Below are 45,611 nucleotides of genomic sequence, written 5' to 3'. Positions count from 1 at the left end.
CAGGTGCAAAGACGCACCCTACCGTCTTGGCACCTGCGTGCCAACGCCATATCAAAGGTGTACGCACGAGTAAAAGGAGCTGCGCGATCATGGGTAAAACGGTTCTTACCTTCGGCGAGATCATGATGAGACTCTCACCCAAAGACCACCTGCGTATTGAGCAGGCAACCGAGTTTGACGTCCGCTACGGCGGCGCCGAGGCCAACACTGCGCTTTCCCTGGCCTACCAGGGCGACAAGGCCGCTTACGTCTCCGTTGTCCCGGCCAACCGTCTGGGCGAGTGCGCCCTGCGTTCGCTGAAGGCCTACGGCGTCGACACCACGCGCGTCGTGCGTCAGGGCGACCGTCTTGGCTCCTATGTGTTTGAGGTCGGCGCCTCGCAGCGCGGTAACGGTTGCGTCTACGACCGCAAGTACTCTGCCATCAACATGGCCAAGCGCGACGTCTTTAACTGGGACGAGATCCTCAAGGGCATCGATGTCTTCTATTTCTCCGGCGTGACCCCCGCCGTCTCCGATGAGATGGCCGCCGCCTGCAAGGATGCGCTCGCCGCCTGCCGCGCCAAGAGCATCACCACCGTGTGTGACGTGAACTATCGCGGCAAGATGTGGTCGCCCGAGAAGTCGCAGGCCACCATGAGGGAACTCCTGCCGCTCGTCGACATCTGCATCGCCAACGACGAGGATGCGCCTGCTGGCCTCGGTATGACCTGCGTCTCTGGCTCCCTTGCCCACGGCATCGAGGAGCGCGACACCTACGTCGAGATGGCCCGTCAGATTTGCGCCGAGTACGGCTGCAAGAAGGTCGCTTCGGTCGTCCGCAACATCTCCTGCGTCGAGCGCTCCATCTGGATGGGCATGCTCTATGACGCCGAGAGCGGCGAGCACTGGTTCTCCCCTGCTCACGATGTGCACGTGCTTGAGGGTGTTGCCGCCGGCGACGCTTTCAACGCCGGCCTCGTCCATGCCCTCATCAACGACTTTGACCCGCAGGACGCTGTCAACTATGCGATTGCAGCCTCGATCCTCAAGCTCACCATCAAGGGCGATTCCAACTTGGTGACCGCAGGCGAGATCGCATCCGTGGCATCCGCCGCCGACGGTGGCACCCGCGTCGCGCGCTAGTCCGTCTCCATTCCGCGGGCCGCAGCTTTCCAATCCCATACCCCTGCGGCCCGCTCCCCGATTCCTCCGGCCGGGCAAAACCACCAGTCCCATTCCGGTTTTGTCTGGCATTCCCTACATGACTGGTCGAGCAGCCGGTTTTGGAATTGCTTGAACCCCAAGCAGTGCCTCCGATAACCAATCCAAAATCGGCTCCTGACCAGCACATTTGGTAATCACGCGCCCATGCGCGCCACGCATCGAAAGGAACATCATGTTCGATCAGTTCTACACCACGCTTGAGTCCCTGGGCATCGTGCCGGTCGTTGTGCTCGACAAGGTCGAGGACGCCGCCCCGCTCGCCCACGCTCTTATGGCAGCTGGCATGAAGTCCGCCGAGGTCACCTTCCGCACCGCCTGCGCCGCCGAGTGCATCGCCGCTATGGCCGAGGCCGAGCCCGAGATGTGCGTTGGCGCCGGCACTGTCCTGACCGTCGAGCAGGTTGAGCAGGCCCGCGCCGCCGGTGCCAAGTTCATCGTCTCCCCGGGTTACAACGAGGACGTCGTGAAGCATTGCATCGACATCGAGCTGCCCGTCCTTCCCGGCACCGTGACCCCCTCCGAGGTCACCGCAGCCGAGAACCTGGGCCTCAAGGTCACCAAGTTCTTCCCCGCGTCCCAGTATGGCGGCCTGAACACCATCAAGGCCCTCGCCGCTCCGTTTGTCGGTCACCGCTTTATGCCTACCGGCGGCGTGAGCACCGCCAACGTCGAGGAGTACCTGAGCTCCTCCGCCATCATCGCCTGCGGTGGCACCTGGATGGTCAAGCCGGCCCTGTTTGCCGACGGCGACTTCTCCAAGGTCGAGCAGATCGCCCGCGAGGCCATGGACGTCGTCAAGAAGGTCCGCGGCTAGGTTTAGCTCTCTATCGTGAAAGGGGGCGTGCCCTAGACCTCGCCCCCTTTCTTTTAAAGCGGCTCGGAAGCGCGCCGTTTCCGTCACGAACAAGAACCAAAACCGTCTTGTATGCTGATAGAACGTGACGGAAGCGACACGCCCCCGAGCCGCTTTGTATAATCGGCTGGCAGTCGCGCCCAGCCGAGCCACATCGACGAAAGCCGAGCCATCAAAACAGCTGCGGCGCCGTCTGGAGGAATGGACCTTTGCTTCCGGTCTTTCCCTCCAAGCGGCACCGCAGCGTTTTCGTGCCCCGATGTGCCCCGGCACTTGCGGTGGAATACGGACTGCCTACACCATCAGAGCCGCAAAACAATTCCTATTTCACTGCAACTAATGAGGGGGGGGCGAGTTAGATGGCCGTATCTTTGGACAGCTCAAAGTAGTCGGGATGCAAGGCGATAACCGGACCCTGCTCCTCGGGCATCAGATGCAAGTGCGTCTCTGCCAGATAGCTCGCCGTATCGGTGTCGCCTTCCTTAATGGCCTCCAAAATCCGACGGTGCTGACGACGAATCGGCTCCCAATCAAGGTCCTGAGATACCGCGCGCAGCCAGTTATACCGCTCAAAATGCGTATTGACGCTCTTCATCCAATCCCACAACATATGACGGCCGGCAATCTCAAAACACGTCTCATGGAACAGGTTATCCAGATCAAAGAAACGACGCGTCTCGCTATGGTCGAGCGACTCGGACTCGGTAAGAATCTGCTCGAGCCGATGCTTTTGCTCGGGCGTGGCGGCCGAACAGCATTTAATAAGCACGCTTCTCTCGAGTTTCTCGCGCAAGAAACAGGCGTTCTCGGCACGCTCCATGCTGATTTTTGAGACATAGGTGCCGCTTTTGGGACGCGTTTCCACCAGCTCCTGCTCACGCAGGCGCACAAAGGATTCGCGAATGGGCGTGCGCCCGATTCCCGTCTCCTTTTCCAGACCAATCGCCGAAAGGCGCGTGCCGGGCTTGAACTCGGCATAGATGATCTTAGAGCGCAATGCGTTGTATGCCTGGTCTTGCAGGCTCTGATAATGCTGGTGTTGTTCCATAAAGCCCTCGGATGAAGCCTCGGTTAATCGAATACCACCATGCAATACTATCGCATCCCCCGCCCCCTCATAAGTTACGGTGGAATAGTTCCTGTTCAAAGCCTTCAGCAGCAAAAACAGGAACTATTCCACCGCAACTTATGAGGGGGACGGGTACGACATGCCGTTGGTATAAAAAGCAAAGGCCCGCGGACAGTTTGATAGGCAACTGTCCGCGGGCTTGCGGTGAGACACGCTTGTCTTATGCGTTTCTCGCCTAGATAAACAGGCTCAGGATCAGAACCATGATGAGGCCGACAACGGAGTTGACGAGCTCCAACAGGCCCCATGTCTTATAGGTATCCTTCATCGACAGGCCAAACGACTGCTGGAACAGCAGGTAGCCGCCGTCATACATAGGCGTGATGGTATTGGATGCGCAGGCGCAGACCAGTACTGCAAGCACCGGGTTGATGCCAAACTGCGTAACCATAGGTGCCACGACGCCGGCAGCGGTGATGGCCGAGACGGTACCCTGGCCGGTGAGCAGGCGCAGGACCACCGTGATCACCCAAGCCAAAATCAGCGGCGACACCGGCATGAGGCTCACCATGTCGGCAAGCGTCGCGCCAACGCCAGAAGTAATGATGACCTGCTTCATGATGCCGCCGGCACCGATAACGAGCAGCACGTTCGCGACGCCCTTGATAGCATCGGACATAGAGCTAGAAATCTCTCCGCCATCCATGCCGCGCGTATAACCATACGCAACCATGGCAAGAATCATCGTGATGAGCATAGTGATATCTGCGCTACCGATGCAGCTGGCAAGATCGTATGCAAAGCAACCCTCGCCCACCGTGTTCTTGATAATCGAAGCCCCAATCATGATGATTGCCGGGAACAGCGGCACCAGAATGGAAAGCCAGAACGGCGGAAGCTCGTCCGCGGGCCTGCGCTCCGCCGGCTTCATAACATTGCCAAGCGGCATGTCATCGAGACCGGGGATGAAATGGCACAGCAAAAGACCAGAGCAGATAAGTGTCGGAATCGTGACGATCAGACCAAAGATGTAGACCGGCGGAACCTCGGCACCAAAGGCACTCACCAGCGCCATAGGACCAGGCTGCGGCGGAAAAAGAGAATGGCCCATCGTGGTACCAGAAACAGCCGGGATAATCAGGCGCATATAGGGGATGTCGGCCTCTTTGGCGATGCTGATAACGAGCGGCGTAACGATAAGGAACGCCACCTCGTAGAACATGCTCATACCAAAGATAACGCCGATGATCAGAAGCGCAACAGGCAGCAGCTTAATACCGAGCTTGTCAACGATAGTGTCGGCAATCTGCTGCGAGGCACCCGAATCGGTCATCAGTTTTCCGATGGCTGCGCCAAAGATAATGATCAGCGCAAGCGACTTAAGCGTTCCGCCCAGTCCATCTTCCATGGTGGTGACAAGGTCGCCCACAGAGATGCCGTCGGCAAGGGCGATAAAAATGGCGGAAAGAATAAGCGCAATGATGCTGTTGATTTTAAACTTAACGATCATGGCGACCAGCAGGACTACGCCCACCAGCACCCAAAGGAGTGAAACAACTCCCGCATTCATAGATAAGCTCCTTTTTAACTGGCAATGAAGCCAAGTGCTTCTATTCGAAATAGCCGCTTTTACTCGCTTACAGGTTGGCGACAATTGCCTGGGCGATCTCGTCGTACTGAGCCGACTCGAGCGTGACGCGACCGGGGTTCATGGCAAACACGTCGCCAAACTCAAACGGGTCGTCCTTGTACTTGGGGACGATATGCACGTGCAGGTGATGCATGGTGTCGCCGTAGGCACCAAAGTTAATCTTGTCGGGATTGAACGCCTTGTGCAGCGCTGCCGCGACGTGGCGGACATCGGCCATAAAGGCGGCGGCGTCTTCCTCGGACATGCAGGAGATGTCATCGACGTGCTGCTTGGAGGCCACGATTACGCGGCCCTTATGACTCTGCTCCTTAAACAAGATGAGCTTGCTGGCAGGCAGGTCAAGCATGGGGATGCCAAAGGCATCGACGAGCGTGTTGTCGGTCCCGCACATGCAGTACGAGCAATCGGTATGCTGTTCCATGGTGATCCTTTCAATCTGGACAATGATGAATGCCGCTTTTGCGGCAGGTGTAACCCCTCGTTTACACCACCAGATAATGGACAGATACAACGCATGCGTAGTCGATACGAAATCGGTTTCGTATCGACTACCGCCATGATACAGCCAACGAGTTGTTACGATTAGGTGAACGTTCACTTTTTATTGTTTTTCTCTTTGCAAATAGAATCCCGTGCGTATACTAAGGCTCAAACGAAACCGATTTCGTCAAGCGTGAGCAATAGGATGCTAAGACGCACCCTACCATCTTGGCATCCTATTGCCCACGCAATGTCATTTGCTTTCCTCCCGTCTCGCTGGCCCTTCAGTCCCATTCCGGCACAGCGAGACACTTCCTAGACAACTGACCGTGGGGCCGGCTTTTCTGCTTTAACAGTAGTGCCTCCGATAACCCTCTTTTGCCGGTCCGGGTCAGTTTTTTCACACAACCGAAAGGACGGGTAGCAACATGCGACCGCTCATCATCATGAATGGCGAGAAGATCGATTGGTTCCATATCGTCATCGGGATGCTGATGTATCTGGTGGGCGTTGCAGTACTGGCACTCGGTATGAGTCTCCAGACGGCATCCGGCCTGGGCGTCGTCGCGCTCACGTGCTTTGCCACAACCCTATCCATGCTCAAGGGCAAGACGCTCGGCTTTTGGATCACCGCGGCCTACGTCGCCTACATCGTGGCGCAATTAGCCATCTTGCGAAGCGAGTTCCAGCCGCGCATCCTGCTCGAGCTGTGCTTCTCAACGCTCATCGGCGGCTTCACCGACTTCTTCACGGCGGTCAACCCGCTGCATCCCGCAGTACTCCCCATACAGGTTGAGACCATGCTGCTCTCCCTCGCTGTCACTGCATTTGGCGTAAGTCTCGTCGTCAACATGGGCGTTGTCCCCAACGCGCCCGACGGCCTGGTGCAGGTCATTGCCGAAAAGATTAAACGCCGCTTTGGCGACGTAAAAGTCGTGTTCGACTGCTCGCATGTCGCCGTGTCTCTCGTTCTGTCGCTCGCGCTCATGCACAACCTGGGCGGCTTTGGCGTGACCACCGCCATCTCGGCGCTGTTCTTGGGCCATGTCATCAACATCGCTAATAAGCTGTTCGCTCAGCGCTTTGTGCGCGCGGCATTCAGGAAATAGCACCACCGTAAGAACCCGCAAACAGCGCTATACGTTGCTATATCTCACTATACTTTGCTATATCTTGCTATACTTTGCTATATCTTGCTATACTTTGCTATATCTTGCTATATCTTGAGCAAAGGTGGCTCACATGCAAACAAACCCTTTTAAGCCCACAGCAGGTAAAACACCTCCCACGATTATCGGCCGCGAAGATGTACTTGAAGAATTCAGTGAAGGCCTCACCAACGGGCCTGGTGCCCCTGGGCGCCTAATGCGCATAGCCGGCGTCCGTGGAACGGGCAAGACGGTCCTCCTTGACGAGTGCTCACGTTTGGCGCAAAGCCGTGGCTGGACGGTCATAAAAGAGGTCGCAACCGAGGGACTTTGCCAGCGCATTCTCGAACAGCTGCAGCCCAAATTCCAGGCCAAACACGCCAGATTTGAGCCCACCGTAGCTGGCATATCCATCGGCAGCATAGATATTGAGCGAATCGGCCCATCGCTACGCGACGCCATGAGACAGACAATATCCAAGAATGAAAATGGCCTGCTCATCACTCTCGACGAGGTTCAAGACGCAGAGCTCGATGAGGTCCGAACGCTCTCCATTGCGATTCAGCAGGTTATCGGCGAAGACCTTGATATCGCCTTTGTTTTTGCGGGGCTGCCTTCGATGATTGAAAGCATCATCAACGGAAAGACACTTACGTTTTTGCGCCGTGCCCTCCCCTTTGACCTGAAGGCTGTGGCAGTAACCGAAGTGTCGTACTCCCTCGAGGAAACCATTGAAGCGTCTGGCATGGAGTTGCAGCCAGGCATTGCCGGCCAACTTGCCGAGGCAACGCAAGGTTATCCTTTCATGATCCAACTCGTTGGATACTACGCATGGCAGTTGGCAAGACGCGCACATACACCGATTATTGGAGAAGAAGAAGCCGAGCGCGGCATTGCAACGGCACGCGAACGCTTCTGTGCCATGGTGATTGAGCCCGCGCTACAGCGCATTCCGCCCACGTGCATCGCTTATCTGCTGAGCATGGCATCTTTGGGGCAGACGAGCTCGACCAGCATGGTTGCCGATGCCCTAAACAAAACGCCTCAACAGGTGAGTTCCGTCCGCAGCCGCCTGTTAAGAGAATCGATTATCGAGGCTCCCTCGTACGGCAAGGTCTCATTTGCCATCCCCTACATGCGCGACTACCTCTACGAGCACAAAGCCGAACTGGAAGTTGAACTGTAGAAACGGCAACTGCCCTGCAAGACGAAAACCGTTTTCGTACGGATTTAAAGCAGACGTAAACGATTTTCGTCTTGATTTGCGTACGGAATTAAGACGTAAATTGCGCTTTCGTACGCTTATTACCAGACGCAAATTGTTTTCGTCCGGCCATGCGTCCCCAATCTAGACGAAAAGAGCCCCGAGCTCGTATTGAACTGCATCCCAATTCTTGGACGGGCGCCGATGCCCTGATCTCTGCCATGTCGAGGTGCGAGATCAAATCCTTGGCGCGCTCGCCGGAGTGGTATGCCTTGTTCGGCGCCACCTTCCTGTAGAGCTTCTTGAGCTTCGTCTTCCCCTTGTTGCCCGGCGGCATCTCCGTCTCAGGTGGCAGCCCTAGGAAGGACAGGACGCCGGGCAGGTCGCACAGCATCACGTCCTCGATGTCGGCCTTGGCCGCCAGGTCGACGACTCTCTGCGCTGTCGGCGAGATGTTCGGGGTGCTGCTACCGCCCGCTGGTTCGGAAGCTGGCGGGCAGTAGCGGGCAGTAGCGGCAGTAGCGGTGTGGCTCGATAGGCCCGAATATCCGTAAGGAAGGTGCTCGCTCTCATATGTGCTGATATGCCTCGCCTCGCGAACCTTGGGATGCTTCCTGAGGTAATCCCTCAATTCGAGCCACTCTTTATGCTCATAACGCTTCGAAATCGTTTCCCCGTCGACAGTTTCCTTCACATAATGGTATGTTCGAACGCCTTCGAACTTGCCGAACCCGTTCTCGACGCTGATGTTTCTGAACCAGCGCGAAAACCCATTCAGGTCCATGAAGTTGACTTGGGGATGCCTGTCTTTCGTTCGTTCGAATGAGTGGACGAGCGGAGTGCCTTTGACTTGTTCCAGGCCGAAGGCTTCCATTTCGCGGGCCTGCTCCTTTTTCCAGAATTCGAGATACGACGTCAGCGTCTCGCTTATCGAGATCCTCCGCACGCTTTTCTTGCTTTTGGGCGAGCGAACGCTTCGATCGGCCGCGAACTGCTGCTCAATGAGGATGCTTCTGTTCTCGACGGAGACATCGAACCACGTCATCCCGAGGGCTTCTGCCCTTCTCATGTCGGTGTCGAGCATGAGCATCACGCATGTGATGTGCGCGTCCGGTTCTCGATTGAGTAGGATGTCGAGTAGGCGAGCGGCGTGATGGTTCCTTCGCGGTTGTCGTGGAACTTTTTTGCGTACGAGCCGACGGTGTCCCTCGATTTTTGGACGTAGGTGCCGCTGTTGAGTTCTGCCTTGTAGGCTTCGAGTGCGGCGTCGACCTCTCGGCTTTTGGTGGTATGTATGGTCTGCCACGGCGAATAGCGGTATTTGCCCGTGACCGGATCCTTGCCGAGGCTGTGACGGTAGCGCCACGTGTATTTGTCGCGGCGTTGCTTCGTTCCTTTGCCTATGACGAGAGGTCGGTCGTTCATCGTGTTCCTTGCCTGAAGTGCCTGAGAATCGCGCTCGGTTGCGCGGAATGGCGCAAAGGGCTGGGGCGGGTGGGCATTACCCTTGGTGGAGGGCCCTGCGTGGGGTCACACCCCAAGGGTAATGCTCCGCCTGACCGCTTTCAAGCTCGTTGTGGGTCGAATTTGGGTCGAATAATTCCGCGTACTTTTCTTTCGTAAATCTATGAAAACATCAAATGACCTGGAGTTATATTGACTTCAATTTGGGTCGAAATGTCTGAATGAAACAACGTCGTAGCGACCTCATAACCCGAAGGTCGGTGGTTCAAATCCGCCCCCCGCGACCATGAAACTTCAGGTCGGAAGCATAAAAGCTCCCGACCTTTTTCTTTGTCTAGGGGTTTCGGCATCTCTCGTTCTTTGGGTACCTCGAGGCGGGCAATCAGATAGATGCTTACGAGTATCATAGGGTCTTTTTACGTCGCGGTCGTGTCTCGTACTGGTGCGCCGCTCTTTGTGGGACGTGTCACTTTGCCATAGGTTGTCCGGCGGCGGGGCGCAGGTCGTTCCCCGTGGCGTCGCTCCTTTCGACGCTACGCTGCCTGGCTACTCGTTCCACTGGTGCTTTTTCATGTCGACGCAGCCGTTGTCTCGGAAGGCGACTCCTTCCTCCGTCAGTAGTGCTCGCTGGTCGGGGAAGTTTGGCGCGAGGCGTCCCGCGTGGTTGACGACGCGGTGGCAGGGATAATCGCCGTAGCGATCCGCCTCGCTCAGCACCGCTCCGACCAGGCGAGAGTTTTTCTCCCTGCCGATGAGGCGCGCTATCTGACCGTACGAGGCGACGCATCCCGCCGGAATCTCTGCCACGACGGAGAGAATCTCATAAACCAAATCTTCGTCCAGGACTTTTCCCATCGTATCGCTCCCGTGTTCGCTTTTGCCTTCGGGGGCGCGGCGCCGATCACCCGTGCTGCGATTTTCGCAGCTCCTCTTACCGAAGCATCGAGGGAAAGCGCGTGCGTGTCAAGGTTGTCTGGTCCAGTTGTTGGCTCGATGCCTCGAGATGTTCGCCTCAAGTGCGACCTGCCCCTATTGGAAAAGGATGCCGAAGATGTATTTGGTGATGGCGGAGCGGCGGATGACCCCCACGAGTTTGCCCTCGTCATCAACCACAGGAAGCTTCTTGAACTTCTTCTTCGCCAGCAGCGCGGCGACGCGGGCGATGCTCTGCTCGGGACGGGCACACACTACCTGGCGCGTCGCGAAATCCATGACGCAGCGATCCTTCAGGTCTTCGATGCGCTGCTCAAGGCTCTGATCGTCGAAGTACAGCATGGACGCGTCGCCGCCCGTGAAGATGGTGTGAGCGCGATGCTGCGCGATGGCTCCCATGACATCGCCGTCGGAGATGAACCCGACCACCTGGTTGCGCTCATCGATTACGGGCATGCTGCTCACCTCGTTTTCGGCGAGCATGCGCACCACGTCGGAAATCGTGCAATCCTGCGTGCAGGTGAACGGCTCTTCAATCATGATGCTCGAAACGGGCGTCCCCTCGAGCTCGAGCGGGATGCGCTCGGACAGAATCTCGGACATCGCTTATGCCTCCTTCGTTTTCGGTGCGGTTTTCTTGGTGCGCACGCTGAATATGGCGCAGATAAGGGAAACGAGGCCGATTGCCGCGCACACCTTGTAAGCGACGCCCGCGCCCACGGCGGTGGCTACTTGGGTGCTCGCATCGACGCCGGCCGACGCGGTGACGCTTGTCATGACCGTGATGATGAGCGCCGTGCACAAACCGCCGGCGACCTGGCGGCCGGTGTTCGCGATGGCGTTGCCGTGGGCGATCATGTCATTTTTCAAGGCATTGACACCCCATGTGTTTACCGGCATGTTCGCGAGCGACTGGCCGGCGGACTGCAGCATGCAGAACAGCGCAACCACCAAGATGGGCGTGTTTACCGTCGAAAGCGAGAGCAGGAACAGGGCGCCGGTCATGAGGGCCAGGCCGACGATCGAGATGGCACGCGGACCGAACTTGTCGAACACCACGCCGGAGATAGGGCTGATGATGATGCCCACCGCCGCGGCGGGAAGCATGGCCATGCCGGTTTCGAAGGCCGAAGCGCCAAGCGAGGTTTGCAGCAGCAACGGCAACAGCGTGTTGGTGACCAGGCATGCGGCGTTGATGAGCGTGACGATGATGGCGGCCACGCGGAACTCGCGCGTCTTGAGCGTGCCCAGTTGAAGCAGCGGGTCCTCGATTTTGCCCTGGCGTACGACGAACAGCACCAAGCACACGACACCCGCGACGATCGAGCCGAGCACCACGGGGTTGCCCCAACCCATCGACGAGGCGCTCGAGAACCCGTAGAGAAGTCCGCCGAAGGCGATGGTGGAGAGGACGACCGAGGGCAGGTCGAGCTTGGGGTTCTTCAGCTCGCCCACGTTTTTCAGCATGAACACGCCCAGCACCAGCACGAGAATTGCGAGGGGGACGATGGCGCCGATCATGGTGCGCCAGCCGTACGTGTCGATCACCGCGCCGCCTACGACGGGGCCGACCGCGGGACCCGCCGACATGACGATGCCCGCCATGCCCATAGCCGTTCCTCGTTTCTCGACGGGGAACACCAGCATGGGAACCACCGAGACAAGCGGCATGAGCACGCCTGAGCCCGCCGCTTGCAACACGCGACCGATGATGAGGAACAGGAAATCAGGGGCTGCGGCGCACAGCAGCGTGCCCAGCGCGAACACCAGCGTCGCCCCGAAGAATAGCGCGCGGGTGCTGAACTTGTCGATAAGGAACGCCGAAACGGGGACCATGATGCCGCTCACCAGCGGGTATATGGACATGATCCACTGGGCAGTCGAGGCATCGATGGCGAAATCGGACATGATGACCGGCAGCGCAGGCGACATCACCGTTTGGTTCAGTAGCGCCAAGAAGGCACCCAGGACGACGACCGCGACGATGCGGATCTGGGTACCGGTAATGCGCCCATTGGCGGGCGCGACCGTACAATTATCAGACATAAGCTTCCTTCGTATCTATTCGATTCTTCGCCGAAGGCGCGCCGGCCCACGGGCGAAATAACATGCACGTGCTATGCGTGCATCAGATACGACAGGAAGAAAGCGGCTGCTCAGAGCGCACTTGGGGAACAACAGGAGAGGCCCCGTATACCAGGGGCCGCCGAATTGCGATGTATGCTTTGGTCAAATCCTTCATAGCGGGGAGGTATACTAGCAGCCGTCTTCGCCCCTTTCAAGGGATGTAACCCAGACGTTGATTTTCTTCACCGAGGCGCCATCGTTGACGGGTGGCGTGCTTCTCTATCGCCACACCGCGGGGCGAGGGAACGCCGCGGCGAGCTTGTACATCGGCTATGTGTGCAGCTGCGAGCGTGTCGCCGGCGCGCGCTGGGCGCCAGTCCGATCCGGCCGACTCTTGCCGACGGTCGGTCGCCGTCCTCCTCCATCTCCGCCTGCTCTGTTTTTGCTCGGCTCCCTTGTCGTATCATGGACGGACGAGAATTGAGCGAAGGCGAGCTCGAAAGCGTGGCGCGCGCCGTCGGCGGGATCGACGCTGTGATCGATCCAAAGGCGAAAGATGCCGACACGGTTGCGCTCGTACAGTATCTTGCTGCCGACCAGAAGTTCGAAAAGGTGCTCGATAACCAGCAGATTCTTCGTGAGCCCATCGTTCGCAACGGCCGCCAGGCAACCGTTGGCTACGAGCCTGACGTGTGGAAGGGCTGGGAATAAAGTGAAGCGCCCACGCCCGTGGTTTTATCCACGGACGCGGGCGCTTGCGTAAGACGTCTCTTGTCGTTTGAGTGGAGCGCCCCGGCGGCGCTGAACAACGCGCCCCGGTGACGTGGCATATGAACTCGGGGCTCTTTGTGCCGCACATCTATGAGAGGAGAAATTCGATGCGTACGTGCGCTACTCCATGTAGCCACCCTGAATGGCGGAAACTGCATGCTCGGTAAAGAACTTGAGCGTGCCGGAGGTGTAACGATTAGCCTTGGGCTTCCAAGCGGCTCGGCGCTCGGCCAGGACGGCGTCGACCTCGGCCGGCTCCATCTCCTTGCCGGCGATGCCCACGATGGACAGCGAGCGCTCGGGGATGTTGATTCGGATCAGGTCGCCTTCCTCGATCAGGGCAATCGGGCCGCCCACGGCAGCCTCGGGCGAAACATGACCGATAGCCGGGCCCTTGGAGGCGCCGGAGAAGCGGCCGTCAGTGATCAGGGCAATGCTTGCGCCCAGCTCGGGGTCGCTGGCGATAGCCTCGGTGGTGTAGAACATCTCGGGCATGCCGGAGCCCTTGGGGCCCTCATAACGAATGATGACGGCATCGCCGGGCTTGATCTCGTGCGTCAGGACGGCGTGGATAGCGTCCTCCTCACAATCGAACGGGCGAGCCTTAAGCGTGGCCCGGAACATCTCGCGCGGAATAACCGTGTGTTTGACGACGGCACCCTCGGGGGCAAGGTTGCCGTGGAGGATGGCGATAGAGCCGTCGGTACCAAAAGCCTGGTCAAACGGGCGAATAATGTCTTCGCGCTTGAGGTTCCACTTCTCCAAGTAGCGGCCGCACTTCTCGTAGTAGCCGTTGTTCTTAAGGTCCTCGAGGTTTTCGCCGAGGGTCTTGCCGGTGACGGTCATAACGTCGAGGTGAAGCATCGACTTGATCTCCTCCATGATGCGCGGCACGCCACCCGCATAGTAGAAGAACTGCGCCGGCCACTCACCTGCGGGGCGAACGTTGAGCAGGTAGTGGGCGCCACGGTGCAGGCGATCGAAGTCGTCGGCGGACATCTCGATGCCAAACTCGCGGGCAATCGCGGGGATATGCAGCAGCGAGTTGGTGGAGCCCGAAATGGCACCGTGGACCATAATGAGGTTCTCGAAGGACTCCTTGGTCACGATGTCGCGCGGGCACAGGTTGTGTTCGGAGAGCCACACGGACTGACGGCCGGCCTCGCGCGCAAACTCACGCAGATCGGAGCTGGTTGCGGGCAGCAGGGCCGTGCCGGGGAGCATAAGGCCCAGGGCCTCGGCGGTAACCTGCATGGTCGACGCGGTGCCCATAAACGAGCAGGCACCGCAGCTGGGGCATGCGTTGTGCTTGGCAAACTCAAGCTCCTCGCGGGAGATCTCGCCGCGCTCGTAGCGGGCAGAAATCGCGCCGAGCTGTTCCAGGGTCAACAAATCGGGACCGGCATCCATGACACCGCCGGTAACGACGATGGAGGGGATGTTGATGCGGCCCATGTCCATGAGGTTCGCAGGCAGGCCCTTATCGCAGCTGGCGACAAAGACACCGGCGTCGAACGGGGTGGCCTTGGCATGGATCTCGATCATGTTGGCGATCATGTCGCGGCTGGGCAGCGAGTAGTTGATGCCGTCGTGGCCCTGTGCCTCGCCATCGCAGATATCGGTGCAGAAGTAACGGGCACCGTGACCGCCAGCCTCGGCAACGCCAGCACGAACCTCCTCGACCAGCTCAAACAGGCCAGCAGAACCCGGGTGCGAGTCGCCAAACGTCGACTCGATAATGACCTGTGGCTTGTCCAGATCCTCGATCGTCCAGCCGGAGCCCAGACGCAGCGGGTCCATCTCGGGGCTGATGGTGCGAAACTTGCCGGAACGCGGCTGCAGTTTGGCAACCAGGTCGGCGGCCTCCTGCTGAATCTGTGCTTTGGTCTTCTCGTCCATGATGTTCTCCTCTTTTGGTTTGAACGGTTGTACCAATCGTTGGTTAATGAATCAGGTGTAAATGGGTACCGAGCGATGCACTCGGCGGAAGATGCTTAGCTACGCGAACTAGGCGAAGAACGAAATCACCAGGGCGCAGGCAAGACCCGAAAGGCCGATGAGCGTCTCCATAACGGTCCAGGACTTGAGGGTTGTCTTCTCGTCAATCTCCAGGAACGAGGAGCACATCCAAAAACCGGCATCGTTGACGTGCGAGAGGGCCGTGGCACCGCCGCAGATAGCACGCATGGCGGCCGAGCACGCAACCAACGACCAGGTCGTCTGTATCAAAGAGCTCTGCGACGAATCCGAGCGCCTGGCCGAGGCCGGTGAGGATTACTCCGCCGCCGACACCGCGTTCCACAATGCCATTGCCGAGAGCTCCGGAAACCTCGTCGTTCCCCGCCTGATGGGCGTGTTCAAGGCATCCGTCCCCCTCTTTATCGACGTGACCGGCAAAAAGCTCGTCGAGGAAACTATCCGCATGCACCGCGATGTGGCCGACGCCATCGCCTCGCGCAATCCCACCGCCGCGCACGACGCGATGTATCTGCACCTGGTGTATAACCGCAACATGATTGCGGAGGGAGCAGAAGCAAAAGGCATTTAGGGCCCGACAATAATCTTTCTTTGGCAAAACGCAGGCGGCGGCTGCCCAACACACAGGGCAGCCGCCGCTTTTTGCAATCGATTGGTGCAAAGGGGTTGACTAGAGCTCGCAGGCAACCTTATAGCCATCGCCGATGGCATCGCGGATGTTGCCACACTTCTGGGCATCGCCCAGCACGTGGACAGCAATGCCAGCTGCAACCAGGTCGTCGGCCAGCTTGGTATTGGGACGATAGCCCATGGCAAGCACCAGCGTATCGGCATCGGCGATGGTGTGGACCTCTCCGTCCTTCTCGTAGCTGATGGCATCCTCGGTAATCTCGGTCACCTTGGCCTCGGTCAGCACGTGGACGCCCTTTGAGAGCATGCGCGTGATGAGCACCGCGCGACCGGCGCCGCCCTCGTTGGCGGCGAGCGTCTTGGTCATCTCGATGACGGTGACATCGCGATTGGCCGGCGAGAGGTCGTTGACCAGCGGGGCCAGGTAATCGGCCGTCTCGCAGCCGACGGTGCCGCCGCCCACAATAACGATCTTCTTGCCCGGGAAAGCCTTGCCGCCCAGCAGGTCGTCGGCCGTCATAACCTGCTTAAAGCCCTGCATGAAGGCCGGGGCGATGGGCTCGGCGCCATAAGCCAGGACAACCTCGTAACCCGCGTAGTCACGCTGAATGTCCTCGGCAGTAAGCTCGGTGCCAAATACGCACTTCACGCCGGCCTCGGCCAGGCGACGGTACTGATACTTGATCACGCGGGTGAGTTCCTGCTTTGCCGGCGGAACGGCCGCGATACGCATCTCGCCGCCCGGCTCATCCTGCTTATCCACGAGCACCACGTTGTGGCCGCGCTTGGCGGCAATGTAGGCTGCCTCCATGCCCGCAGGACCAGCACCCACAACCAGTACGTTCTTGGCCTCGGCGGCAGGCTCGTAACCGGCCTCGTCGCGCTCAACATCGGGGTTGACGGTGCAGGAGATGCGCTTGCCAAACATAATGCCGTTCAGGCAGCGCAGGCAGCCAATGCAGGGGCGGATGTCGTCGGCGTTGCCGGCAGCGGCCTTGTTGCAGAACTCGGCATCGCACAGATTGGCGCGGCCCATCATGCAGATGTCGGCGGCACCGTCCTCGATCAGTTCCTCGGCAATCCATGCCTCGTTAATGCGGCCGACCGTGGCGACGGGAATGTTGACGTGCTTTTTGATCTCGCGCGAGCAAGCGGCGTGCGAGGCCTGCTGCGTGCCGGCGGCGGGAATCGCGGAGCCGCGCTTGATGGTGGTACCGCCCGACACATGAATCATGTCGACGCCGGCCTTCTCCAGGCGACGCGAGACGTAGATCATGTCGTTGAGGGTCAGGCCGCCATCGGTGTACTCATCGCCCGAGATGCGGACGTCAATGATAAAGTCCTTGCCGCAGCGCTCGCGAATCTCGGCGATGACCTCGAGCAGGAAGCGCATGCGGGCGTCGAGCGAGCCACCGTACTCATCGGTACGCTTGTTGTAGAGCGGAGTCAAAAAGCCGCCGAGCATACCATGGGCGTGCGCCGCATGGACCTCGACGCCGTCGACGCCAGCCTTCTGCATACGCACGGCAGCGTCGCCAAACTGATGCGTGAGCTCGTGAATCTCGTCGACCGTGATGGGGCGCGGTGCCTCGCGGGCATAGGACGGGCCCACAAAGGACGGAGCGATCAAGCGCGGCGTGCCCGGAATGTTAAAGGCCATGTAGGCGGGGTGGAAGAGCTGCGGCATGATCTTGCAGCCATACTCGTGGACGGCCGCGGCGAGCTTTTCCCAGCCAGGGATAAACGTGTCGTCGTAGCAGCACATGTCACCCGGCAGATAGGTATAGGTGGGCTCGACCGTCACGACCTCGGTGATGATGAGGCCCACGCCGCCCTTGGCACGGGCACGGTAATGATCGACCAAGTCGTCGGTCACATATCCGTGATCGGCCAGGTTGGTAGATACCGGCGGCATAAAGACGCGGTTCTTAACCTCGGTCGTACCGACCTTGATCGGGCTAAAGAGCATCGGATAGGCGGAGGACTCCATACAGGCTTCCTTTCGTTTGAGCCGCTCGGCGGCAGTTGCTAACGTACCTATCGTATCAGTATCCGCCGCATTCGCACTCGCTCGCACTCCCCACCTTCAATCCCGACCCTCACAAAAAGTTGCGGTGGAATACGGAGTAGATGAGGCCTTTGACAGCCAAAACAGTCCGTATTTCACCGCAACTGATGGGTGGGATGGGTTAGAGGCCCAGGTAGGATGTCATGCCTTCGACGGCGAGTTTGGCACCAGCTACGGCGTGGACCACGGTGAGCGGGCCGTTGACCACGTCGCCGGCGGCAAAGACGCCAGGCACGGTGGTCATGCCATGCTCGTCGACCGAAAGCAGGCCGCGATGGTCGGTCTCCAGACCGCCCGTTGTAAGCACGAGCTTGTCCTTGGGCACCTGAGACGCCGCAATCACAACCGTGTCGGCGGACACGTGGTCGAGCTCTTCCTCGTAGCCCACCACATTGTTGTCCTCGTCAAAGATAGCCGTCTCGAAGACCGGACCGTTATCGTCGATGGCACAGATCGCCTTGCCGCACACAATCTCGGCACCATCGAGCTCGGTCAGCTCGACCTCGTCGTCGATGGCCGAGATATGGCGCGAGCGGGCACACACGGTGACCTTGCGAGCACCCGAGCGCAGGGCCGTGCGGGCAACATCCATGGCCACATTGCCGGCACCGATAACCGCCACGTTCTGCCCGATTGCCACGCTCGTGGGATCGACCAGATAATCGATACCAAACAGCACGTTGCCGCGCGACTCGCCGGGAATACCCAACTTGCGAGCTCGCCAGGTACCGGTACCAACAAAGACCGCATCGTAGCCGTCGCGCAGCAGGTCGTCGATATGCAGCGCGCCGCCGATGGTGGTCGACGGACGCACGCGCACGCCGAGCGAGCACATCACGTGGCGGTACTTTTGCACGAGCGAGCGCGGCAGACGGAACTCGGGGATACCGTACTCCAGCACACCGCCAATCTCGGGGCGCTGCTCAAATACCGTGACGGCACAGCCCAGCTGGGCCATCTTAATGGCCACGGTAATACCAGCGGGACCGGAACCGACCACGGCAATCTGTTTACCGCACGACGGTGCGGGCGTCCACTCCTTACGATCCAAATACGCTGTCGAGATATAGTTCTCGATGCTCGAGAAATGCACGGGTGTGCCCTTGCGGCCCTGGATGCAAGCACCCTCGCACTGGCCCGAATGGTTGCACACCATGGAGCAGACCGCGCTCATGGGATTGTTCTGGAACAGCAGCTCGCCCGCCTCTTGCAGACGGCGCTGCTTAAAGAGGTCGATAACCTGCGGAATGGGCGTCTGCACCGGACAGCCCTTTATTTGACAGAACGCCTTTTTGCAGCCCAGACAGCGATTTGCTTACTCAACGATGTGGATAGCCACGCAATTCCCCTCTATCGACCTGGACGAAATCGGCTTCTTAAACCAATTTGCCCGAATTTATAACCATAGATACGTCAACAGTGCGGAAAAGGGCACCGAAAAGCATCTCACAAACGCGCAGTAGCAACCCTTCCCTCGCACGGAGCCACTGTGCAGCCCCGTCATCGAGATCAAAAGATTCGCCACCCCTACGAATGGCGAATCTCTCTACAGGCAGACGCCGTCTTTCCAGATACTGATCTCGTGGCAACCGCGGCGCTCGGCACTCGTTAGCTTACCGCTCGCTGTATCCAGTACCAGCTGATATAGGTCTCCGGCGGCCTCATCGAGCGTGCACTCGCCCGTAGCCACCACGCCGGCGTTAAAGTCCATCCAGTTGGCCTTGTGGTCGCACAGACGCTGATTGGTGAACACCTTGAGGGTGGGCGCCGGTGCACCAAACGGCGTGCCGCGTCCAGTCGAGAACAGAATCACGTGGCAGCCAGCAGCCGTCAACGCCGTGGTGGATACCATGTCGTTGCCCGGGCCGCACAGCATGTTCAGGCCATGCTTGGTGACCTGACCGGCATACGGCAGCACGTCGACGATGGGTGCAGAGCCACCCTTTTGCACGCAGCCGCAACTCTTGTCCTCAAGCGTGGTGATGCCACCGTCCTTGTTACCGGGACTCGGGTTCTCGTAGACCACCTCGCCATGGCTAATAAAGTAATCCTTAAAACCGTTAAGCATGTCAGAGGCGGCGTCAAAGACCTGCTCGTTCTCGCAGCGATCGAGCAGGATGCTCTCCGCGCCAAACATCTCGGGCACCTCGGTAAGCACCGACGTGCCGCCACGGGCGACGACCATATCGCTCACGCGACCGATCGTGGGGTTGGCGGTAATGCCCGAAAGACCGTCAGAGCCGCCGCACTTAAGACCAATAACCAGCTCGGAGGCCGGAATGGGCTCACGCTTGGCCTGCTTGGCCAAGTCAGCCAGCTCGGACAGAATCTTGTGGCCCTCGATCTGCTCGTCGGCTACATCCTGGCAGGTGAGAAAACGAACGCGCTCGTGATCGAAGTCACCGAGCTCGTCGAGCACCTGCTGATGCGTGCAGTTCTCGCAACCGAGCGACAAGAACAGCACGCCCGCGGCGTTTGCGTGACGCGACAGCGCCACCAGCAGACGACGGGTCTGGGCATGGTCGGCGCCGGTCTGTGAGCAACCGAACGGATGCGGGAAGTAATAGACGCCCTCCAACGAGCCCTCGACCAGGTCCTGAGCCTGCTCGCACATGGCACGAGCGACTTCGTTGACGCAACCGACGGTGGGAATGATCCAAAGCTCATTGCGCGTGGCGGCACGACCGTCGGCACGGCGGAAGCCCATAAAGGTCTCGGCCTCGACCGGCTCAACGACCGAATGTGTCGGATTGTAGGTGTACTCGACCTCACCCGAGAGGTTGGTCTTCACGTTGTGCGTGTGCAGCCACTGGCCGGGCTGAATGTCCTTCGTCACGTGACCGATGGGAAGACCGTACTTGACGACATCCTCACCGGCTGCAATGGCGCGCACGGCCATCTTGTGGCCCTGCGGGATATCCTCCGCGGCAACGACCTCGCCCACGCCGGGAACCTCGACGGCAGCACCCTTGGCGAGCGGCGACAGCGCAACGATGACGTTGTCGGCCGGATTGATCTGGATAGTGTTCATTACAAAGAGTCCTAACCCTACAGGTTGAGCAGAAGTCGAGTGACGCCCGCCAGTTACCCGGCGGGCGTACAGAAGGATTTAGGCCTGAGCGTTCGCGAACGCCTGCTTGACGCCCTCGGAGCGCACGACGGCGAGAGCGTTGACGACAAACTCCTCCAGGCCGGCGATCTGCGTAAGATCCTCGCCCCACATTTGCTCGTTGGAGAGCACATCGTGCACCAGCTCGGCGTCGTCGGCGCCGGCGTGAGCAGCGTAGAAGTCGAGCACAAAGGCGTCGTCCTGAGCGGTGTACTCGGTGCCGTCGGAGCGACGCAGGTGCAGGCCGTCGCCCTCGCGGGACACGAGCTCCTGCGTGTAGAAGGAGATGAGCGTGGCCAGGCTCGTCGCCAGGCACTTGGGCAGGTTGCCGGTCTCGGCAGCGTAGTCCTTGAGCGTAGGCAGGTCGCGGGCACGCCACTTAGCCGTGGAGTTGAGGCAGATGGAGAGCAGCGCGTGGTCGATAAACGGGTTGTCGAAGCGGTTCTCAACAGCGGCAGCAAAGGCCTTGCAGTCCTCGACATCCAGGTCGGCGGCAAGCGTCGGAATGACCTCGTCGTAGAGCATGGTGTTCATGAAGCCACGAACAGTCTCGTCGTGCATGCAGTCGCGCACGATATCAAAGCCGGCAACCCAGGAACCCGGAACAAAGGCGGTGTGGGCGCCGTTGAGGATGCGGACCTTGCGCTTCTTGTACGGGGTGACGTCGGGGGTCACAAAGACACCCGGCAGACCGGCCTTCACGAAGGGCAGACGCTCCTTGAGCGACTCGTCACCCTGGATGCCCCACATCTGGAAGGGCTCGCGCACGGCCAAGAACGGATCCTCATAGCCCAAGCGCTCGGCCACGGCAGCGGCCTCCTTGGGATCGCGGATGCGACCCGGAACGATGGTGTCGACGAGCGTGGTGCAGACGGTGCAGTCGTTGGCCATCCACTGCGAAAACTCGTCCTCCCAGCCCCAGTCGCTCACGTACTGGTTCATAATGCGCAGCAGCTCCTCGCCGTTATGGTCGATGAGCTCGCAGGCGAGCACGATGACGCCCGGCTTGCCGGCAGCCCAGCGGGCATGGAGCACCTGGGCAAGCTTGGCAGGGAAGCTCGCGGGGGGCATGTCGTCGGCCTTGCAGGACGGATCGTAGGCGATACCGGCCTCGGTGGTGTTGGAGACGATAATCTCCAGGTCGTCGGAAACGGCGACCTCCATCATGGCACGGTAGTCAGCCTCGCGATACGGATTGAGGCAACGGCTGCAGGCGCTGATCACGCGGGAATCGTCAACCGTGTCACCGTTCTCCTTGCCGCGCACCAGTACGGTGTACAGGCCATCCTGGGCATTGATACCATCGGCGAAATCGAAGGCGCCGCTGATGGGCTGCACCATGACGACCTTGCCGTTCCAACCGGTGGCCTCGTTGCCCATATCGAAGAAACGATCGACGAAGGCGCGCAGGAAATTGCCCTCGCCAAACTGCAGGACCTTCTCGGGGGCGTCCTTGGGCAGCACGTAGCCCTCGTAGCCGATCTTCTCGAGCGTCTCGTAGCTGATGTTATTCATAGAGGTTTTCCTCTCAACTCAAGTCCCGGTACGGCATCGCCGCACCGGGTTGCATTCATGATTTTTCAAGCAGCGGGGCTATTTATCGATCGTCTCGATAGTGCTCTCGCCGATCTTGCCGCGCTCCCAGCGACCATTCGACAGGTCGTTGGAAATGGAATTGAACTTCTTCTCGGTAATGTCGTAGAGAGCGAAGATGATCAAGGCTGCCACCAGAAGGGCGCAAGCGGGATAAATCGTCAGAGCGCCCTTGATGCCAAGCAGCGTGGCGGCCGTCTGGGGCTTATTTGCCACATATCCGGTAAGGGCAAGGATGCCGCCAGAAATGATCGCAGCAAGGGATTGCGCAAGCTTACGAGAAAAGTTGAACGCGGCGTAGGTCGTACCCTCCTTGCGGATTCCCGTGTGCCATTCACCGTAATCGATAACATCGGAAACCAGGTTCCAGGTGATACCGTTGGGGATGGCAAGCGCGACGTAGCCGATGGTGACGAAGATGATGAACGTCACGGTATTGGTCGGCAGGATGAAGTTGAGGCCGTTTGCCACAGCGCCGACGATAAAACAGGCGACGCACGTGCGCTTCTTGCCAAAATGCTTGACGAGCGTCGGGATGGCGAGAATGGCGACAACCGACGTTCCGATCATGATGCCGTTGACAATGGGCTGCAACGCGATGTTACCCAGGTTGTACTGGCAGAAATACACCATCATGGTGTTGTTGGTATTCATGGCCGAGATGGTAAACAGCGTAAGCAGGATAACTGCTCCCAGGTTCTTGTTGGTGAAAACGACCTTGAAATACGTGCTGAATGCGCTCGACTTCTTGCCGGCCTTTCCCGCAGCCTTCTCCTCGGCCTGTCGATCGATACGGATATGCTCGCGCGTTCCCAAAAAGCAGATGGCGAATCCGGCGATGCCACACAGTCCCATGACGACAGCTGCAATCGTATAGCCGTGCGGATTGCCGTCGAGCGTGTCGCCACCCGCAAAGAACAGGACCAATGGGATGAACGCTACGCCCGTGATGAGCTGTGCGCAAAGCGAACCGGCCTGGCGCGTTGACGCCATGTGCGCGCGGTCATCGACGTCACGCGTCATTACCGTGGCCAGAGATCCGTACGGCACGTTGGTGAAGCTGTATACGACGCCCCAGATCATGTAAGTTATCAGCGCATAGGCAATTTTACCTGCCATGGGAATATCGGGCGCAGTGAAGGTCACCACGGTTAGAACGGCAAGGATCACGGCCGAAACCATCATGACCGGACGAAACCGACCGTGCTTGCCAATCTTCTTTCTACCGTCGACGAATGCACCGGCAATCGGGTCCATGAACGCATCGAAAATCTTGGTGACGGCGAAAATCAGGCTCACTACGCCCGGCGAAATCAGACAGATGTCAGTGTAGAACTTGGTCAGATAGGCTTGACCAAGATCGAACATGAATCCATTGCCCAAATCGCCAAAGCCATAGCAGATTTTCTCACGCCAGCTCAGCTTGATATCCTGCGAGCTCTGCATAGATCTCGAATCCGCCTGAGCAGACACGATCTGCTCGTTTTTCTGTTGCCCTGTTCCCATATGGTCCCTCCCCTTTGCAACCGATTTCACCAATCGGAGCACATACAGATCTATGCCTCGACGGTGCCCAGATCGAAGCCAAAATAGCGAACGGAATTGTTGTAGCTGATATCGCGCACGATGGTGCCCAGCAGCTCCATGTCGGCCGGATACTTGCCCTGCTCAACCCACTCGCCGATCACGCTGCACAGCACGCGACGGAAATACTCGTGGCGCGGATAGGACAGGAAGGAGCGAGAGTCGGTGAGCATGCCGACAAAGTTGCCCAGGACGCCCTCGTTGGCCAGAGCCGTGAGCTGCTCGCGCATACCGACCTCGTTGTCGTTGAACCACCAGGCGGAACCGTTCTGGATCTTACCGGCAGTCGGAGCCTCCTGGAAACAGCCCATCACGGTATCGATCATGGTGTTGTCGATGGGGTTCAGGCTGTACAGAATGGTCTTGGGCAAGCCGCAGGTCTCCTGGATGGAGTTGAGGAATTCGGCGAGCTGGTCGGACGGCGTGTAGTTGGAGATGCAATCGTAGCCGGTGTCGGGACCGAGCTTGGCGAACATAGCGCGGTTGTTGTCACGCTTGCAGCCAAAGTGCAGCTGCATGGCCCAGCCAAGGCGGACATACTCGCCGGCGACAAACTGCATAAAGGCGGTCTTGTACTTGAGGACCTCTTCCTCGGTAAGCGGCTCGGCAGCCAGACCCTTGGCAAAGATGGCCTCGATCTCATCGTCGGTAGCCGGGACGTACATAACGTAATCGAGTGCGTGGTCGGAGGCGCGGCAGCCCAGCTCGTGAGCAACGTCGTAGCGCTTGGAGATGGCAGACTTCATGCCCTCAAAGTCGCTGACCTCAACGCCGGCAACCTCGGAAAGGTGCTTGCAGTAGTCGGCAAACTCCTGGCCGCGCTCGATGCGCAGAGCGGCGTCGGGACGCATGGCGGGAACGACCTGAACGTCAAAACTGTCATCGGCGGCAATCTTCTTGTGCCACTCAAAGCTGTCGGCGGGGTCGTCGGTAGTGCAGATCATGCGAACGTTGGACTGCTTGATCAGGTTGCGGCAGGTAAAGCTAGCCTCAGCGAGCTTGGCGTTGGCAAGGTCCCAGACCTCCTGGGCGGTCTTGCCGTTGAGGACGCCCTCGTAGCCAAAGTAGCGCTTAAGCTCCAGGTGACTCCACTCAAAGACGGGGTTGCCAACGCAGCGACCCAGGGTCTCGGCCCACTTTTGGAACTTCTCGCGAGCAGGGGCGTCGCCAGTGATAAAACGCTCGTCGACGCCGTTGGCACGCATCAGGCGCCACTTGTAGTGGTCGCCGCCCAGCCAAACCTCGGTGATGTTCTCGAAACGCTTGTCCTCCCAAATCTCCTTGGGAGAAATGTGGCAGTGATAGTCGACGATGGGCATGCCCTCGGCAAAGTTGTGGAACAGCTCCTCGCCGGTCTTAGTGCTCAGCAGGAAATCCTGATCGTCCATAAAGTTTTTCATCAAACAGCCCCTTTGCTGGCAACGCGGGCGCACGGCGCGCTCGTTATCCTTTAGGTGAACGTTCACTATACTAATCCATTGCACCTCAAAAGGTGAACGTTCACCTAACCACCACGGGGTGAACGGTAGATTTTGCCCGTTCAACGGTTGCTGGAGATGTGACTTGCATGTATTGCGGACTGTTTGGCGTCCCCGAACACCGAACTTGAGCGCTTTTGCTCAGGTGGGTCATGTCCCGACGTACATTTTTGGGAGTATTCAGCATTGGAGCGCGCCGTGCGCCATCCTCAGCGTCCTATTTGGAACGCAGATAGCGCCCGATCGGCATAAAAAGTGCCCCCGATGGCAAATTACGCCATCGGGGGCACTTAAAACAGTCGTTCTGCACCTCATTCAGGGCATGCCAATGCTGAATACTCCCAAAAATGCACGTCGCAAGAGGGGGTACCTGCTCAATCGGCTAAATACCCGCAAGTTCGCAGTAGCGGTCGACATTGCTGGCAAATACCATCTCGACGGCGCCCTTCTGGACGGGCTCCGTCGGGGTCCTTCCCCACAGCAAATAATCGCCCAGTGTCTTGGCGCCGCGATACGCCAGGCTCGTCGGGTCCTTATAGACAATATTGGTAAAGATACCGCGGCGCAAGGCCAGGGCGCTTTCGGGAAACAGGTCGTTGCCGATCACCATGACCTGACCGGCCTTGCCGGCCGAGACGAGCGCGTCGGCAACCACTTCGGAACCAACGGCAAAAACGCTACAGATAAGTTCAGGGGCGTCCGGCGCACTCAAGCGCTTTTCGAGCTCATGCTCGAGTTGTTTGACTTGCGCATGGGCACCTGCAAGATCCTCAACCTGCCATGGAATATCACGTTCGCGCAGGTAATTGTGGAAGGCGCGGGCGGTTAGATAGTGCGAATCGGTATATGGGTCGCCTGTCAAAAGGAGCACGCGGGCGTCGGCCCCAGAAGCATGGACCAGGTTTGCCGCCTGCTCGGCCATAAGGCTGCCTGCCGTCGAATAATCGGCCAAGCTCGCACCCAAACGATTCAAATGCGGACGGTCGCCGTCGACAAGCTCAATCGTCACGCCCGCCTCGGCGATCTGCCCCAAAAGCTCAGTCGCACGATCGTCGCCCGGCGCATAGGCGAGCAAGCCATCAATCTTCTCGCCCACCTGCAGACGCTCGTCGATTTGCTCGAGTGCATCAGCGTAGCCGCCCACGCCAAATTCAACGCGCTCAACCGTAATGCCCCGGTCGATGACCTCCTGTTCAAAGCGATTGCAGCCTTCCCACAGGTAACGGAAAAAGTACGCTCCCTCGCGCGATGCGCGGGGCAGGCAAAACACCAGATTGATATCCTTGCGGCGCAGGCTTGAGGCACTTGTGTTGCGGTGATAGCCCATGGCCTCGGCCTTAGCGTTCACCTTGGCGCGCACGGATTCGCTCACGCCGGCCTTTCCCGTCAGAGCCTTGTGCACGGTATTGATGGAAACGCCAAGCTCGGCGGCTATGTCCTTCATGGTTACGCGAGCGCTCATGCGGTTACTCCGTTATAGATAAGTTGCCAATTAATAGTCCAGTTAACGATACCCCAAAAATACTCTTCGACTCGCCGTGCTCTCCCTCAAATGCACAAAGCGCCCCGCGAACGGATGCCCGCGGAGCGCTTGGATGTCCGGACCTTATTTGATACCGCGACCCAAGTCTTCGGCGATTTTGTCCACGCCCTTAAGTGCGGCGCACGTCTTTTTGTTGGAGCAATGCCCGGTGCAAACGCCGCCCTGAGCGCAGTCGGCGCAGGTGCCCTTGCGGTAGATGCGCACGCACACGGCGACAAACGCAACGCCGATAACAGCCAGTACAACAATATCGATAGGTGCCATAGCAAGCCTCCTCTAGTTAACCACCACTTACTTTACCCCATTCTCCACCTACCAAAAAGGGACAGGTTTATTTTGGTCGGTTTTATCTGCGGAAACGCCACATCTCCCCCACCAAAAAACCCGGGGTCGCTGGGACACCCGGGCTCGTGGAAAGGGGTTAATCCTTATTCGGACTTAAGCGGAAACTGCGGCGGAAGCAGCGTTGGTCTCGTCCTCGTCGGTCCATGCATGCTTGGGCATGGGACGGAAGATCTGGAAGAGCATCGCAACCAGCAGCACGATGGCCACAACCGTCCAGATACCAAACTGTCCCAACACAAGCAGGTTGTAGAACTGGTTGATGAACAGGCCGATCACCCAAGCGAAGATGCACTCGTAACCGATGGCAATCGCGAACCACTTGCCGGAATCCATCTGGTTGCGGATGGCACCCATGGCAGCAAAGCACGGAGCGCACAGCAGGTTGAACGCGCCAAAGGCGACGCAAGCGCCCATGGTGGGGAACATGCCGGCAAACGCGGTCCACAGGCTCGGGTCGGTCTCGCCCGCGTCGGCAACGGACAGCAGCGAGCCGGCGGTGGCGACGACGTTCTCCTTGGCGACAAGGCCCGAGACGGACAGCGCTGTTGCCTGCCAGGTGCTAAAGCCAAGCGGGGCGAAGATCCAGGAGATCAGGTTACCGAGCATGGCCAGCACGGAGTAGTCCATGAACTCCTCGGAGATGCCGTCCATCGCGGGCAGGTAGCCAAAGGAACCGTTGTAGCTACCAAAGTTGGACAGGAACCAAACCACGACAGTGGACGCGAAGATGACCGTACCGGCCTTCTTGATAAAGGCCCAGCAGCGCTCCCACACGTGCAGCGCCCAAGAGCGGATCGCCGGGAAGTGGTAGGCAGGAAGCTCCATAACAAACGGCGTCGGGCGGCCGGCGAAGAGCTTGGTCTTCTTGAGCATGAGGCCCGAAGCGATGACGGCAAAGACGCCCAGGAAGTAGAACAGCGGACTGATCCACGCGGCGGTGGTGGAAGAATCGCCGATGATGGAACCCATGAGCAGGGCGATGATCGGCAGCTTGGCACCACAGGGGATGAACGTGGTGGTCATGACCGTCATGCGGCGGTCCTTCTCGTTCTCGATGGTCTTGGTAGCCATGACGCCGGGAACGCCGCAGCCCGAGGTCACGAGCATGGGGATAAAGGACTTACCGGACAGGCCAAAGCGGCGGAACACGCGGTCCATGATGAAGGCGACGCGGGCCATGTAGCCGCAGTCCTCCAGGAAGGACAGCATCACGAACAGCAAGAACATCTGCGGGACAAAGCCCATGATGGCGCCGATGCCGGCCACGATACCGTCGCAGACCAGCGAATCGACAAGACCGCCGTCCTCGGTGCCACCCGCCACAAGCGCGTCGTGGACCATGGTGGTAATACCCGGAACATACGGGCCATACTGCGCCGGGTCGACCGAGTCAGCGTCGTCACCCGCGGCCTCGACAGCCTCATCGTAGGCGTCGCGGCCCTGGCCGAGCACATACCAACCGTCGGTACCAAAGAGCTGGTCGTTGGTGAAGTCGGTCACCGTGCCGCCCAGGGTGGAAACGGCGATGTAGTACACGCAGAACATGATGACGACAAAGATCGGCAAGCCCAGGATACGGTTGGTAACCACACGGTCGATCTTCTCGGAGGTGCTCATCTTGGCCGGGGCCTTGGTGAGGCACTCATCGATGATGTGCGCGATGACGCCATAGCGCTCACCGGTGATGATGGACTCGGCATCGTCGTCGCAGTCCTGCTCGCACTGGGCGACCAGCTCCTCCACGCGAGCGGCCTTCTCCTTGGTGAGGTTGATGAGCTTGCAGGCGTCTGCATCACGCTCGAACAGCTTGACGGCGTAATAGCGACGCTTGTTAGCGGGAACGCTCGCCGGCAGGTTGTTCTCGATGTGGTCCAGAACGTCCTCGATGGAGGAGTCGAACTTGTGCTCCGGCACCTCGCCCTTGGAAGCAGCGGACTTCTTAACCTGCTCGAACAGCTCCTTGATGCCCTTGTTCTTAAGGGCCGAGATCATCATGACCGGGCAGCCGAGCTTCTTGGAGAGCTTGTCCGTGTCGATCTTGTCGCCGTTCTTCTCGACCAAGTCGGCCATGTTGAGGGCAACGACCACGGGCAGGCCGGTCTCGATAACCTGAAGCGCCAGGTACAGGTTACGCTCGAGGTTGGTGGCATCGACAACTTGGACGACAACATCGGGCTCGCCGCTCATGAGGTAATCGCGCGAGCATTGCTCCTCGGGGCTGTAGGGGGAAAGCGAGTAGATGCCGGGGAGGTCCGTGATGGTAACGTTCTTGTCGCTTAGGAGCTTGGCCTCCTTTTTCTCAACCGTGACGCCGGGCCAGTTGCCAACGTAGCCGTTGGCGCCGGTGATCAGGTTGAAAAGCGTGGTCTTGCCGCAGTTGGGGTTACCCGCCAGCGCGACATGGATCTGAGAATCCGCCATTCAATCCTTCTTCCTTGTGTGCCTGCGCTGCTTTCTCCGCGCAGGCTGGATAATGTGCTTCAAAGATGCTGCATTAAGTTAGAAATACCTAACTTTATCTGCAGAAATATACGCCGCGAGCCCTTACTGGACCTCGACGACGGCCGCCTCCTCCTTGCGGATGGAAAGCTCGTAGCCGCGCACGTTGATCTCGACCGGATCACCGAGCGGTGCAACCTTCACGACCTTGAACGAAGTGCCCTTGATGAGCCCCAGGTCCATAAGGTGGCGGCGAAGCGCACCCTCACCGTGAAGCTTGACGATGGTGGAGCTCTCGCCCACCTTAACGTCACCCAACGTCTTCATCCTCTTGTCCCCCTTTCGGTTTTTATGAAATGCTGCAGACTAACCGACGGTCATGATGTGCATGGCAACCTTGGAATCGATACCAAAGCGTGCGCCCAGCACAGTGACGATGATATTGGCGCCACTCGAGCTCACCACGTGGATTTCGCTGCCCTCGACAAAGCCGAGGTCCTTGAGGTGGTGCTTCATATCCTCATTGCCCTTTACACGAGACACGCGCACGGTTTCGCCCGCTTTTACCATCGAAAGCGGCATTGCCGGCATCTGCGGTCCGCAAGACATGAGTGGCTCCTAACGTCAGTTCGTCCTCAACATCGACGCGGTAAAAGTTAACCACGCCTATGTTCGCTTTAGTAAACTAACACGTGGTTAACTTTTTGGAAAGGGTCCCCATTCAGATTTCGAAAAAGTTTCCTATACGAAACAAAAGGGCACGGCAAAGGACCATCCTTTACCACGCCCTATCATGCTTAGAGTGAGAGATTTCTGATCGACGTAACGCAGGAAGCCTCGTCTACGCCCGAAACGCGGAAGATGATGTCCTCGCCGCACTCGCCGTAGAGAGCCATGAGTCCCATGACATCGCGGCCATTCGTGTGGCGATCGCCGATACTGACTGACACGTCGCAACGATGCTTGGCAATGATGTCATAGAGCAGCGCAACCGGGCGGGCATGTAATCCCAACGGATCTTTAATCGTCTTTGTAAACTCGACCATGTCCCCTCCCACGACATCGTACATTCGGCTGGCAAACCCAGCCATGTGGTAGTAATTGTAGCGTTAGATGCTTGTCGAGGACCCTTTCGGACACCCCGTGGACAAAAAGTGGCAAATATGAGTACTGTCACAAATTTAGTAGCAGCAGAATTGAGAGCAAATTGGCCGATTTGGCCGATTTTAATGTTTTGGAAGCCATCGAATCGCGTCTATAGGGGGTTAGATAAATTGATTTTGAGCCCATTTTCGCTCAGAACAGGCCGAAAAATATGACACCTCTTTTGCAACAGTACTCATATTTGGCATTTTTTGCCCACAGGGTCCAAAACCATGCTCCAAAACACAAAAGGAGGGGCCTCGTAAGGCCCCTCCTTAGGAAAGGGAATCGATTTATTCCACAGCCGTAGATTAATCCTAGCCGCTACTCCATCATGTCGAGGACGGAGGGGCGAAGCTCGTTCTCAGCAGCCTCGGGATCGGTTTCGCGCAGGCGGTTGATGTAGCGGTTGTACCACATCACGGCAAGGCCCAGGAAGACAACCACGCCGCCGACGTTGTAGACCAGCGTCAGCCACAGCGGCTGATCGAGCGGAATGGTGCCGCAGATAAGCACGAAGCAGAAGACCACAAGCAGGAATGCGGCAATGACCAGGCCAAAGGTGCGCGAACCCATGCGGAAGCCACGGGGAGCAGCGTCGAAGTTCTTGCGCAACATAAAGTAGGCAAGCAGGATCAGCAGCGGCGGGAGCAGAGCGGTGGCAGCCGTCATGTTGGTGACGATCATGAGCAGGTCGTCGAGGTTACCGGAGCCCAGGGCCGGGATGATCAGGATGGGGACGACGATGGCGAACTGCAGCCAGGCAGCGCGGGCGGGAATGCCGTGCTCGTTGAGCTCGACGATCTTGCTACCAAAGACACCCTTGGGGATCTCGGTGAAGAAAACCTTGATGGGAGCAGAGGTCCACATCATGAGGGAGCCCAGCGTGGCGGCGAGAAGGATCAAGCCGATGACGCGCGTAGACACTTCCATGGGAATGCCAAAGTGGGCAAAGACAGCGCCGAACACGTCGAAGATGCCGGTGGAGATGGCAACGCCGCCCTCGGGGATGAACAGGTTAACCAGCAGCGAAGCGCCTGCATACAGAAGGCCGATGGTCAGACCGGCGATAACGACGGTGCGCACGAAGGCCTTGACGCCACCCTTAAGGTCGTTAAGGAACACGCCGACAGACTCAGCGCCGCCAACGCCCTGGATGATCCAGGCAAGCGTACCGAAGAAGCCCCACGCAGTTGCGAAGTTGCTCATGTCGGGAGCCATGTTAGCGGGAGTAGGAGCCGTAGCGAACTCAACGCCGCCAAAGGCAGCAGCCAGGGACAGCAGGATGAACACGGCGGTCAGGCCGAGAGCCGCGGTCGAACCGAAGGAGGAAATGGAGCCGATCCACTTAGCGCCCTTGGTCGAAACCCACGTGGCGATAGCAAAGACAACGATCTCGATAATGGTGATCCACAGCTGCGAAAGCTCGGCGTTGGCACCAAAGAACACGTAGCTCGCGTAGATGATGACGTTGGGCAGGACGGACGCAAAGAAGAACAGGTTAACGAACCAGTAGCTAAATGCCGTCAGGAACGCCCAGCGACCACCCATCGAGGTCTTAACCCATGCGTACACGCCCGACTCGGAGTCCTTGTTAAGGCCGACGAACTCGGCGGTAACCAGGGTATAGGGGACAAAGTACAAAAGCGTGGCGAAGAAGAACGACGGCGCGGCTGCTAAGCCGATGGCCGCGTTGTTGTTGATGATGTTCTTGATACCGAACACGGCGGCGACCGTCATGCCCAGCAGAGCGAACGAACCAATCGTTCCTCGTTTTTCAGAGCTCATAAGCCCTCCCAATCATCTATTAAATGTCATCTAAACCCGTCCGAGCTGCAAGTGCAAACACGGACGGCGCACCTGCTAAGGGGAATGGGGAAAAGGGAGTCAACAAAGCCATCCCCCTTAACGGCGCGAAGCAAACGTCCAGGCGGACGAATACTACTTGTTGGGGAAGGAATAACCTTCGACCGTCACGTGCAGTACCACGACGCGGGGATCCGCGGCATCGGCCACGACACGGTAGGCCTCGTCAATTTCGACGACGGCAACGCCGCCGGCGGGAATCGTCACGGTCTCCCCCGCCCCCTCAAAGCGCTCGCGATCATCGATATCGCTGTAAGCGCGGGTGCAGGTGAGGCCTGCCTTGGGGGCAACCTCGACGGTCAGGTCGCCGTCGAGCGGAGCGAGCACGGCATGGTAGCGACGGTGACCGACCAGATCGGCGGTTGCGGCCTCGCGGGCATAGACCCACCAGTACACCAACGAGTCGCCGATGGAGTAAGCCACGTCGTGCTGTAGGTCGGCAACGCCATCGAGCGCCTGGCCGGTGCGCATCCACTTCTTGACGGACTTCATCTGAGCGTCGAAATCGGCGCGCGAGTTAAAGACATGCATGGCTTATGCCTCCTTAATGGGTGCCAGCGCCTGAGCCAGATCGGCAGACGTCAGCGGTCGCAGGGACACCTCAAAGCTGAAGCTCTCAAAACGGGTGCGATAGGAATCGAGCACCTCGGAACCCCAAGAGTTCGAGCCAAGGCCGAGCAACTGGTCGTTGATGTTGACCGTGACCGTATCGCCCTTGACAAGGTCGTAGACGTGCTTGGCGTTATCGATGGCCTCGCAGCTATAGGGCCATGCCGAGAACGAGAACGGGTTGGAAGCGGCGTCGCTCGGACGCGTCACGACCAGACCGTCACCGTGGCTAGAGCGCAGGGCAACCCAGCGGGTACCCTCGCGGTTGGCACAGTCCTGAGGCATAACGTAGGGCGTGAACATGTCGTCGACCGTAGTGCGGTAATGACCGACCGGGTTGGCACGCAGCGAGTCCGGATAGTTCTCGCCCGGGCCGTGGCCATACCACTCGACGGCACGATCGCAACCGGGAACCTCAAAGGAGATGCCGATGCGCGGGATAATGTCCGAATAGTCGCCGTAGGGCTCGCCGGAAACCTTGAGGTCGACGCGACCGCTCGGAAGCACGGTGTAGACAAGCTCGACGCGCATGCCGAACGCGCGGACGGGAGGAGCAATACGTTGGCTCACGGTAACGACGACCGCATTGCCGTCCTGCTTCCAAAAAACCTTGCGGGTGGACGTCTGCATTACATCAATGAAGTTGTCCTTCCACAGGGAGTCGTACTCCTGGGCGTGGTTGTCGACGAGCGGATGCCAAAAACCAACCTGGGGACCAGAGGCCATGACGTCACGGCCGGATGCCTTCCACTCGCTCACGGTGCCGTTTACCTTGCTGAAGGTCAGCTCGCCGTTGAGGGAGTGAATGCGAATCTCCTGCTCGGTCTCCTCGACCGTAAGCTCAGGACGAGTGGGAGCCGCAATGGCCGGCGCCGGATGGTTTGCGATGGCAAACTGGTTTGCGCCCAGTTGGAACATCGGCTCGCACCAGACGTGAGCGGCCATGGTGTAGGCGCGCACAGTCAGCAGGGTCTCGCCTACCGCGGCCTCGTGAATCACCAGCGGAAGCTGGACGGACTCACCGGGGGCAACCGCACCGGGCATGAGCGTCTTGCGGCAGACCACGTCGCCGTCCACCAGAGTCTCCGCCGACAGGCAAACATCCTCGAGGGTGGTAAACCAGCGCTTGTTGGTGACAGTCAGCTCGCCCGCCTCGGCGTCATAAGCCATGCGAACCGGGCAGATGACCTGGCCGTACTCGGTAAGGCCCGGGCTCGGCTGCTGCCAGGGGAACACCATGCCATCGATGCAGAAGTTGCTGTTGTTGGGGTAATCGCCGTTGTCGCCGCCATACATGTCGTAGGCAATGCCGTCCTCGGTCACAGCAGCCAGACCGTGGTCGCACCATTCCCAGATAAACTGGCCTTGGATGCAATCCCAGCGATCGAAGACCTCCTGATACTCGGACAGGCCTCCGGGGCCGTTGCCCATGGAGTGACCGTACTCGCAGTTGATGCGCGGCTTGGGGAACGGATGCTCACCAAAGTCGTTCATCTGCGACACACGGGAGTACATCGTGGAAATGACGTCGACGGTATCGGCGTTGCGGTCCTCCTCGTAGTGGACCGGACGACCATCGAGCTCGTGAGCCTTGGCGTACATCGCGCGGATGTTGCAGCCATAGCCGCTCTCGTTGCCCAGCGACCACATGATGATGCACGCGTGGTTGCGCTCCTGCATCACCAGGCGCTCAATACGGTCGACGTAGGCCGGCTCCCATGCCGGGTCGTCGGTAACCAGGGCGATGTTGCCGATATTCTCGAAGCCGTGGCTCTCCATATCGGTCTCGGCGACCAGCATGATGCCATACTCATCACACAGCTCGTAGAAGCGCGGGTCATTGGCATAGTGAGAGGTGCGCACTGCGTTGATGTTGTGCTGCTTCATGAGCTCCAGGTCGCGGCGCATGCGATCGAGGCCCACGGCGCGGCCCTTGTGATCGTCGTGATCGTGGCGGTTGACGCCATGCATCTTAAAGTAAGTGCCGTTGAGGTAGATATGATTGCCCTCGACCGTCACCTCGGCAAGACCCTGGCGATGCGGGACGTACTCGCTGACCTGGTCACCGTCGTAGACCTCAAACGTAAGGTCATAGAGGAAGGGATCCTCGGGATTCCAGAAGTGGGCATCGGTCACGCTGCACTCGGCATGGCCGTCGACGCACTCGCCCGTAGCCACCACGTTCTCGCCATCGCTGAGCGTATACACAACGCGGGTAGCGCCCTCGGCCACCGTATCGAGCGTGATCAGAGCGGCATCGCCCTCGCGGTGCGTGCGGAACCTAAAGTCGACCAGGTGCGCGGCGGGACGCTGCATAAGGTACACATCGCGGAAGATGCCCGATGCCCACCACATGTCCTGGTCCTCGATATAGCTGCCATCGCTGTACTGCAGAACCTTGACCGCAAACAGGTTGTCGCCCTCGACAAGCGCGTCGGTCACGTCGAACTCGGCAGACAGGCGCGAACCCTTGGTCATGCCGATAAACTGACCGTTGACGTACAGCTCGCCATAGCTCTCGATGCCGTCAAAGCGAATGATCTCGCGAGCGCCGGCAGGCACGGCGGGAAGGTTGACGATGCGCTGGTACACGCCCGTGGGATCGTCAGAGGGAACGAACGGCTGATCCACCGGGAACGGGAAGCCCTCGTCGGTGTAGGCAAGGTTGCCATAGCCGTCTACCTGCCACAGGTGCGGAACCTCCACGTGATCCCACTCGGGCTCGTACGTGGAGAGCTCCTCGTTGGAGACGGCAGCGGGGCCCTCAAAGAGGCGGAACTGCCACGAGCCGGACAGCTGGACAAACCCGCGCGACAGCTCGCGGCTGTACGTTGCAGCGAGATCGGCGGTCTCGTAACCCATAAAGTACGCATGGGGTGCCAGGCGGTTCCTGTGGGTGAGCGCTTGGTTTTCCCAATCGTTAATGGCGTCCATGGTGATGCTCCTTCGTCATCGTAGTGATTCTTGTGCAACCGGTTGTCCTTATCTTACGGGCGATGCAAAAAACTGTGCAACCGGTTGTCCGCTGAACGGTCGATTTGGCCGGGTTAACGGTGCAACCGGTTGTACAACCGCGACACTTATGTCACCCTGAGTATCGAAACTCAGCGCAAAACAGCATTCCAGGCAGCAGACAACGGCCGCGCCCATCTATACCCCGCCCTTGTAAGCCATGTTCAACAACAGCTTGAATGTGAAATGCCACCAGTGGCCGGATATCATGAACGCTGTTCAGGCGCACTATAGTAAGCTGTATCCGCACTAGCCCGTATCAGTGACAACATCGACCGCATTTTCCAGGAGACGCCATGACACAACCAGTTCGCACCGCACCTACGCTTGCCGAGGTTGCCGCAGCTGCCGGCGTGTCGCGCTCCACGGCATCGCGCGCCCTCAACGATTCGCCCCGCATTAGCGAGGAAACCAAAAAGCGCGTCCGCGCGGCGGCCAAGGAAGTCAATTTTGTCCCCAACGCTCGTGGCCGAGCGCTCGCTGTCGGGCGCACGGAAATCATCGCCGTGCTCGTGACCGAGCCTCTGAGTGAACTCTTCAGCGACCCCACCTATAGCGAGTTTTTGAGCGGCATTACCGAGGAACTGTCGGAGTCGTCCTATCTGCCCGTTATCTTGCAGGCGTCTTCTACGCATGAGCGCAACCGCGCACGCGAGCACTTTGAGCGCCGCTCGTTCGACGCCGTGATCGACGTCTCTCCCTACAAAGGCAGCGAGCTGCTCGAGGTGCTGCGCGAGCTGGGCGTACCCACCGTGTTGTGTGGCCAGCTCGAGGGCCACCCCTATCGCGATGTGTTCTCGACGGTCTACTCTGACGACGAAGAGGGCGGACATTTTGCGGCACTCGCCATGAAGGATCGCGGGCGCAAAGATATCGTCGCCGTGTTGGGACCGCAAGACAACCCCGCTGTTGTCGACCGCCTGCGCGGCTACCGTGCCGTCTTGGGCGAAGACCTCCCAGACGCAAACGTTATCTATACCGGCTGGAACAGCGGAGACGGCTATCAGGCCATGCACCAGATCCTCGCGCGCGAGATTGCTTTCGATGGCGTGCTCTGCGGATCGGACCGTATCGCAGCTGGCGTCATCACCGCACTCAACGAGGCAGGCCTATCCGTTCCTGCGGACGTTTCTGTCGTCGGCTTCGACGATCACGAGATTGCGGCGCGCTGCGTCCCCGCGCTCACGACCGTCCGCCAGCCCCTGCGCGAAGAAGGACACATGGCCGCCAACATTGCGCTCGACATGATCAAGGGTGCCGAGCCCACCACCTCCGTGATGCACATGCAGCTGATCCAGAGAGACTCGCTATAAGAAACTGGGGGCAGGCTTTCCGCCAGACAGTTGTTGCGGAAAGCCTGCCCCATTATTTTGCCGAATTCTGGGTCGCGCTTTCCCAGAGGACCCCCTTTGGGAAAGCGCGACCCCTTCTGGACGCAGATTCCGAGTTGTAGTTTCCCGGCGCACGACGGCAAGCCTCCAAACCATGACGTCACGACATAAAAAACGAGGGAAGGCACGCGTCCTTCCCTCGTTACGGGCAATATGTAGCCGCTTGCCTACATCAGGCGCAGGCTGACGTCCTTGAGCTGGGCGCCGCTAACGGCACTCGGGGCGCCCGACATGAGGTCGGAGCCGCTGGCCGTCTTGGGGAACGCCATGACGTCACGGATGGAGTCGGAACCGGTGAGCAGCATGCACACGCGGTCCAGGCCCAGAGCGAAACCGCCCATCGGGGGCGCACCAAACTTGAGTGCCTCCATGAGGAAGCCGAACTGAGACTCGGCACGCTCCTCGGTAAAGCCCAGGAGCTTGAGCATGGACATCTGCATCTCGGCGTTGTGGATACGCATACCGCCGCCGCCGGCCTCAAAGCCGTCCATGACAAAGTCGTAGGTGCAAGAACCGGCTGCCAACGGATCGGCCTCGATCTTGGCGATGTCGGTCTCGGTCGGCAGGGTGAAGGGCTGGTGCTCGGCAGCGTAAGCCTTGCGGTCCTCATCCCAGTGGAACAGCGGGAAGTTGACGACCCACAGGAAGTCGTGGCCCTCGCGCTTGATCTCGAGCGCGCTGGCCATGTGAGAACGCATGCCGCCCAGGATCTCGTCAGAGAGCAGACGCGGGCCGGCGGCAAACATCACAAGGTCGCCGGGCTCGACGTCCATGCGCTCGCGCAGGGCTGCCATCTCCTCGTCCGAGAAGAACTTGACGATGGGGCTGTTGATAGAGCCGTCCTCGCGGAAGGCGATCCAAGCCAGGCCCTTGGCGCCAAACGTGGAAGCCACGCCGGCGAGCTTATCGATCTTGGCACGTGCCCAGGCACCGGCGCCCTTGGCGTTAATGGCCTTGACGGCAGAGCCCTCCTCGTTTGCGGCAGTCGCAAAGACCTTGAACTTGGAGTTGGCAAAGATGTCGGTCAGGTCGACCAGGTGCATGCCATAGCGGGTATCGGGCTTGTCGGAGCCATAGGTGTCCATGGCCTCCCAGTAGTCCATGCGACGCAGCGGCGTGGGCATCTCGACGCCCATGCGGCCGAAGGCGTCGGCCAGGACCTCCTCGAGCGCGCTCATGACGTCATTCTGGTCCACGAAGGACATCTCGATATCGACCTGGGTGAACTCGGGCTGACGGTCGGCACGCAGGTCCTCGTCGCGGAAGCACTTGGCAACCTGGTAGTAGCGCTCGACGCCACCGACCATGAGCAGCTGCTTCAGGAGCTGCGGGGACTGCGGCAGGGCGTAGAAGTTGCCCGGCTGAATACGGCTGGGGACGATGAAGTCACGGGCGCCCTCGGGCGTGGACTTAAACAGGGAGGGCGTCTCGACCTCCATGAACTCACGGTTGTGCAGCGCCTCGCGAATGGCAAAGGTGAAGTCGGAGCGCAGCTTGAGGTTGGCCATCATCTCGGGACGGCGGAGATCCAGATAGCGATAGCGCAGACGGGTGTCCTCGCTGGTCTCGATGCCGTCCTCGATCTGGAACGGCGGGGTGACGGACGTGTTGAGCACCTCGGCGTGGTCGGTCAGGACCTCGATCTCGCCGGTCGCGAGCTTGGTGTTGGTGGTCTCCTCGCCACGGGAGCGCACGACGCCGTGGATCTTGATGGGCCACTCGGGACGCATGGTCTCGGCGATCTTAAAGGCGTCGCCGTCGGAGTGCTCGGGGTCGAAGGTGAGCTGCGTGATGCCCTCGCGGTCGCGAAGGTCGCAGAAAATAAGGCCGCCGTGGTCACGGCGACGGCTCACCCAACCGGTGAGGGTGACCTCTTCGCCCACGTTCTCGCGGCGAAGCTCGCCGCAGGTACGGGTGTGCATGGAATGCTCGTCGATGGGACGGGTCTGGCTCATACCAGTGATCCTCCTTTATGGATCTGTGCCGCCCCGTGTCGTTCCGGGCGGCGTCGTACAGATTTGCCCAGCCTGCGTAAACCGCGCAGCCAGACATGGCGTTCTATCTTATCGCACCTGTGTCGATGTGCCGCGGAAAAGTAACTCTTGCCCAAAGACTTGACGGAGACGAAACAATTGACGCACCGCGGCCGTCGCCAAGGCGCGCCACGTGCGACAATGTGCCCCAATACAACTGCACTCGGAAAGGCCCGCCATGACTGCACGCCTCATCGTTATGGATATCGACTCCACACTCATCAACCAGGAGGTCATCGACCTGTTGGGCGAGGAGGCCGGCGTAGGCGAGCAAGTTGCGCAAATCACCGAGCGCGCTATGCGCGGCGAGCTGGACTTTAAGCAAGCGCTCGAGAAGCGCGTGGGGCTGCTCGCCGGCCTGGACGAGAGCGTGTTCGAGCGCACGTTTGAGCGCGTGACGTTTACCCCCGGCGCGCTGGAGCTTGTGCGCTCGGCGCACAGCAAGGGCTGGAGGGTCGGCGTGGTAAGCGGCGGCTTCCACGAGGTCGCTGACAAGATCGTGGCTGCCGCGGGTATCGACTTTTGCCTCGCTAACCGCCTGGAGGTCGTGGACGGCAAGCTCACCGGTAAGTTGGCTGCCGACATTGTGACCAAGGAGTCCAAGCTCATCCAGCTGCTGGACTGGGCAGTTGAGTGCGGTGTCGACATGACCCATACCGTGGCAATCGGCGACGGCGCCAACGACATCCCCATGATCCAGGCCGCGGGCACTGGCATCGCGTTTTGCGCCAAGCCCAAGACGCGCGAGGCAGCCCCGTTTGCCATCGACGAGCGCAACCTGATGCTCGCCATGGACATCATCCTGCGCGACTAGCCGATCTGTCTAACAATTGAATCAGTCTGTCCTATAGTTTCCGAACAATTTTGTCTTAGTGTTCGGAAAAACACCCTTTGAGTGCTAGACTTTGCGCCGTCGAAGGGAACATATATGGATAAGCGAGATCTAGAGCAGCTACTGAGCGATGTTGCCGGCGGATCAGTCACCCCTGCCGACGCCCTCACACGCATCCAGACGGCTCCGACCGCCGATTTAGGCTTTGCGCAGCTCGATCTTTCGCGCGGAGTGCGCCAGGGAGCCGGCGAGGTTGTCTACGGTGCCGGTAAAACCGCCGAGCAAATTGCCGCCATTATCGAAGCGCTGCGCGATGCCGGCCAGGAGCGCATCCTGGTCACGCGCCTGGATGCCGAAAAGGCAGCCCGCACCTCGGAGCTCCTCGGCAACGGCATCGACCTGGGATATGTCCCGGACGCGCAGCTCGCCCTCGTGGGCGGCAAGCCCCCCCCTACCGGCAACGGACGCATCGTCGTCGCCTGCGCCGGCACGAGCGACCTGCCCGTCGCCGAGGAAGCCGCGTTGACGGCCGAGTTCTATGGCAACGAGGTCGACCGCCTCTACGACGTAGGCGTCGCCGGCCTGCACCGCCTACTCGCGCATGCCGAGGAACTTGCCCAGGCACAGGTGGTCATCGCCATCGCCGGCATGGAGGGCGCGTTGGCGAGCGTTATCGGCGGCCTGGTGAGCTGTCCGGTCATCGCCGTTCCCACCAGCGTGGGCTACGGCGCAAGTTTTGGTGGCGTAGCCGCACTGCTCGCCATGCTCAACTCCTGTGCCAGCGGCGTATCGGTCGTCAATATCGACAACGGCTTTGGCGCCGCTTACCAGGCAAGTCTTATCAATCATCTGAGCGCCGGCACACCCCGCGCCCGCTAAGGAGCATTCCATGTCCAATCATCAGCACACGCTTATCATCGACGGCACCTCGGGCATCAGCGGCGACATGACCGTCGCGGCCCTGCTCGACCTGGGCGCCAGCGAGGAACATCTGCGCGAGCAGCTCGCCACGCTGCCGGTCGATGGCTTTACGATCGCCGTCACGCGTGCAAACAAGCATGGCATCGACGCCTGTGATTTTGACGTCCAGCTTGCAGAGGAGCTCGAGAACCACGATCACGATATGGCCTGGCTCTACGGCAACGAAACAGCTGCCGAGCACACGCACGAGCACGAGCACGAGCACGAGCACCACCATCATGACCATGGCGAGCACGAGCACTGCCATGAGCACGTGTACGCGCACGACCACGACCACGACCACGACCACGACCACGACCACGAGGGTCACCATCACGCCCACCACCATCACCACCGTTCTTTGACGGACGTCACCGACATCATCGACGGCTCGCAGCTAAGCGATGGCGCCAAGCGTCGCGCCCTCGCCATCTTTACCGCACTCGCTGCTGCCGAGGCCAAGGCTCACGGCAAAACGCCCGAGACCGTCATGTTTCACGAGGTGGGCGCCGTCGACTCCATCGTCGACGTCTGTTCTGTCGCCATCTGCCTCGACGACCTGGGTATTGAGGACATCGTGGTCGAGTCGCTCTCCGAGGGCCACGGAACCATCCGTTGTGCCCACGGCCTCATGCCTATCCCCGTCCCCGCTGTCGTCAACCTGTGCCAGGCGGGCAATATCGCCCTCACGCCTGCACCGGTCGCCGGCGAGCTCGTGACGCCCACGGGCGCCGCCATCGTCACCGCGCTGCGCACGTCCGAGCACCTGCCGGCACGCTACCGCATCGAAGCCGTCGGCTACGGCGCCGGTAAGCGCCCCTACGAGGGTTGCTCCGGCACGCTCCGCTGCCTGCTCGTTCACGCGGACGCATAGCCATGGATGCCCGCAAAGAAAAAAGCCGCGCTGCCATCGTTGCGGCGTTCTCCGAGCTGCTACGCGAAGAGGACTACGGCAAGATCACCGTCGGCGACATCATCGCTCGTGCCCATGTTGGTCGAGCCACGTTCTACGGCCTCTTTAAGAGCAAAGACGACCTACTGTCCGAGCTCGTGAGCGACATCTGCACCCACGCCCTCGACGACGATGGCACACCGCTCGACGACCCATTCGTGCAGGTCGAGCATATCCTCAACAATCTATGGGAACGTCGCCAGGGCGTCCGAGCGCTGGTAGCCGGCGCCGGCTCACGCGTCTTCGCCGACTGTCTCCGCAAGACCATCATGACGCGCGCAGCCGAAACCGTCCCCGCCGACCCAAACGGCCCCGCCGCCACTATGGACCGAAGCTTCCTACTACATCACATAGCCTCAAGCTTCGTAGCCACCGTCCAATGGTGGGCCTGGCACAACTTCCAAGCAGATAAAGCCGACGTAGCCAAAGACTACCTCTCGGCCATAAAGCCCCTCTTCAACTAAGTAAACCCCTCATCTCAAAGTTCCACCCCAACCCAAAGCACAATCCATCCCAAAGTGTCGACAGCAGCCCAACGCCCCTACCAGCAACAAGCCCCTCCCATCCAAATTCAGATATATATTGGGTTGCTTGTACGAACGCAACAAAGATCCCGCAGCTGTCCGCATGGGGTAACTTCCCAGCGCATTCCGCAGGACGCAAAAAGGCTCGCCGCACGAAGTGCGCAGCGAGCCTTTTTGCATGTCCGAGGACGCGCTGGGAAGTTACCCCATGCGGCCAGCGGACAACTATGTAGCCTCAGACTAGAACATGCCCAAGAAACCATGCACAAACAGCGCGGCCAGAGCGGCACCGACAAACGGAGCGATGCCAGGAACAAGCAGGCCATACTTCCAGTTGTTGTCGGCCTTGTTCTTGATCGGCAGCACCTGATAGGCCATGCGAGGACCAAGGTCACGAGCCTGGTTCATGGCGAAGCCAGTAATGCCGCCCATGCCCATGCCAACAGCCCAAACGATCAGACCGACGCAGATAGCGAGCATCAAAACGTTCTCGCCGGCACGGCTAGCAGCAGCAAGGATGGCACTGATGAACACGAAGGTGCAGATAGCCTCGCAGAAGAAGTTGCGAGCATAGTTCGTGCCCTCGGTGGTGGGGTTGGTCGAGAAGATATTGCGCTGGGCAATGGGATCGACGACACCATCGGAAGCCTTGAACTCATCGGCATACATAAGCCACGCGATCACGGCACCCGCAAAGCCGCCGAGCATATCGGCAATCATGAAGGGGATGCAGCTGCTCCACGGCACCAGGCCCACGATGCACTGGGCAAGCACCATGGCGGGGTTCATGCACACGGCGCCGCCAAAGATAAACAGGGCGACCGAGATGCCAAAAGACCAGGTGGTGATTGCAAACATGTGGCCGGAGCCCTGATACTTGGTGCCCTTAAGCACGGTATCGCAGTGCACGCCCACGCCAAAGATGATCATGAGGGCCGTTGCGCCGAATTCGCAGAGGAGTTTGGTAAGCATAAAACCTTATCTTTCTTGTCGGTTATAAACGATTCGTTTAGGCCGCGTACTAGTGCTGAGCGACGACAACGCCCAGGCCATCGGGAATGACGGCCACCTTGGCATCGGCACCCTTCATCTCAAAGGCGAGCTTGAGCGCCTCATCGAGGGTGTTGACCGGCGTCATGTGCATATCCTTGATCATCTGGTGATCGCACAGGTCGGTGACCATGATCACAGGGTGATGCGCCAGGATGCGGGCAAAGATCTGGCTCGTCCACTGGTCGGGCAGGGTCTCGTCCTTAGGACGGTCGATGCAGGCACGCTCAAACTCCGCCGGATCGTTGTCGGCGATGTTGTGATAGAAGCCCTCGCCACCGTGGCCGTCGGCACAACCGGCGACGTCGATGATCACGCCGCCCTCGGGAAGCGTGGCCTCGGCAGAGCACATGCCCTTCACGGCCTGATAGATGTTCTGGTCGAGCGGGTAGCCGCCGTTGGTGGTGATGGCGATCTCGCACTCGACGGGCTCAACGCCGGCAAGGCTCTTCACGAACTCGCAGCCAGCCTCGTGTGCCTTATGGATGTCGCCTGCAAAGGAGCCGATAACCTCATGCTTGCCGTTGAGCACCACGTTGAGCACAAAGGCAAGGTGAGCCATCTCGGCAGCGGCAAACATGTCCTCGCTCACGTGGTTGTGGCACAGGTTGCCGGCACGCGAATGGGAATCGTTCACAAACTGACCGTTGTGGTTGTACATGATGGTCTTGTAGCTGGCGATACCAGGCAGGACGGACTTGCGGCTACCAGAGAAACCGGCAAAGAAGTGCGGCTCAATAAAGCCCTCGGCAAGCAGCAGATCGCAATCGGCAGCAATCTTGTTGATGATGCACTCGCCACCAGAAGGCAGGGTGCCGATCTTTTTCATCATGCTGTCGTCAGTCGCGACGTGCATAACGATTTCCTCGTTGGCAACAATCTCCTCGCCGTACTTGTTGACGAGTTCCTCGTGCGTCGACGGACGATGCATACCCGTAGCAACCAGAATGCGAACGCGAGCCTCAGGCGCAGCGGAGTGGATGTGATGCAGCAGAATAGGCATCGTCACACGCGAGGGAACGGGGCGCGTATGGTCGGAGCTAATGATGACAATATCCTTTTTGCCAGCACAAAGCTCCTCGAGCGAAGGCGAGCCATAAGGGTTGGCAAGCGACTCCTCCACCAGTTCTTCCTGCGATTTCGTGGTCTTAAACTCGTTTTGATGACCTTCCATCACACCCGCGAAGTTCTTATCCTCGAGCTCCAGATGCAACGTCTTGTGGTCAAACGGCAGTTCACATTCAAACAATGACGAGCGCCCTCTTCCTTTCAACTGACACACTAGATTAACCGTTGGAAGGATACGCCGCTCACCGAAAAACACCACCGTCCACCGACTCGTTAACACAACGTTCATATTTGACCCACAACAAAACAGCCGTGCTCCAAAACGGGACCGCGGCCGCTACAGTCATAAGGCGAGAAGCGCCAAATGCGCCACCGGGATAGACCCCATCCAAAACGCGCGAAGCGCGCCAGCTTTTCCCAGCCAGTAATCCGCCGAAGACCGAACATCGCAGGGCCCGCCATTAGTTTACTTTTAGGCACATTCCGCACTGATATTTTCTGTATTGAAGACGTCGATGGTGCACCCGTATACCATTGACGTCGACACCATCAGATGCGGA

The 45,611-nt window shown here is 59.4% G+C and carries 39 protein-coding genes; 11 read left to right on the top strand and 28 right to left on the bottom strand.

Features of this window, described 5'->3' with window-relative positions:
• The first annotated feature begins 89 nt into the window (after positions 1-89).
• Complete coding sequence (locus tag AB5767_RS05075) at positions 90-1,124, top strand: sugar kinase (protein ID WP_368132266.1); 1,035 nt, start codon at positions 90-92, stop codon at positions 1,122-1,124.
• A gap of 253 nt (positions 1,125-1,377) precedes the next feature.
• Complete coding sequence (eda, locus tag AB5767_RS05070) at positions 1,378-2,019, top strand: bifunctional 4-hydroxy-2-oxoglutarate aldolase/2-dehydro-3-deoxy-phosphogluconate aldolase (RefSeq protein WP_006234738.1); 642 nt, start codon at positions 1,378-1,380, stop codon at positions 2,017-2,019.
• 394 nt (positions 2,020-2,413) lie between these two features.
• Here the strand turns inward: eda and AB5767_RS05065 are convergent, their stop codons facing one another.
• The 3 genes from AB5767_RS05065 to AB5767_RS05055 form a co-directional block, all read right to left on the bottom strand.
• The gene (locus AB5767_RS05065; RefSeq protein ID WP_349091161.1) at positions 2,414-3,106 is read right to left on the bottom strand and encodes a GntR family transcriptional regulator; all 693 of its coding nucleotides are present in this window, start codon (positions 3,104-3,106) and stop codon (positions 2,414-2,416) included.
• A gap of 256 nt (positions 3,107-3,362) precedes the next feature.
• Complete coding sequence (locus AB5767_RS05060; protein ID WP_161115492.1) at positions 3,363-4,697, bottom strand: gluconate:H+ symporter; 1,335 nt, start codon at positions 4,695-4,697, stop codon at positions 3,363-3,365.
• Positions 4,698-4,764: 67 nt separating this feature from the next.
• Entirely contained in the window at positions 4,765-5,199 is a 435-nt protein-coding gene (locus AB5767_RS05055; RefSeq protein WP_196031456.1) for an HIT family protein, read from the bottom strand.
• A 487-nt stretch (positions 5,200-5,686) separates the two neighbouring features.
• Between AB5767_RS05055 and AB5767_RS05050 the strand changes: the two genes are divergently transcribed.
• The gene (locus AB5767_RS05050; RefSeq protein ID WP_349091159.1) at positions 5,687-6,367 is read left to right on the top strand and encodes a YczE/YyaS/YitT family protein; all 681 of its coding nucleotides are present in this window, start codon (positions 5,687-5,689) and stop codon (positions 6,365-6,367) included.
• Positions 6,368-6,500: 133 nt separating this feature from the next.
• Positions 6,501-7,592, top strand: coding sequence for an ATP-binding protein (locus AB5767_RS05045; RefSeq protein ID WP_349091157.1), 1,092 nt, complete (start codon positions 6,501-6,503; stop codon positions 7,590-7,592).
• 88 nt (positions 7,593-7,680) lie between these two features.
• Here the strand turns inward: AB5767_RS05045 and AB5767_RS05040 are convergent, their stop codons facing one another.
• The 5 genes from AB5767_RS05040 to AB5767_RS05020 all read right to left on the bottom strand — a co-directional run bounded on the left by AB5767_RS05040 (position 7,681) and on the right by AB5767_RS05020 (position 12,053).
• Positions 7,681-8,694 (bottom strand): hypothetical protein, encoded by a 1,014-nt coding sequence (locus AB5767_RS05040; RefSeq protein ID WP_368132414.1) that lies wholly within the window; start codon positions 8,692-8,694, stop codon positions 7,681-7,683.
• A gap of 5 nt (positions 8,695-8,699) precedes the next feature.
• Complete coding sequence (locus tag AB5767_RS05035; protein WP_006234743.1) at positions 8,700-9,035, bottom strand: hypothetical protein; 336 nt, start codon at positions 9,033-9,035, stop codon at positions 8,700-8,702.
• Positions 9,036-9,620: 585 nt separating this feature from the next.
• Positions 9,621-9,929: an MGMT family protein gene (locus AB5767_RS05030; protein ID WP_006234744.1), complete on the bottom strand. Its 309-nt coding sequence runs from the start codon at positions 9,927-9,929 to the stop codon at positions 9,621-9,623.
• Positions 9,930-10,103: 174 nt separating this feature from the next.
• Complete coding sequence (locus tag AB5767_RS05025; protein WP_006234745.1) at positions 10,104-10,610, bottom strand: CBS domain-containing protein; 507 nt, start codon at positions 10,608-10,610, stop codon at positions 10,104-10,106.
• 3 nt (positions 10,611-10,613) lie between these two features.
• Positions 10,614-12,053 carry an MDR family MFS transporter gene (locus AB5767_RS05020; RefSeq protein ID WP_368132415.1) on the bottom strand — a complete coding sequence of 480 codons (1,440 nt, stop codon included), beginning with the start codon at positions 12,051-12,053 and terminating at the stop codon, positions 10,614-10,616.
• 501 nt (positions 12,054-12,554) lie between these two features.
• Between AB5767_RS05020 and AB5767_RS05015 the strand changes: the two genes are divergently transcribed.
• On the top strand, positions 12,555-12,785 hold the full coding sequence (locus AB5767_RS05015) for an arsenate reductase family protein (protein WP_230320329.1): 231 nt from the start codon (positions 12,555-12,557) through the stop codon (positions 12,783-12,785).
• 180 nt (positions 12,786-12,965) lie between these two features.
• Here the strand turns inward: AB5767_RS05015 and ilvD are convergent, their stop codons facing one another.
• Together ilvD and AB5767_RS05005 are read right to left on the bottom strand one after the other, a co-directional pair.
• Positions 12,966-14,744, bottom strand: coding sequence for a dihydroxy-acid dehydratase (ilvD, locus tag AB5767_RS05010; RefSeq protein WP_368132416.1), 1,779 nt, complete (start codon positions 14,742-14,744; stop codon positions 12,966-12,968).
• Between the two features lie 108 nt (positions 14,745-14,852).
• Complete coding sequence (locus AB5767_RS05005) at positions 14,853-15,032, bottom strand: GntT/GntP/DsdX family permease (RefSeq protein ID WP_205217223.1); 180 nt, start codon at positions 15,030-15,032, stop codon at positions 14,853-14,855.
• On the opposite strand from AB5767_RS05005, the gene AB5767_RS05000 reads away from it, so the two are divergent.
• The gene (locus AB5767_RS05000) at positions 15,031-15,393 is read left to right on the top strand and encodes a FadR/GntR family transcriptional regulator (protein ID WP_349099914.1); all 363 of its coding nucleotides are present in this window, start codon (positions 15,031-15,033) and stop codon (positions 15,391-15,393) included. The two genes, AB5767_RS05005 and AB5767_RS05000, sit on opposite strands and share 2 nt — an antisense overlap.
• 99 nt (positions 15,394-15,492) lie before the next feature.
• On the opposite strand, the gene AB5767_RS04995 is transcribed toward AB5767_RS05000, so the two are convergent.
• The 15 genes from AB5767_RS04995 to AB5767_RS04925 form a co-directional block, all read right to left on the bottom strand.
• The gene (locus AB5767_RS04995) at positions 15,493-17,442 is read right to left on the bottom strand and encodes an FAD-dependent oxidoreductase (RefSeq protein WP_349099915.1); all 1,950 of its coding nucleotides are present in this window, start codon (positions 17,440-17,442) and stop codon (positions 15,493-15,495) included.
• Positions 17,443-17,641: 199 nt separating this feature from the next.
• Complete coding sequence (locus tag AB5767_RS04990; RefSeq protein ID WP_368132839.1) at positions 17,642-18,823, bottom strand: FAD-dependent oxidoreductase; 1,182 nt, start codon at positions 18,821-18,823, stop codon at positions 17,642-17,644.
• Between the two features lie 243 nt (positions 18,824-19,066).
• On the bottom strand, positions 19,067-20,551 hold the full coding sequence (locus AB5767_RS04985; RefSeq protein WP_368132339.1) for a UxaA family hydrolase: 1,485 nt from the start codon (positions 20,549-20,551) through the stop codon (positions 19,067-19,069).
• A gap of 78 nt (positions 20,552-20,629) precedes the next feature.
• Positions 20,630-22,144, bottom strand: a complete 1,515-nt coding sequence (locus AB5767_RS04980) for a tagaturonate reductase (RefSeq protein WP_368132338.1) — start codon at positions 22,142-22,144, stop codon at positions 20,630-20,632.
• A 78-nt stretch (positions 22,145-22,222) separates the two neighbouring features.
• Complete coding sequence (locus tag AB5767_RS04975) at positions 22,223-23,728, bottom strand: glycoside-pentoside-hexuronide (GPH):cation symporter (RefSeq protein ID WP_368132337.1); 1,506 nt, start codon at positions 23,726-23,728, stop codon at positions 22,223-22,225.
• Positions 23,729-23,778: 50 nt separating this feature from the next.
• Positions 23,779-25,206 carry a glucuronate isomerase gene (gene uxaC / locus AB5767_RS04970; protein ID WP_368132336.1) on the bottom strand — a complete coding sequence of 476 codons (1,428 nt, stop codon included), beginning with the start codon at positions 25,204-25,206 and terminating at the stop codon, positions 23,779-23,781.
• A gap of 460 nt (positions 25,207-25,666) precedes the next feature.
• Positions 25,667-26,746 (bottom strand): LacI family DNA-binding transcriptional regulator, encoded by a 1,080-nt coding sequence (locus AB5767_RS04965; protein WP_195543840.1) that lies wholly within the window; start codon positions 26,744-26,746, stop codon positions 25,667-25,669.
• Between the two features lie 144 nt (positions 26,747-26,890).
• Positions 26,891-27,091 carry a hypothetical protein gene (locus AB5767_RS04960; protein WP_006234772.1) on the bottom strand — a complete coding sequence of 67 codons (201 nt, stop codon included), beginning with the start codon at positions 27,089-27,091 and terminating at the stop codon, positions 26,891-26,893.
• A 174-nt stretch (positions 27,092-27,265) separates the two neighbouring features.
• Complete coding sequence (gene feoB / locus AB5767_RS04955) at positions 27,266-29,593, bottom strand: ferrous iron transporter B (RefSeq protein WP_368132335.1); 2,328 nt, start codon at positions 29,591-29,593, stop codon at positions 27,266-27,268.
• A gap of 123 nt (positions 29,594-29,716) precedes the next feature.
• A complete protein-coding gene (locus tag AB5767_RS04950) occupies positions 29,717-29,938 on the bottom strand; it encodes a FeoA family protein (RefSeq protein ID WP_006234774.1) in 222 nt (73 codons plus the stop codon).
• A gap of 39 nt (positions 29,939-29,977) precedes the next feature.
• Positions 29,978-30,220 carry a FeoA family protein gene (locus AB5767_RS04945; protein ID WP_040358815.1) on the bottom strand — a complete coding sequence of 81 codons (243 nt, stop codon included), beginning with the start codon at positions 30,218-30,220 and terminating at the stop codon, positions 29,978-29,980.
• A 188-nt stretch (positions 30,221-30,408) separates the two neighbouring features.
• Positions 30,409-30,657, bottom strand: coding sequence for an HPr family phosphocarrier protein (locus AB5767_RS04940; RefSeq protein WP_196026107.1), 249 nt, complete (start codon positions 30,655-30,657; stop codon positions 30,409-30,411).
• A 421-nt stretch (positions 30,658-31,078) separates the two neighbouring features.
• Complete coding sequence (locus AB5767_RS04935; protein ID WP_368132334.1) at positions 31,079-32,542, bottom strand: amino acid permease; 1,464 nt, start codon at positions 32,540-32,542, stop codon at positions 31,079-31,081.
• Positions 32,543-32,695: 153 nt separating this feature from the next.
• Positions 32,696-33,151 (bottom strand): NanQ anomerase/TabA/YiaL family protein, encoded by a 456-nt coding sequence (locus AB5767_RS04930; RefSeq protein ID WP_343006822.1) that lies wholly within the window; start codon positions 33,149-33,151, stop codon positions 32,696-32,698.
• 3 nt (positions 33,152-33,154) lie between these two features.
• Positions 33,155-36,163: a glycoside hydrolase family 2 TIM barrel-domain containing protein gene (locus tag AB5767_RS04925; RefSeq protein ID WP_368132830.1), complete on the bottom strand. Its 3,009-nt coding sequence runs from the start codon at positions 36,161-36,163 to the stop codon at positions 33,155-33,157.
• 374 nt (positions 36,164-36,537) lie between these two features.
• Between AB5767_RS04925 and AB5767_RS04920 the strand changes: the two genes are divergently transcribed.
• Positions 36,538-37,554 carry a LacI family DNA-binding transcriptional regulator gene (locus tag AB5767_RS04920; protein WP_368131827.1) on the top strand — a complete coding sequence of 339 codons (1,017 nt, stop codon included), beginning with the start codon at positions 36,538-36,540 and terminating at the stop codon, positions 37,552-37,554.
• A gap of 245 nt (positions 37,555-37,799) precedes the next feature.
• On the opposite strand, the gene aspS is transcribed toward AB5767_RS04920, so the two are convergent.
• Entirely contained in the window at positions 37,800-39,587 is a 1,788-nt protein-coding gene (gene aspS / locus AB5767_RS04915; RefSeq protein ID WP_195919286.1) for an aspartate--tRNA ligase, read from the bottom strand.
• Positions 39,588-39,843: 256 nt separating this feature from the next.
• Here aspS and serB point away from each other — a divergent pair, with 256 nt between their 5' ends.
• The 4 genes from serB (at position 39,844) to AB5767_RS04895 (ending at position 42,873) form a co-directional block, all read left to right on the top strand.
• Entirely contained in the window at positions 39,844-40,479 is a 636-nt protein-coding gene (serB, locus tag AB5767_RS04910) for a phosphoserine phosphatase SerB (RefSeq protein ID WP_346981717.1), read from the top strand.
• Positions 40,480-40,593: 114 nt separating this feature from the next.
• Positions 40,594-41,376, top strand: a complete 783-nt coding sequence (larB, locus tag AB5767_RS04905; RefSeq protein ID WP_368131828.1) for a nickel pincer cofactor biosynthesis protein LarB — start codon at positions 40,594-40,596, stop codon at positions 41,374-41,376.
• 10 nt (positions 41,377-41,386) lie between these two features.
• Positions 41,387-42,331: a nickel pincer cofactor biosynthesis protein LarC gene (gene larC, locus AB5767_RS04900; protein WP_368131829.1), complete on the top strand. Its 945-nt coding sequence runs from the start codon at positions 41,387-41,389 to the stop codon at positions 42,329-42,331.
• A 2-nt stretch (positions 42,332-42,333) separates the two neighbouring features.
• Complete coding sequence (locus AB5767_RS04895; protein WP_368131830.1) at positions 42,334-42,873, top strand: TetR/AcrR family transcriptional regulator; 540 nt, start codon at positions 42,334-42,336, stop codon at positions 42,871-42,873.
• 300 nt (positions 42,874-43,173) lie between these two features.
• Here AB5767_RS04895 and larD read toward each other — a convergent pair whose 3' ends face one another.
• Together larD and larA are read right to left on the bottom strand one after the other, a co-directional pair.
• A complete protein-coding gene (larD, locus tag AB5767_RS04890) occupies positions 43,174-43,905 on the bottom strand; it encodes a D/L-lactic acid transporter LarD (RefSeq protein WP_138374572.1) in 732 nt (243 codons plus the stop codon).
• 49 nt (positions 43,906-43,954) lie between these two features.
• Entirely contained in the window at positions 43,955-45,232 is a 1,278-nt protein-coding gene (gene larA, locus AB5767_RS04885; RefSeq protein ID WP_022093875.1) for a nickel-dependent lactate racemase, read from the bottom strand.
• Between the last annotated feature and the right edge of the window lie 379 nt (positions 45,233-45,611).

This window comes from Collinsella aerofaciens (genome assembly GCF_040926265.1).
Classification (GTDB): domain Bacteria; phylum Actinomycetota; class Coriobacteriia; order Coriobacteriales; family Coriobacteriaceae; genus Collinsella; species Collinsella aerofaciens_BB.
The sequence above is the reverse complement of the archived record's forward strand: the minus strand, read 5'-3'. Positions and strand labels throughout refer to the sequence as shown.

Bases quoted from the DNA above. Each gene is read 5' to 3' on its own strand.
- AB5767_RS05075 (WP_368132266.1), top strand. From the start codon at position 90: ATGGGTAAAACGGTTCTTACCTTCGGCGAGATCATGATGAGACTCTCA.
- eda (WP_006234738.1), top strand. From the start codon at position 1,378: ATGTTCGATCAGTTCTACACCACGCTTGAGTCCCTGGGCATCGTGCCG.
- AB5767_RS05065 (WP_349091161.1), bottom strand. From the start codon at position 3,106: ATGGAACAACACCAGCATTATCAGAGCCTGCAAGACCAGGCATACAAC.
- AB5767_RS05060 (WP_161115492.1), bottom strand. From the start codon at position 4,697: ATGAATGCGGGAGTTGTTTCACTCCTTTGGGTGCTGGTGGGCGTAGTC.
- AB5767_RS05055 (WP_196031456.1), bottom strand. From the start codon at position 5,199: ATGGAACAGCATACCGATTGCTCGTACTGCATGTGCGGGACCGACAAC.
- AB5767_RS05050 (WP_349091159.1), top strand. From the start codon at position 5,687: ATGCGACCGCTCATCATCATGAATGGCGAGAAGATCGATTGGTTCCAT.
- AB5767_RS05045 (WP_349091157.1), top strand. From the start codon at position 6,501: ATGCAAACAAACCCTTTTAAGCCCACAGCAGGTAAAACACCTCCCACG.
- AB5767_RS05040 (WP_368132414.1), bottom strand. From the start codon at position 8,694: ATGCTCGACACCGACATGAGAAGGGCAGAAGCCCTCGGGATGACGTGG.
- AB5767_RS05035 (WP_006234743.1), bottom strand. From the start codon at position 9,035: ATGAACGACCGACCTCTCGTCATAGGCAAAGGAACGAAGCAACGCCGC.
- AB5767_RS05030 (WP_006234744.1), bottom strand. From the start codon at position 9,929: ATGGGAAAAGTCCTGGACGAAGATTTGGTTTATGAGATTCTCTCCGTC.
- AB5767_RS05025 (WP_006234745.1), bottom strand. From the start codon at position 10,610: ATGTCCGAGATTCTGTCCGAGCGCATCCCGCTCGAGCTCGAGGGGACG.
- AB5767_RS05020 (WP_368132415.1), bottom strand. From the start codon at position 12,053: ATGTCTGATAATTGTACGGTCGCGCCCGCCAATGGGCGCATTACCGGT.
- ilvD (WP_368132416.1), bottom strand. From the start codon at position 14,744: ATGGACGAGAAGACCAAAGCACAGATTCAGCAGGAGGCCGCCGACCTG.
- AB5767_RS05000 (WP_349099914.1), top strand. From the start codon at position 15,031: ATGGCGGCCGAGCACGCAACCAACGACCAGGTCGTCTGTATCAAAGAG.
- AB5767_RS05005 (WP_205217223.1), bottom strand. From the start codon at position 15,032: ATGCGTGCTATCTGCGGCGGTGCCACGGCCCTCTCGCACGTCAACGAT.
- AB5767_RS04995 (WP_349099915.1), bottom strand. From the start codon at position 17,442: ATGGAGTCCTCCGCCTATCCGATGCTCTTTAGCCCGATCAAGGTCGGT.
- AB5767_RS04985 (WP_368132339.1), bottom strand. From the start codon at position 20,551: ATGAACACTATCCAGATCAATCCGGCCGACAACGTCATCGTTGCGCTG.
- AB5767_RS04980 (WP_368132338.1), bottom strand. From the start codon at position 22,144: ATGAATAACATCAGCTACGAGACGCTCGAGAAGATCGGCTACGAGGGC.
- AB5767_RS04975 (WP_368132337.1), bottom strand. From the start codon at position 23,728: ATGGGAACAGGGCAACAGAAAAACGAGCAGATCGTGTCTGCTCAGGCG.
- uxaC (WP_368132336.1), bottom strand. From the start codon at position 25,206: ATGAAAAACTTTATGGACGATCAGGATTTCCTGCTGAGCACTAAGACC.
- AB5767_RS04965 (WP_195543840.1), bottom strand. From the start codon at position 26,746: ATGAGCGCTCGCGTAACCATGAAGGACATAGCCGCCGAGCTTGGCGTT.
- AB5767_RS04960 (WP_006234772.1), bottom strand. From the start codon at position 27,091: ATGGCACCTATCGATATTGTTGTACTGGCTGTTATCGGCGTTGCGTTT.
- feoB (WP_368132335.1), bottom strand. From the start codon at position 29,593: ATGGCGGATTCTCAGATCCATGTCGCGCTGGCGGGTAACCCCAACTGC.
- AB5767_RS04950 (WP_006234774.1), bottom strand. From the start codon at position 29,938: ATGAAGACGTTGGGTGACGTTAAGGTGGGCGAGAGCTCCACCATCGTC.
- AB5767_RS04945 (WP_040358815.1), bottom strand. From the start codon at position 30,220: ATGTCTTGCGGACCGCAGATGCCGGCAATGCCGCTTTCGATGGTAAAA.
- AB5767_RS04940 (WP_196026107.1), bottom strand. From the start codon at position 30,657: ATGGTCGAGTTTACAAAGACGATTAAAGATCCGTTGGGATTACATGCC.
- AB5767_RS04935 (WP_368132334.1), bottom strand. From the start codon at position 32,542: ATGAGCTCTGAAAAACGAGGAACGATTGGTTCGTTCGCTCTGCTGGGC.
- AB5767_RS04930 (WP_343006822.1), bottom strand. From the start codon at position 33,151: ATGCATGTCTTTAACTCGCGCGCCGATTTCGACGCTCAGATGAAGTCC.
- AB5767_RS04925 (WP_368132830.1), bottom strand. From the start codon at position 36,163: ATGGACGCCATTAACGATTGGGAAAACCAAGCGCTCACCCACAGGAAC.
- AB5767_RS04920 (WP_368131827.1), top strand. From the start codon at position 36,538: ATGACACAACCAGTTCGCACCGCACCTACGCTTGCCGAGGTTGCCGCA.
- aspS (WP_195919286.1), bottom strand. From the start codon at position 39,587: ATGAGCCAGACCCGTCCCATCGACGAGCATTCCATGCACACCCGTACC.
- serB (WP_346981717.1), top strand. From the start codon at position 39,844: ATGACTGCACGCCTCATCGTTATGGATATCGACTCCACACTCATCAAC.
- larB (WP_368131828.1), top strand. From the start codon at position 40,594: ATGGATAAGCGAGATCTAGAGCAGCTACTGAGCGATGTTGCCGGCGGA.
- larC (WP_368131829.1), top strand. From the start codon at position 41,387: ATGTCCAATCATCAGCACACGCTTATCATCGACGGCACCTCGGGCATC.
- AB5767_RS04895 (WP_368131830.1), top strand. From the start codon at position 42,334: ATGGATGCCCGCAAAGAAAAAAGCCGCGCTGCCATCGTTGCGGCGTTC.
- larD (WP_138374572.1), bottom strand. From the start codon at position 43,905: ATGCTTACCAAACTCCTCTGCGAATTCGGCGCAACGGCCCTCATGATC.